Source organism: Paenibacillus sp. Dod16, assembly GCF_049893405.1.
GTDB lineage: Bacteria > Bacillota > Bacilli > Paenibacillales > Paenibacillaceae > Paenibacillus_AQ.
Genome location: NZ_JBNDYG010000034.1, coordinates 62,217 through 119,887, shown reverse-complemented (window position 1 = coordinate 119,887; position 57,671 = coordinate 62,217). Strand labels below are relative to the sequence as shown.

General features: G+C 46.9%; 50 protein-coding genes, 1 pseudogene and 1 riboswitch (2 of these 52 cut by a window edge). Of the genes and pseudogenes, 6 read left to right on the top strand and 45 right to left on the bottom strand.

Annotation, left to right across the window (positions count from 1 at the left end; translation table 11 throughout):
- Positions 1-867: the 3' portion of an ABC transporter ATP-binding protein gene (locus ACPV3A_RS23675; RefSeq protein WP_194542894.1), read on the top strand. Its footprint begins 45 nt before the window's first position; the window shows 867 of its 912 coding nt (coding positions 46-912); the start codon falls outside the window, past its left edge; the stop codon is at positions 865-867.
- Positions 864-1,604: an ABC transporter permease gene (locus ACPV3A_RS23670; RefSeq protein WP_426201574.1), complete on the top strand. Its 741-nt coding sequence runs from the start codon at positions 864-866 to the stop codon at positions 1,602-1,604. Before ACPV3A_RS23675 ends, ACPV3A_RS23670 begins: the two co-directional genes overlap by 4 nt.
- 51 nt (positions 1,605-1,655) lie before the next feature.
- Here ACPV3A_RS23670 and ACPV3A_RS23665 read toward each other — a convergent pair whose 3' ends face one another.
- The 5 genes from ACPV3A_RS23665 to ACPV3A_RS23645 form a co-directional block, all read right to left on the bottom strand.
- On the bottom strand, positions 1,656-1,949 hold the full coding sequence (locus ACPV3A_RS23665; protein ID WP_426201572.1) for a GNAT family N-acetyltransferase: 294 nt from the start codon (positions 1,947-1,949) through the stop codon (positions 1,656-1,658).
- Positions 1,950-2,247: 298 nt separating this feature from the next.
- Entirely contained in the window at positions 2,248-3,144 is an 897-nt protein-coding gene (locus ACPV3A_RS23660; protein ID WP_426201570.1) for an AraC family transcriptional regulator, read from the bottom strand.
- Between the two features lie 1,348 nt (positions 3,145-4,492).
- Positions 4,493-4,990, bottom strand: coding sequence for an AAA family ATPase (locus tag ACPV3A_RS23655; protein ID WP_339293947.1), 498 nt, complete (start codon positions 4,988-4,990; stop codon positions 4,493-4,495).
- Positions 4,991-4,992: 2 nt separating this feature from the next.
- Positions 4,993-6,420 carry a response regulator transcription factor gene (locus ACPV3A_RS23650; RefSeq protein WP_426201568.1) on the bottom strand — a complete coding sequence of 476 codons (1,428 nt, stop codon included), beginning with the start codon at positions 6,418-6,420 and terminating at the stop codon, positions 4,993-4,995.
- A gap of 5 nt (positions 6,421-6,425) precedes the next feature.
- Positions 6,426-8,177, bottom strand: coding sequence for a sensor histidine kinase (locus ACPV3A_RS23645; RefSeq protein WP_426201566.1), 1,752 nt, complete (start codon positions 8,175-8,177; stop codon positions 6,426-6,428).
- Positions 8,178-8,516: 339 nt separating this feature from the next.
- Between ACPV3A_RS23645 and ACPV3A_RS23640 the strand changes: the two genes are divergently transcribed.
- The 3 genes from ACPV3A_RS23640 (at position 8,517) to ACPV3A_RS23630 (ending at position 12,160) form a co-directional block, all read left to right on the top strand.
- On the top strand, positions 8,517-10,217 hold the full coding sequence (locus ACPV3A_RS23640; RefSeq protein WP_426201564.1) for an extracellular solute-binding protein: 1,701 nt from the start codon (positions 8,517-8,519) through the stop codon (positions 10,215-10,217).
- Between the two features lie 96 nt (positions 10,218-10,313).
- Positions 10,314-11,204, top strand: a complete 891-nt coding sequence (locus tag ACPV3A_RS23635; RefSeq protein ID WP_426201562.1) for an ABC transporter permease — start codon at positions 10,314-10,316, stop codon at positions 11,202-11,204.
- Positions 11,205-11,269: 65 nt separating this feature from the next.
- A complete protein-coding gene (locus ACPV3A_RS23630; protein WP_194542900.1) occupies positions 11,270-12,160 on the top strand; it encodes a carbohydrate ABC transporter permease in 891 nt (296 codons plus the stop codon).
- 307 nt (positions 12,161-12,467) lie between these two features.
- Here ACPV3A_RS23630 and ACPV3A_RS23625 read toward each other — a convergent pair whose 3' ends face one another.
- The 9 genes from ACPV3A_RS23625 to ACPV3A_RS23585 all read right to left on the bottom strand — a co-directional run bounded on the left by ACPV3A_RS23625 (position 12,468) and on the right by ACPV3A_RS23585 (position 26,386).
- Complete coding sequence (locus tag ACPV3A_RS23625; protein WP_220685109.1) at positions 12,468-12,848, bottom strand: RidA family protein; 381 nt, start codon at positions 12,846-12,848, stop codon at positions 12,468-12,470.
- Between the two features lie 38 nt (positions 12,849-12,886).
- Positions 12,887-13,279, bottom strand: a complete 393-nt coding sequence (locus ACPV3A_RS23620; RefSeq protein WP_426201559.1) for a hypothetical protein — start codon at positions 13,277-13,279, stop codon at positions 12,887-12,889.
- An 83-nt stretch (positions 13,280-13,362) separates the two neighbouring features.
- On the bottom strand, positions 13,363-13,593 hold the full coding sequence (locus ACPV3A_RS23615; protein ID WP_426201557.1) for a hypothetical protein: 231 nt from the start codon (positions 13,591-13,593) through the stop codon (positions 13,363-13,365).
- A 290-nt stretch (positions 13,594-13,883) separates the two neighbouring features.
- Entirely contained in the window at positions 13,884-15,599 is a 1,716-nt protein-coding gene (locus ACPV3A_RS23610; RefSeq protein ID WP_426201555.1) for an ABC transporter substrate-binding protein, read from the bottom strand.
- Between the two features lie 117 nt (positions 15,600-15,716).
- Positions 15,717-16,619 (bottom strand): carbohydrate ABC transporter permease, encoded by a 903-nt coding sequence (locus ACPV3A_RS23605; RefSeq protein WP_426201553.1) that lies wholly within the window; start codon positions 16,617-16,619, stop codon positions 15,717-15,719.
- Positions 16,620-16,690: 71 nt separating this feature from the next.
- Positions 16,691-17,671: an ABC transporter permease gene (locus tag ACPV3A_RS23600; protein WP_426201551.1), complete on the bottom strand. Its 981-nt coding sequence runs from the start codon at positions 17,669-17,671 to the stop codon at positions 16,691-16,693.
- A gap of 205 nt (positions 17,672-17,876) precedes the next feature.
- Complete coding sequence (locus tag ACPV3A_RS23595; RefSeq protein ID WP_426201550.1) at positions 17,877-20,117, bottom strand: helix-turn-helix domain-containing protein; 2,241 nt, start codon at positions 20,115-20,117, stop codon at positions 17,877-17,879.
- A gap of 403 nt (positions 20,118-20,520) precedes the next feature.
- A complete protein-coding gene (locus ACPV3A_RS23590; RefSeq protein ID WP_426201548.1) occupies positions 20,521-22,680 on the bottom strand; it encodes a non-ribosomal peptide synthetase in 2,160 nt (719 codons plus the stop codon).
- A 205-nt stretch (positions 22,681-22,885) separates the two neighbouring features.
- A riboswitch (cyclic di-GMP riboswitch) is annotated at positions 22,886-22,980 on the bottom strand.
- A 574-nt stretch (positions 22,981-23,554) separates the two neighbouring features.
- On the bottom strand, positions 23,555-26,386 hold the full coding sequence (locus ACPV3A_RS23585; protein ID WP_426201546.1) for a hypothetical protein: 2,832 nt from the start codon (positions 26,384-26,386) through the stop codon (positions 23,555-23,557).
- A gap of 173 nt (positions 26,387-26,559) precedes the next feature.
- Between ACPV3A_RS23585 and ACPV3A_RS23580 the strand changes: the two genes are divergently transcribed.
- Positions 26,560-26,784, top strand: coding sequence for a hypothetical protein (locus ACPV3A_RS23580; protein WP_426201544.1), 225 nt, complete (start codon positions 26,560-26,562; stop codon positions 26,782-26,784).
- Positions 26,785-26,816: 32 nt separating this feature from the next.
- On the opposite strand, the gene ACPV3A_RS23575 is transcribed toward ACPV3A_RS23580, so the two are convergent.
- From ACPV3A_RS23575 to ACPV3A_RS23425, 31 genes and pseudogenes are all read right to left on the bottom strand, one after another.
- Entirely contained in the window at positions 26,817-27,377 is a 561-nt protein-coding gene (locus ACPV3A_RS23575; RefSeq protein WP_194542906.1) for a methyltransferase domain-containing protein, read from the bottom strand.
- Between the two features lie 7 nt (positions 27,378-27,384).
- Positions 27,385-27,585 (bottom strand): hypothetical protein, encoded by a 201-nt coding sequence (locus tag ACPV3A_RS23570; protein WP_194542907.1) that lies wholly within the window; start codon positions 27,583-27,585, stop codon positions 27,385-27,387.
- A 21-nt stretch (positions 27,586-27,606) separates the two neighbouring features.
- Positions 27,607-27,882, bottom strand: a complete 276-nt coding sequence (locus ACPV3A_RS23565; protein ID WP_426201542.1) for a glycosyltransferase — start codon at positions 27,880-27,882, stop codon at positions 27,607-27,609.
- The gene (locus tag ACPV3A_RS23560) at positions 27,828-28,712 is read right to left on the bottom strand and encodes a glycosyltransferase (RefSeq protein ID WP_426201540.1); all 885 of its coding nucleotides are present in this window, start codon (positions 28,710-28,712) and stop codon (positions 27,828-27,830) included. Before ACPV3A_RS23560 ends, ACPV3A_RS23565 begins: the two co-directional genes overlap by 55 nt.
- A complete protein-coding gene (locus tag ACPV3A_RS23555; RefSeq protein ID WP_426201538.1) occupies positions 28,709-29,440 on the bottom strand; it encodes a glycosyltransferase in 732 nt (243 codons plus the stop codon). Before ACPV3A_RS23555 ends, ACPV3A_RS23560 begins: the two co-directional genes overlap by 4 nt.
- 35 nt (positions 29,441-29,475) lie before the next feature.
- A complete protein-coding gene (locus ACPV3A_RS23550) occupies positions 29,476-30,072 on the bottom strand; it encodes a hypothetical protein (RefSeq protein WP_426201536.1) in 597 nt (198 codons plus the stop codon).
- 314 nt (positions 30,073-30,386) lie between these two features.
- Entirely contained in the window at positions 30,387-31,076 is a 690-nt protein-coding gene (locus tag ACPV3A_RS23545) for an alpha/beta fold hydrolase (RefSeq protein ID WP_426201534.1), read from the bottom strand.
- A 271-nt stretch (positions 31,077-31,347) separates the two neighbouring features.
- Complete coding sequence (locus tag ACPV3A_RS23540) at positions 31,348-31,875, bottom strand: GNAT family N-acetyltransferase (RefSeq protein ID WP_426201532.1); 528 nt, start codon at positions 31,873-31,875, stop codon at positions 31,348-31,350.
- Positions 31,876-31,901: 26 nt separating this feature from the next.
- Positions 31,902-32,111 carry a hypothetical protein gene (locus tag ACPV3A_RS23535; RefSeq protein ID WP_426201530.1) on the bottom strand — a complete coding sequence of 70 codons (210 nt, stop codon included), beginning with the start codon at positions 32,109-32,111 and terminating at the stop codon, positions 31,902-31,904.
- Positions 32,101-33,087: an aminoglycoside phosphotransferase family protein gene (locus ACPV3A_RS23530; protein ID WP_426201626.1), complete on the bottom strand. Its 987-nt coding sequence runs from the start codon at positions 33,085-33,087 to the stop codon at positions 32,101-32,103. Before ACPV3A_RS23530 ends, ACPV3A_RS23535 begins: the two co-directional genes overlap by 11 nt.
- Before the next feature lie 380 nt (positions 33,088-33,467).
- On the bottom strand, positions 33,468-34,550 hold the full coding sequence (locus tag ACPV3A_RS23525; protein WP_426201528.1) for a Gfo/Idh/MocA family protein: 1,083 nt from the start codon (positions 34,548-34,550) through the stop codon (positions 33,468-33,470).
- Positions 34,551-34,568: 18 nt separating this feature from the next.
- Entirely contained in the window at positions 34,569-35,552 is a 984-nt protein-coding gene (locus tag ACPV3A_RS23520) for a Gfo/Idh/MocA family protein (RefSeq protein WP_426201526.1), read from the bottom strand.
- A gap of 130 nt (positions 35,553-35,682) precedes the next feature.
- Complete coding sequence (locus ACPV3A_RS23515) at positions 35,683-37,374, bottom strand: extracellular solute-binding protein (RefSeq protein ID WP_426201524.1); 1,692 nt, start codon at positions 37,372-37,374, stop codon at positions 35,683-35,685.
- A gap of 56 nt (positions 37,375-37,430) precedes the next feature.
- Positions 37,431-38,351 (bottom strand): carbohydrate ABC transporter permease, encoded by a 921-nt coding sequence (locus ACPV3A_RS23510; RefSeq protein WP_194542918.1) that lies wholly within the window; start codon positions 38,349-38,351, stop codon positions 37,431-37,433.
- Positions 38,352-38,383: 32 nt separating this feature from the next.
- Positions 38,384-39,334: an ABC transporter permease gene (locus ACPV3A_RS23505; RefSeq protein ID WP_113059358.1), complete on the bottom strand. Its 951-nt coding sequence runs from the start codon at positions 39,332-39,334 to the stop codon at positions 38,384-38,386.
- Positions 39,335-39,846: 512 nt separating this feature from the next.
- The gene (locus ACPV3A_RS23500; protein WP_194542919.1) at positions 39,847-40,989 is read right to left on the bottom strand and encodes a GntR family transcriptional regulator; all 1,143 of its coding nucleotides are present in this window, start codon (positions 40,987-40,989) and stop codon (positions 39,847-39,849) included.
- Positions 40,990-41,343: 354 nt separating this feature from the next.
- On the bottom strand, positions 41,344-42,459 hold the full coding sequence (locus ACPV3A_RS23495; protein WP_426201522.1) for a hypothetical protein: 1,116 nt from the start codon (positions 42,457-42,459) through the stop codon (positions 41,344-41,346).
- Between the two features lie 178 nt (positions 42,460-42,637).
- Positions 42,638-43,564 (bottom strand): DUF2268 domain-containing protein, encoded by a 927-nt coding sequence (locus ACPV3A_RS23490; RefSeq protein ID WP_426201520.1) that lies wholly within the window; start codon positions 43,562-43,564, stop codon positions 42,638-42,640.
- 234 nt (positions 43,565-43,798) lie between these two features.
- Positions 43,799-45,508, bottom strand: coding sequence for an ABC transporter permease (locus ACPV3A_RS23485; protein ID WP_426201518.1), 1,710 nt, complete (start codon positions 45,506-45,508; stop codon positions 43,799-43,801).
- Complete coding sequence (locus tag ACPV3A_RS23480; protein ID WP_426201516.1) at positions 45,505-46,533, bottom strand: ABC transporter ATP-binding protein; 1,029 nt, start codon at positions 46,531-46,533, stop codon at positions 45,505-45,507. The genes ACPV3A_RS23485 and ACPV3A_RS23480 overlap by 4 nt, the downstream gene beginning before the upstream one ends.
- A gap of 87 nt (positions 46,534-46,620) precedes the next feature.
- Positions 46,621-47,739, bottom strand: a complete 1,119-nt coding sequence (locus ACPV3A_RS23475) for an extracellular solute-binding protein (protein WP_194542923.1) — start codon at positions 47,737-47,739, stop codon at positions 46,621-46,623.
- Between the two features lie 41 nt (positions 47,740-47,780).
- Positions 47,781-48,599 (bottom strand): MBL fold metallo-hydrolase, encoded by an 819-nt coding sequence (locus ACPV3A_RS23470; protein WP_339293968.1) that lies wholly within the window; start codon positions 48,597-48,599, stop codon positions 47,781-47,783.
- A gap of 39 nt (positions 48,600-48,638) precedes the next feature.
- Positions 48,639-49,790 carry a GntR family transcriptional regulator gene (locus ACPV3A_RS23465; protein WP_220685089.1) on the bottom strand — a complete coding sequence of 384 codons (1,152 nt, stop codon included), beginning with the start codon at positions 49,788-49,790 and terminating at the stop codon, positions 48,639-48,641.
- Positions 49,791-50,164: 374 nt separating this feature from the next.
- Positions 50,165-50,956 carry a sugar phosphate isomerase/epimerase family protein gene (locus ACPV3A_RS23460; protein ID WP_426201514.1) on the bottom strand — a complete coding sequence of 264 codons (792 nt, stop codon included), beginning with the start codon at positions 50,954-50,956 and terminating at the stop codon, positions 50,165-50,167.
- A 17-nt stretch (positions 50,957-50,973) separates the two neighbouring features.
- Positions 50,974-51,972, bottom strand: a complete 999-nt coding sequence (locus ACPV3A_RS23455) for a phytanoyl-CoA dioxygenase family protein (protein WP_426201512.1) — start codon at positions 51,970-51,972, stop codon at positions 50,974-50,976.
- A 105-nt stretch (positions 51,973-52,077) separates the two neighbouring features.
- Positions 52,078-52,962, bottom strand: coding sequence for a helix-turn-helix domain-containing protein (locus ACPV3A_RS23450; RefSeq protein WP_426201510.1), 885 nt, complete (start codon positions 52,960-52,962; stop codon positions 52,078-52,080).
- A gap of 262 nt (positions 52,963-53,224) precedes the next feature.
- Positions 53,225-54,453 (bottom strand): annotated as a pseudogene (locus ACPV3A_RS23445) (serine hydrolase domain-containing protein).
- Between the two features lie 97 nt (positions 54,454-54,550).
- A complete protein-coding gene (locus ACPV3A_RS23440; RefSeq protein WP_426201508.1) occupies positions 54,551-55,219 on the bottom strand; it encodes a pentapeptide repeat-containing protein in 669 nt (222 codons plus the stop codon).
- A 117-nt stretch (positions 55,220-55,336) separates the two neighbouring features.
- Positions 55,337-56,002, bottom strand: a complete 666-nt coding sequence (locus tag ACPV3A_RS23435) for a TetR/AcrR family transcriptional regulator (RefSeq protein WP_216533395.1) — start codon at positions 56,000-56,002, stop codon at positions 55,337-55,339.
- A gap of 371 nt (positions 56,003-56,373) precedes the next feature.
- The gene (locus ACPV3A_RS23430) at positions 56,374-57,309 is read right to left on the bottom strand and encodes a phosphotransferase family protein (RefSeq protein ID WP_220685083.1); all 936 of its coding nucleotides are present in this window, start codon (positions 57,307-57,309) and stop codon (positions 56,374-56,376) included.
- 88 nt (positions 57,310-57,397) lie between these two features.
- Positions 57,398-57,671 carry the end of an FG-GAP-like repeat-containing protein gene (locus ACPV3A_RS23425; RefSeq protein ID WP_426201505.1) on the bottom strand. It continues 1,043 nt past the right edge of the window, so the window shows 274 of its 1,317 coding nt (coding positions 1,044-1,317); its start codon lies off the right edge, out of view; the stop codon is at positions 57,398-57,400.

Below are 57,671 nucleotides of genomic sequence, written 5' to 3'. Positions count from 1 at the left end.
GGGACCCAGGCAGTAAAGAATCTTTCCTTTGATGTTTACAGAGGTGAGATCTTCGGGATTATCGGGCCGAACGGCGCGGGGAAAACGACCACCCTCGAAATTCTGGAAGGAATCTCTGATCCAAGCCATGGAGCGGTTGAAGTTCTTGGACTTGTTCCCAATAAGCAGCTTCGTGAGTTAAACAAGAGAATTGGAGTCCAGTTTCAGGCCACTTCGATACAGAAAAAAATGAAAGTAAAAGAAGCGCTGGATCTCTTTTCTTCATTTTACGATAACGCCACGCAAAAAGATTATTTAGTAGAATTGCTTGGCTTACGCGAAAAGCTGAACGTAAAGTTCGATGACTTATCCGGCGGATGGAAACAGCGGGTAACTCTTGCTTTAGCCACTCTGCATGAGCCTGAAATCTTATTTCTTGATGAGCCGAGCATGGGGCTTGATCCCTCAGCAAGACGGGACATGTGGTCATTGATCCGACTGTTAAGGGACCGTGGAAGTACCATTGTGATAACCACGCATTATATGGAAGAAGCTGAACAGCTGTGCGACAGGGTAGCGATGATTTACAGCGGCCAATTGCAAGCTTTGAACTCCCCTCGTGAATTATTAAACGAAGGTGCTGCTGGCTGTCTTGCCTTTATCAGCGAAGAACTCGGTCCCGAATATTTAAGCTCGCTTCCCGGTGTGGAGCGCGTTGACAAGAATCAAGCCGAATTCAAGGTGTTTTGTGATGACCAGCAGACAACGGCTTATCACATTTTCAGTTACTGTCAGGGAAAAGGCATCCCATTGTCCAGCTTCAGATTTGAGAAAGGCTCTCTTGATGATTTATTTGTTCAGTACCTAGAAAAGGAGAAGATCGGATGAACGCAATCGTAAAACTCGCCAGTTTAGAAACAAAAATGTTCTTTAGAGACCGTTTAAGCATGTTTTGGACATTCCTCTTTCCAGTAGTCATGATTGGGCTGTTTGGTTCCATGTTTGTTGGAGATAACATGAGCCAACAGGCTTTTGCGGAATATTCTGTTCCTTCATGGATTGGCGTCAATATCGTAACCACTTCCTTTTTCACACTGGGAACTGTTTTAACCAATTACCGGGAAACGGGCGTATTAAGAAGATATCAATCAACACCGCTCCAGCCATGGAAAATCCTCGCCGCCCATACCTTTCAAGGGACCGTCATCTTTGCTATATCCGCCATGCTTCTTATGGTCTTTGGCATGCTGCTCTATGATTTAACCCTGCCGGCCTATATCGGAAGCACCCTGCTTTCATTGCTTATTAGCATCCTGGCCTTTTTCCCGTTTGCTTTATTTCTGACTTCCTTAGCAAAAAACACTCAGGCTGCTTCCGCAATCAGTTCATTATTTCTAAACCTGATGCTGTTCCTGTCAGGGGCGACTTTTCCGCTGGAGATGATGCCGACGATTCTTCAATATGCAGCGAAAATACTCCCGCTCTATTACGTCATTCAGTTGCTGCGGGGGACGTGGACAGAAGCGCCCATTACGGAATATGGCTTTGAAGCTGCTGTTTTGATTGGCATTGCGATTGTATTTGTAGTGCTTGCTACACGGTTTTTCCGGTGGAGCGGGAAGTAGGAATAGTATAATGAGAACATCTTCAAAAGTGAAGGCCCTTTGAGTTTCCCCTTACCCGATTTCAATCTTGCAATKATTTTTCGCCCAACCATGAAATCCACAAGTTCCAATTACACAGTCTTCCGACCGCAAGGTGATTCCCCAGCGGATTCCTTGATTATTTTCAAATCTCTGATTCCATCTGCGAATTAGTTCTTCTGCTTGCTCAATATTCGTAAAACTCTCCAAATCATAAAATTTTGTGACTTCATCCATTGAGAAATATTGAAATATTTCTTGTGAATCATCTTGTTTAATCTGTCTAATTATAAATCTTTCCGTTTCTAAAGTAGGGAATTGAGACATGTTTTTGTCCTTTCATGTTTTGATATTCTATTTAACTAGTGAATCTGCGATCTCATTTATCAAACTATTCTAAAGATATCATTTAGAGTATTCTTAATCTAGAAATTCCCATAGTATTCCCCTGTCATGTTTGCCTCTACTGCCCTTTAGCCAAGTTAAGGCAGCTGATCAAATTGGTCGGCTGCCTTCTCGTCTTTATTCAACTAACGTGTCCCGTACTTCCATGTTCCTTCATACCGAACCAAAGATGATATTTATCTCTCTATGGATGATCCAGCGCTCTGTATGTCTTCATCATTCAGGAGGTTTTTCGTACCGCGAACCACAATTCTACAAAATTAAGGCCATTTCTGCCTCCATAGACTTCGAATTCCATTCCATCCACCTGCTCGTATCCTGCTGTTGGAAGCCATTCTGAATAAAAGCGGTGGTATAACGACTCGATGGAATCATTAAATTGATCCCAAGTAAACAGCTCCGATGGGAATATTGCCCAAGTGAGTGAAGGGATCGTTATTTCCAAGTATCCATCTGTTTTACTGGAATCGCTCTTAAATGAACACAGCATATACGGATACGTATCATTTTCGGTTTTTCGATAACTGCACACTGCATGCACTTTATACATATCCTTACTCAGATATACAGGCAATTCACCCGCATTGGCAGTAAGTCTCTCTACTTCGCCATTGGCATGGCATTGTTGCCATAATCCCCCTGGTGTACTCGGTCCATCGCCATCACCGCTTGTTTGAAACACTCTTTCAATGCCAAATACTTGGAAAGATTCCTTGGTTTCGATCCGATAATTCATCGCCTCAACCCCTTTGATTGAAATAAGAAAGGTAAGCCGTGGATATGCTTTCAACGCGACACCTTCTTGACGAGCCGTGGTTGGATTGACACCATGCATCGATTGAAAAGCTCTTGCGAAAGAAACCGGTGAATCGTAGCCATACTTAATGGCGATATCAATCACTTTCGTATCGCTATTCAACAAATCAATTGCTGCAAGAGTAAGCCGTCTGCGTCGTATATATTCCGCCAGTGTAACATCCGTAACGAAGGAGAACATTCTTTGAAACTGATAAGACGAACAGCAAGCTTGGCTTGCTGTCTTCGTCAGGTCGATTTCCCCGGATAAATTTGTTTCAATATAATCCAGTGCCCGATTCATCCTCGTAAGCCAATCCATTTTTCTTTCCCTCCTCTCAATCGCAGTATAGAATAACAGCGACTTAGTATCGCAACTTTATATGCTCAAGTAAGTTGGCATTATCACCTCTCCGTCATTCACAAGGGACAGATACAGTTGCTTTCTTCTTCACTTCGACCAGATCGTTGACTCTTGCTTACAATGCAAAAAACCTCCAAGTTTGTCTCCATATCTTACGACATGGTTGCATTCTCTTGAAGGTATTTTTATTTTGTCTCACGTTATGGGGTCAGTCCCATTACTGTTTACTCTCGTATTGCTTTTTTACTTGCCACATATCCTATAAAAGAACCAGCCAAACTGAAAGCATAGACTATTATTACAGAGATGTATCCAAATGCTTCATATGAAACCGAGGGGAAGAAATACCTTAACCCATACACCGGTCCTATAATAAATATTCCAACTGGTATTGAAAAAAGTATTGCATCTATAAGATACATTACAAAAACACATGCAACAGAGACGAGACAGTAAAAAGAGCTGAACTTAAGAAAGCGCATGCTCCGTTTGTCCCTATAATTAGTGTAACCTCCCCATGACATCCACAAAATTAAAAAGAGAATAGTGCTCACTAAGTTCATAGTTGAAGGTGTGTTGCCTTTTAGGTATGCACCGAAATTTATAATCGTAAACGGTATACTAAGAAGTAACGCAAAGAATGATTTCAAAATCATGGCTTATTGAGGATTATAGTCATGCTCAAAGTCATGGCTTTTATATACTTAGACATCCCACTACTCCTTCGATTTTTTAATTTCTGTAGTGTAACCCTATGTACTTGCACTTCTCGAAATGATGGATGATCCCCTTTCTTGCATGGGGGTTATTTCCCTCAACTTAGTAAACACCCAAAAAAGCAAAAAAGTTACATGAAAAAACTGAATCAGATGAAATTCCTCAATAGAACCTCATATTGTTTCAAATCCATCACTTACAGGCTTCACTTCTTTTACTCCTCCTGCATCGGGTTAGCTCCACTCATCATACTCGGCTAAAAAAGCAGATAATTTTCAATTTCTGCCAATCTAGGGTGATTGCTGTTAGAATAAAATCTATAATGTAATAAAATATCCAATCTTATCTTTTAATTCAGGATTTTTTAGGAAAACAGTCTTTAAGTTCAGTCAATATTTTATTATTCTTAATGGGATTTATGCTGATTTTCCAAGGAATAAAACGAAAAAATCAAATATAAAAAATTCAAAGTAAGGTTCGTCCGGAAATAGAATTATCCTCAATGTGACAGTATCGGTCTAGAATTCTTTCCAACATTCAAGAGGCAGCTGATCTCAATGTGATCGGCTGCCTATCGTTTCCCGTTATTTCAAGCGTATTGGTGAACCCACTCTTTTATCCGAGAGGCAACCTCGGTTACATCAGTAACCGTTGTATCAATAGTAGGCATAGGTGGGTTATAGACCTCATCGGCAATTTCAAGCAATCGTTTTGCAAAGTTTTTGTGGTTTTGAATCTCTTCCTCCGCCCAATTTCTTTCACGTAGACGTTTTTCGCGCGTTTCCTCATCACAATGCAGGTTTAGGTAATATACATGCTTAAAAAAAGGAAAGTCCGCACATTTTTCAATATCCCACGGCATCATTGTTCCGCATATTATAGTCATGCGTCCATTTTCAGCGATATTGCGTGCAACCCGCAGCCAAATATTTCGCATTTTCTCCCAATCGTGCCCGATAAATTCAATAAGACTATCAGGGTCAAAAATATCAAAATCAGGCATCAATCTCCGCAATTCCTTGATAACATATGTTTTCCCAGACCCACTTGCACCTGTTACGATAAATAAAGGAAATTTACTTTCCATTGTTATAACCTCGACTTATACTGCTGTCTATATTCGCTCGGGAGCATACCTGTCTGTTCTCGAAAAGTTCTGCTGAAATATTTCTCATCTTCGTATCCGGTTTGCTTGGCAATCCAGACAATTGGCCTGGCCGTCTGCTCCAGATATTCCCGCGCTTTATCGATTCGTACCTTGCGCAGATATTCATTGAAGGAAAAGCCTACGATTTCTTTGAAACATTGATAAAAGTAGCTTCGACTTAGATTGACCCGCTTCGCGACATCGATGGCGTATAACGGAAACTCCAGTTCATCGTGCACGATCTTTACCGCGGTCATAATGCTGCCGCTCACTTCCGGGCTCAGCTGCAGGCTGCCTGAGCGCGTAATCCCATTTTCCCTGAAATGTTTCAGCCAGTCCGTAACCTCCCGCCAGCACGTAAATGTGTCAGGGAGCTTAATATCATCAGGTTGTATCGCTCTATAGAGCCGGTTCCAGTCAACCATAAAGCCGTAGATCCATTGCATTAGCTTGGGGACGGGTATACGCAGTTCTTTTAATCGACTACAAAGCTTATCAAAGGCTTCATCGTCATGGACCCAAGTGAAGGCGTGTAGTAAATTCTTCACAGTGTCCGTCTCCTCTTCTCCCGGTTCAGGATGTTCTGCCAGCAGCTCCATGACAGACTTCTCAATCGGATAGGGCTCATTGCCGTCGAAGTCGTAAAAAAAATCTCTGCTCCTGTAAGCCCGCATCCGTTGGTGCAGATCGGATGGAGATAAACCGGCTGTATGCCGTAACCGCACCATATGCCATCCGGAGCTGCGCGTTCCGTTTGGAAGCGGCGGCAACGGGTCTTCTTCGTAATGGTCTTGAGGCTGAACCTCCTTGGCAAGATCCGTCAACCACATCAGAATAGATCCTTCCGATTCGGCTATCCAGCCCAAGGAAACACAATCCGCAACCATACTGCTTGTTAATGGCTCATCCGGGAATGTCAATAGCGCATAGGCCGTATCGGAAGAACAAACCTCTGCTATCGTATGCGACTCATTCTTGTGCTTCTGCTTCTCTTCCACAATGCGCGAGTGGATGCGACGAAACACTTCTTCGAACTGGTCTTTTTCTAGCTCTACCTTGGCAATGTAATCAATGGCACCCAGTCGCAGCGCTTCCTGAATGTATTCAAAATCCTGATGAAGCGTCAACACGGCGATCGCGATATGCGGATATAACTTGCGTACAACCCGAATTAATTCGATGCCCGACATCACGGGCATGGCCAGATCGGTCATTAACAGGTCTACCCGATTCGCCTTCAGAAAATCGAGCGCCTTCTCCCCGTTGGCAGCTTCGCCTACAACTCTCATTCCGAACGATTCCCAGGGTAAAAAGGACATCAGTCCCTTACGTACAAGCTTGTCGTCGTCAACGATGAGAACATGGATCATTTCGTTTAATTTCCCTCCCCAATTTGTATCGAAATGATGATGCGGGTACCATTGCCAAGCTCGCTTGTTACCGTCAGACTCGCTTTCCCTTCATAGTGAAATGCTAACATTCGTTTGACATAATTCAGTCCGATTCCCATCCCCACTCGATGGTGTTCAGTCTGTTCTTGCTCAAGCAACGCCTCAATTGTTTCTTCAGGGATCCCCCCACCGTTATCGCGAATTTCAATCTCTAGTCTGTCATTCTTTCTAACCTCCACCTCGATCCTGCCGTTGTCATCCAGCCCGTGATATAGCGAATTTTCAACCAACGGCTGCAGAATGAACCTAGGGACTGTCACTTCGAGCAATGCATCGTCTACGTGAATATTGACATCGAACTGAAAATTGTATCGAATCTGCTGGAGAATAAGATATTGTTTCAGTGAATCAATCTCATCCCTGATTGTCGCGACACTGTTGCCTTTGCGGAGATTGTAGTAGAGCAGTTTGTTCAACGAAGTGACAAGCCTGTCGATCTCCTCCTGACCGTTCATAACGGCAAGCCAGTGAGCGGTATCCAGCGTATTCATCAGAAAATGCGGATTGATCTGATACTGCAGCTTCTCGATCTCCAGATCCGCTCTGCGCTTCTCCTTGGCCTTGATTTCAGAATACAGCTGCGTAATCTGAACCTTCATATGTTGAAACTGGTTTAACAACATCTCAAATTCCGGGATCCGCGATTGCGTGGCAGCCGCATTAAAATTGCTGCCCGCAATCGATTTGATCTCCTTATGGAAGCGCGACAGCGGCCGGTACACCATTTTCCATAAAAGCCAGCCAATCGTCAGACTAACTACGGCGAACAACAGTGCCAGCCCCAGCATCTGCATCATCCAGCGATTTTTCTCGCGGTTGTAGTCGGATTGCGCAATTAGCGAGACCACGCTCCAGCCCTGATTGCTGACTTGTCGATACCAATAATAATCGGAAGTCATGCCTGTTACCAGGGACGGCGATAATGAGTCCGAAAAAAATGAATTTTCAGGAAAGATATCTTGAAGTTCGCTGTATGAAATTCTTCCGTCGTTGTCCAGAATTAAATGATTGGTATGCTTGCTGACTTCATCCAAATCAAGAATGCTCTGCGTCAGCTTGAAACCGGACTCAATGTAGACATAGGCATCCTCCCTCTCCGGCAAATCCACCTTTCGCAACGCGGAAAGCACATATTGATTGTTGAATCGATCTTGACTGATATGCGGTCCAAAATAGGTGATGCCATAATACTCTGCGAGGATTGGAAGGTTATCGACATTGAATCGTTGTTTCATGCCTGTATTCTCAAAAAGAGTGGTCTGATCGTCGCGTAAATAATACAGCGTTAATCCGACATTGGGATTCGTGAATGTGATGAGATTCAGTTGATTTTTGATTTCGTCCGTCAGATAACTCCGGTCATACGGCTGCTTCGCCATCAAAAACATCTCAAGCTGCCTACCGACATTCCCTTTAAAGGACAGTTGTTGGGATACGTGATTCAGATTGTTCAGCGTGTTCTCAAGCGACAATCTGACCTGCTTTAAATTGCTTTGAATGCCGGATTGCAGCTTCGTATTCAGAATGGATGTAATGGTGTTGTATGAAAGATAACAGGTGCAGATGAAAGGGATCAATGTTGCTGCGGCGAACAGTAAAAGAATTCTATTTTTCAAGGTCAATCGCTTCAGGCGGGACTTCCAATTCTTTTCCGGTTTCAACGCTAGCATCCCCATCGATTATTGACTCCTCCTCTCTTCGAATCAGGTCTAAGACGTGCATAAATAGAAACAGGTGGGAAAAATCTTTCTAGAATATAACACAAATAAAAATGATTATTGAGCAAAGATTCAGATGCCTGAGCTGTTATCTTTCAGTTGAAAAAAACAGGGTAGACAAATGTCTTCTCCTTAGTGGGTGAAATGTCCAACCATCCGGAACAGCCGTCAATTTTTGTACATATGACCCCCTCATTTAGAAACCACCTTCTATCCTTGAAGGCGGTTTCATTGTGTTACAGTTAAATGGTCCATAGGGATAATTATTCCATTCAATCTGATAGAAGGGGTGTAATTATGAAAAACAAGTCAAAAACGTTAGCGCTATTACTTGCCTGCTTTCTCGTTCTGGGTGCTTGCAGCAATACAACTAATAACACGCCGGCTCCACCGGAGAAAAGCGCGGAATCAAGCGAACCCGCTGATCCATTCGGCCGCTACGAAGAGCCTGTCCAGATCAGCATCAGCATTGAAATCGATCCCACCGATAATGAATTGCCGCCTGGCGACACGCCGCTGGACAATCAATACACTCGTCAGATTAAGGAAGCGCTTAACGTGTACGTCGACCATCAATTTGCTGCCTCCGGCCAGAATCTTCGTCAGAGAATCAGTCTCGCGATTGCAAGTAACGATTTGCCGGATGCTATGGTCGTCAATGCCGTTGAGCTGCGCCAATTGGTTGAAGCCGACCAGATTGCCGATTTAACGGAGGTGTATGAGCAATATGCATCCCCGGATATAAAAACTATCATTGAAAATACCAACGGCGCTGCCTTGGATGCAGTGACCTTCGATGGCAAAATCATGGCCCTTCCGGGTGTGCAAGCCAATGCCGATGGCATTCACCTCTTGTGGATCCGACAAGACTGGCTGGATAAGCTGAACCTTGAACCGCCAACGACGATGGCAGAACTTGAAGACGTCGCCCGCGCTTTCGTCGAAGATGATCCGGATGGTAACGGTCAGCGCGATACGATTGGGATTACTGGACCGGAAAGTGGCGGTAAGCTGTATGCGAACTTCCTGGAGTCGAAGAACAATTTGTACGGCTTTGACCCCATTTTCTCCGCGCATGACGCGTTCCCTGGATACTGGCTCGAGGGCGAGGATGGCAGCCCTGTGTACGGCTCAATTCTGCCGGAGACTCGCGAGGCGTTAGCTAGTTTGAGAGATTTGTATTCCAAGGGACTAATTGACCCAGAGATGGGTGTTCGTAACAAAGCGGATGAGCCCATTATCGCCGGAAAATCCGGAATGTTCTTTGCGCCTTGGTGGATGGCTTACGGCCCGCTAACCAATGCCGTAAAAAATGATCCCGAAGCCAACTGGCAAGCTTATGCCCTGCCTTTGAATCAGAATGGCGAATTTAAACCACATGCTGCTACACCATCAACTGAGTTTGTGGTGGTTCGGAAAAATTACGAGCATCCGGAAGTCCCTATGAAGTTACTGAACAATTTGTTTAAAAACGAACAAGAGAACACCTTTGACCCGAGCAAAGGCGGTCCAGGTTACTATCCGCTCCGCGTCGTATACGCTCCATCCGATGAAATTGAATTTACGGTCAAAGCCCTGCGTGATGTGCTGGCAGGCAATAAAACCGCAGAGGATTTTGCGAATGACAAAGCCTACAAACTGCTGCCTTCGGACATCGCAAGCATCAAGACGATCAAAAATGAGCCTTATGATTCGATGGATATAGCAACATGGAACCCCGAAGCCAACTGGGGAGCATGGACTCGGGCGTACTCCATCATGGTGGGCGGCAGGCCGCTGGTTGATACCGAGTTTGAGGAGGTGTCCAGTCTTCTGTATGAGCAAACGCCACTAATGGAGAGCCGTTGGGTGAATCTGCGCAAGTTAGAGGATGAGACCTTCCTGCGCATCATCATGGGCGCAGCTCCACTGGAGACATTCGACTCCTTCGTCGAGAACTGGAAACGTCAAGGCGGCGATCAAATTACCCAGGAGGTTAAGGAAGCGATTGCGCAGTGATGTTAAGGCATACAACGAACCACATAGCCAGAGCTCCAGGCACCTGTCAGGAGCTCTGGAAGGCTCGATATAGGATTCGGGGAAAGGAGTGCTGTCATGCGAATGAGAGGTTTCGCCAAACATTATTATCTGATGCTGATCCCGGGATTTCTATGGCTGTTCGTCTTCAGCATCGTTCCGATGTTCGGCATCATCATTTCGTTCCAATATTTTAATCCAGGCAAAGGAATCCTTGGCTCGGATTGGGCGGGACTTGAGCACTTCAAGTATATGTTTTTGCTGAAGGATACACAGGAAGTCTTCATGAATACGCTTGTCATCGCGTCCATGAAGATTGTCGCCAATCTGATTGCGCCTCTGCTGTTTGCACTGATGCTCAATGAGCTGCGTCTGATGATTCTCAGACGCTGGATTCAGACCATTGTCTATCTGCCTCACTTTTTATCCTGGGTTATTCTGGGGGGCATTGTACTAGATCTATTCTCCTATAATGGACCCGTTAATCAACTGACTGCTTTGTTCGGATTCCAGCCCAAACTGTTCTTTGCCGATTCCCAGCTGTTTCCGTTCCTCGTAGTCGGCAGTGACGTCTGGAAGGAATTCGGTTTTGGTACCATTATCTATCTTGCCGCGCTTACCGGTATCAACCCGGCACTGTACGAAGCTGCCAACATCGATGGCGCAGGACGCTGGAGAAGTCTCTGGCATATCACGCTGCCCGGGATCCGCACGACAGCCGTATTGCTTACGGTACTCAGCTTGGGTAATGTGCTTAACGCGGGCTTCGACCAGATCTTCAATCTGTACAACCCGCTCGTCTATTCTACAGGTGATATTATTGACACCTGGGTCTATCGTACAGGTTTGCTCAACCTCCAATATGAACTTGCGACCGCCGTCGGCCTGTTGAAGTCCGTTGTGGGCTTCCTGCTGATATCCGTCTCGTATTATCTGGCTTACCGTTTTGTTAACTATCGCATATTCTAAGGATTCATCCTGATGCAAAGCTATGTAAACTCATACCATTCCAACTAGAGTAGGAGGTGCTGACCGTGGTCAGAGACCGGACGTTCGGCAACCGTGTGACTGATATTATACTGATTGTAGTCCTGATAGGCATTACTTTGTCATGCGTCCTGCCGATCTGGTACACGCTCTCCCTTTCGCTTAGCTCCAACTCTGCCGCTGCGGCCGGTAAGGTCTGGCTATGGCCAGTCGATTTCAATCTCAACGCATATAACCAGATTCTCAATGACAATCAGTTCTTCCGGTCCTTCTGGACATCGACCGAGCGAGTGCTGCTGGGGGTTATTCTCAATTTTATCATGGTTGTGCTCATGTCTTACCCGCTCTCGCGGACAGCGAGAGAATTCAAGGGGCGCAATGTGTTCATGTGGATTCTCATTTTCACGATGTTGTTCAACGGCGGTCTGATCCCCCTATATCTGACGGTCAAAGAGCTCAACATGCTGAACAGCATCTGGGCACTTGTCCTGGTAGGCGGCGCGCAGACACTCGTCTTCAATGTTATCCTCACGATGAACTTCTTCCGCAACCTGCCCAAGGAGTTGGATGAAGCCGCCCTTGTCGACGGCGCGGGACCATGGTACATCCTGTTCAAGATCTACATCCCTCTGGCCGTGCCGGTGCTGGCGACCGTCTCGCTGTTCAGTATCGTGTATCACTGGAATGAATTCTTGTACGGTCTGATCTTCATGTCCCGTGAGCAATTCTACCCACTCCAGACGTATATCCAGCAGCTTGTCGTCTCGGTCGATCCATCGACGATGTCCGAGGACCAGTACCGTCGCTTGTCGGAGTTGTCCAACCGGACACTCGATGCCGCCAAAATCTTCATCGCGATGCTGCCCGTCCTTATCGTTTATCCCTTCCTCCAGCGCTTCTTCATTCACGGGATTACGCTGGGTTCGGTTAAAGAGTAGCTCACACAGCAAGGACAACAGCAGGTTTCAGAGATCCATACCATTTTCTTAACCTTTATAATAAAACATATTGTAAATAGGGGCCGTCCCAAATGATCTTAGATCTTGAGAAACGGCCCCTTTTTACTGTTGCTACGTCTATAAAAAACTCTAATATAATGGGACCATGAGCTTGTCTGCCTTCCTCTTTAACACGCATGCCGTATTGATGGGTTAAGGCATATGGTGTTATCTAAAGGAGTCTGTTCTCTGTTCCCTGGTAATCATCCTTCCCCGTAACTTGGGTATCAAATGTATAGTAACAAACTTACTTCGCTGCAACGGCTTCGATCTCAACTAGCAAATCAGGCGATGCAAGGGCTTTGACAATAACTAACGTCGTCGCCGGGGGAGGAGTCGGCAAGGCCCCTGCTCCAGCCTCCATGAAGGCACCCAGTTGATTTTCATCCGTTAAATAGATCGTGGATTTCACGATGTCGTTGGCATCCATATTCGCACCTGCAAGAACCTTGTATAAATTATGGATCGCCATTTCCGTTTGTTGCCGAATACCTATACCGGGAATTCCATCCGGACCTACACCTACTTGACCTGAGATGAACAGCATTTGTTGGAATGATGTAACCTCTACTCCGTGGTGATAAATGTCCGAGGAAACCATACCTGGAGGGTTGAATTTTCTTAGCATCTTTCCCATCTCCTTTATTAGCATATCGGGATTCGTGTTCAAAGTCGGATGCAGGCATTAGATTTTCCTAACGGCGAACCACAGTTCAACAGTGTGAAGGCCGCCTCTTTCGCCGCAAACTTGCATTTCCATTTCATCCACATGCTCATTGCCTGACGTCGGGAGCCATTCCGCATAAAATCGTCGATACAACGTCTCAATGGTTTCACCAAATGCTCAACTTCGCCATTGGCGTGGGATTGCTGCCAGAATTGTGCCGGCGTGCTCGGTGTATCACCACTTTCATCACTTTGAAAAACTCGTTCAATACCGAAAACTTCGAATGATTCCTTCGTTTCGATCCGATAATTCACCGCATCCACCCCCTTAATCGTAATCAGGAATGAGAGACGTGGATAGGCTTTAAGAGCAATTCCGTCTTGGCGAGCCATTGCCGGCGTGATCCCATGAAGCGATTGAAATGCCCGCGCGAATGAAACCGGAGACTCGTAACCGTATTTTATGGCGATATCGATCACTCTAATTGCTTTGTTATTTTGTTATTTTGCAATTCGAGCGCGGCAAGAGTGAGCTTTCTGCGCCGAATATACTCTGCCAGCGTTACATTAGTAATGAATGAGAACATCCTCTGGAACTGATGAGATGAGCAGCATGCTCTACGAGCAACTTCACTCAGTTCGATCTCTCCAGCCAAGTTTAATTCGATATAGTCCATCGCCCGATTCATCCGTTCAAGCCATTCCATCAGATTCCTCCTCTCGACAAAAGTATAATATCCCGTCAATTTCGTACCGCAACTATTTGTGCACAAATTAGTTGCGTCTTCTTGGACAATGTTAATGTACATTCATTGTAGTACAAAGCCGAGCATGGACAGCGCCATCAAGGGAGCCGTTACAAATATTTTCGTTTAATACTCGCATTATCCTGCCCGTTAGCTTAATGAAATGTCTGGCGCCGAAATGCTATCTCACAAGAAAAAAAGGGCCCCGCTCGGCATAGCCGACTGCGGAGAACCCCATAACGATTCAGCATTTACTTTTTCGCTTCCAAAGCTTTTTGGTAGATTTCAAGGTATTGGGTTAGTTGGAGTCCGTCTAATCCCTTGACGTAGGCGTCCCATTCCTTATTGATGTCTTTAGATCCGGTAATAAATTGAGCCATGTTGGACTTTACGTAATCGATCAACGCAGTCTTGATTTGCGCCGCGATCTCAGCGTCTTCCAGCGCAATAAAAACGCCATTTGGGTATTGCTCCTTGGAATGGAACGGCTCATACTCCTTGGATACCTGATTCAGCCGCGTCCCATATCCATCCGGTGCCAGCGGATCTTGCGGTGCGGTCCAGGAAGCTCGATACGCATAAGTTCTTAAAGAAGGCCCGATCTGTTCCCATCCGTCATTATGCGTTGGCTTTTTGTCCGTTTTCGGAATCGACGTATATTTCGCTTGATTTCCGTTAATATCCAGTTCTCCGTCTTGTGCCTTTCGCCAACCTTTGTCTTCCGGTCCGTTCTCCTGCAGCAGAATTGCTTCTTCGGTGTAAAGGTAGTCCGCGAGGCGGATCGCTGCAATCTGCTGGTCGTTGGTCGCTTTGTTCGTAATGGCAAACTGGGAATTACCAATGCCGGCAAAATTCAGGGTTTGCTGAACGCCGCCGGGCCCTTTTAGAGGTGGAACCACGACGTAATCCTTATGCCGAGGCGCTTTATCATCCATGCTGTAGGCATAACTGATCAGCGCGGTAGACAAAGCTCCCATAACGTTGTCTGGTTCCCGGTTGGCCATTTGCTGAACCGCGTCAGCGTTTTGTGTAAAGGCTGCCGGATCAATCAATCCCTCTTTGTATAACTTGTTTAAGTAAATCAACCCTTGCTTCCATTCATCCTTATTTGCCGTAAAATCAACCTTGCCGTCAATGACCCTTAGGAAGGTGCCCGCATTCTTCTCGCTATAATCATCTAAAATAAAGGAGTTCATCAGAAAGGCCGAAACGTTTCCCGCCCACATCTCATCTGATCCCGAAAGCGGGAGTTCGTCGACCTTGCCGTTTCCATTCGGGTCCTTATCCTTAAAAGCCTTCAGGACATTGTAAAACTCTTCTGTGGTGGTAGGAACGGATAGTCCCAGCTGATCGAGCCATTTCTTGTTGATCCACATTTTCAATGCGTTATCGCAGTGATAACATTCATTTACTTGAGGAAGGGCGTAAATATTGCCATCGGGGGCCGTTATCGAATCCTTCATATATGGGATATCCTGCATTGCCTTCTTTATATTCGGCGCGTATTGTTCGATCAGGTCGTTCAACGGGATAAACACGCCTTGCGATCCATACTTCATCTGTTCTTCCTTGGAGAGGTCCCCATGCAGGATGACTTCCGGGTAGTCTCCACTGGCGAGCATTAGCTGTTTGCGATCCTTCAAGGCATTGTTCGGAACCAGATCCCAATCGATTTTGATGTTCGTTTTCTCTTCCAGGAACACGGTAAAGGCATTGGTTTTCATATCCTCGATGGTCGGAAACTGCGGCGCAAACATTCTTATCGTCATCGGCTGCTTCACAATCGGATAGGTGCCGACCTCTGTAAACAATTCACTTTGTTCCGAAGGCGATTCCGCCCCTGTCTCACCAGCAGCAGTGTCCGGGTTCTCCGGATTGGAGGATCCTCCACAGGCACTCAGCAGCATCGTCAAGGTCAACATACTGATTAACAACGCGATTAAAGACTTCGTCCACCCTTTGCGCATCAAAACAACTCCCCCATTCTTTTTCATGTTATTCCTGATCACAATCAGTAAACTTCCAATCACCCGTATCTTCCTTGAATAAAAGACCGCACCACCTCCCTTAAGCTGGGTTCCCACTTATCCTTTCAAGGAACCGATCATGACTCCTTTGACAAAGTGCTTCTGAACAAACGGATAAATGATCAGTACCGGTGCACTCGCGACCACGATCAGTGAATATTTTAATAGATCCTTCAGTCCTTGCTGCGCCTGCACCTGATCCACATTGGCCATCATCGACGGATCCACCGTGTTCAGAATCAAGACGTTGCGCAGAATGATTTGCAGCGGGAACAAGTCCGGAGATCTCAGGAAGATCAAGGCGTCAAAATATGCATTCCAATGTCCAACTGCGTACATGAGCGTCATGACGGCAATAATCGGTTTGGACAAAGGCAGGACGATGCTGAGAATGAACCGGATATCGCTGCATCCGTCCAGCTCCGCCGCTTCGGACAGTTCATCTGGGATGGTCGTCTGGAAGAAGGTGCGGGCAACGATAACCTGGATCACGCCCATGGCTCCCGGCAGAATCATCGCCCAACCGGTGTCGAGCAGCTGAAGATCCTTCACCAGGAGATAGTACGGGATCAACCCCCCGTCGAACATCATGGTAATAACCAGCACAATCATAAAGAAATGTCGGCCGTACAGCGTCCGCTTGGCAAGCGGATATCCAAACATGATTGTCAGTGACACGTTGATCGCCGTCCCTACGACCGTATAGAACAAGGAGTTCATATAGCCGACGCCGATCTGCGGGTTCTGGAATACCGCCTTGTATCCATCCAATGTAAAATCGACTGGGAAGAGCCATACCTTTCCGGACACGACGGCCTGCGGCGAGCTTACGGATGAGCTGAGAATATAAATCAATGGCACGGCCACGATGATAAGAATCAAGGTCAGGAAAGCATAGATCAAAGCGACAAATATGCGGTCCCCCCGGGATTCCCGAATAGCGGTTGTTGTTTTGGGCATTTTGTTCCCTCCTTGGCACCTTTTTCATTTAGGTATGGTTTCAGTCGGCCTCGGCGACGAATTCATTCGACTCACCACAGACTGCTGCTCGACAGCTTTCGGGCGATGTAATTCACGGCGATCAACAGGAGCAAATTCACCACCGAGTTGAAGAAGCCGATCGCCGCCGAGAAGCTGAAGCTCGACCCAAGCAGACCTACTTTATACACATAAGTAGATATGACTTCGGAAGAGGCGAGATTGAGAGGGTTTTGCATTAGATAGATTTTTTCGAAACCCAGCTTCATAATGTTGCCAAGATTCAGGATCAGCATGATCACTGACACGGGTATCAGGCTGGGGATATCAATCTTGAGGATCTTCTGGATGCGGGAAGCCCCATCCACCCTGGCCGACTCATACAGCTCAGGATTTACTCCGGCGAGCGCAGCGATATAGATGATCGCCCCGTATCCGGTGTACTGCCACACATCGGACCAGACATAAATGGATTTGAACAGATCAGGCATACCCATAAAATTCGTATTGGTTACTCCCATCATTTCGAACAGCTTGCTGACCATGCCCACTTGGGGCGTCAAATTGACGATAATGATCGATACCATGATAACCGTCGATATAAAGTAAGGAGCGTAAGTTATCATTTGTACGCTCTTCTTGAACAGCCCATTTCGGATTTCGTTCAGGGCGAGCGCCAGAATAATCGGTGCCGGAAACCCGACGGCCAGACCATAGAAACTGATCCCAAGCGTGTTTTTGATGTAGAGCCAGAAGTTTGGGGATTCAAAAAATTGTTCAAAGTATTTGAATCCAGCCCAAGGGCTTCCCCAAATCCCTTTAATGACGCTGTAGTCCTTGAATGCAATCACGATCCCGGCCATCGGCACATATTTGAATACAATCAAGTAAAGAAAGGGGAGCAGGAGACCCAGATACAGCTGCCAGTGACGCCTGATCCGGATCCACGTCGTTTGCGGGCGGGAGCGGGTGCCGACCTGAGCAGGACCGGGTAGCCCGGGACCGCCATGTAACTTATTGTTGAGACTTCGCATCAGCATGAACTCCTTCCGTTATATGTTGCGGATATCGTTAGCGCCCTTTTGGATGCGGCGGAATGTATTGCCATTGTAAACGCCCGATCTTACGATCAACAAGAAACAAGAATAAACGGGTTAACCATTTTCGCCTGCATGATTTATAACGAAAAAGGCAGCGATGAGCTCGCCACCTTAACCGTTTTCTACAAAGAAACCGTTTTCAACTGTTCGTTTTGCGGAGCTGATTGCTGCGGTATTCGCCCGGTGCCGTTCCCATAATCCGTTTAAATACTCGCGTTAACGAGATGGCGTGGGTATAGCCAACCCGCTCCGCAATCTCTTGTACAGAGGCATCCGTCTCCAACAACAGCTTCACTGCTTCACGCATCCGTACCTGGATAAGGAAATCGACGAACCTCTGTCCGGTATGTCCCTTGAACAACTTGCTTATATATTTGGGATTCAGCTGAAAACGATCCCCGAGCATCTCCAGCGACAAATCCGGGTTGGCATAGTCCTGTTCGATCAGCTTGCAGATCTCCCGGATAAGCGCTGCGTACTGCCTGCCTTCTTGTAGCTGACCCACGGATTCGAACAAACTGGTCATGACTTGCTTGATTTCAATCCGCAGCTGCTCCAGTGAACTGCCATGGTCCAGCATTTCCATAAGTAGGGGAAGCCGTACCTGGGACCACTCGCGGTAGACATCCTTATTCATGTCCGAAAGCTCCCGGCCGACGTTATACAGTAAATAATTCATCAGGTTAAATATCTCTTCATTGGTAAGAAGGCTGCCCTTTAACTGTCCGAACCATGCCTCATATGCCTCCTCCCACCCTATGTTCAGCATTCGGTAGGATTGAATAATCGAGCTGATTTCTCCTAGGTGAGCGTACACTTCGGCATGGCTGGTGCCGGCGATATCCTCGCTGCGGATCAGTCGGTTTTCCCCGAGCACGATTTTGTATTTAAGCGCTTGGGCTGCGCTTTTATACGACTTGGACAGGTCTTGGATCCGATAAACCTCCTCGCCACTTCCAATCGTAACGGTAAATTTCAAATTTTGCTCGGTCCAACCCCGCATTTTCGCGCCAAAACGGGATAAAGCTTCTCCCTCTCTCTCCTCTGTCTCGTCCCCCTCAAAGTAAATGACGGCAAGGCAGGAGGGCGACGTCCATTCCGACCACAAACGAATACTCTCCTTCATCGCAATCTCGTTCACCACGTTCCGGAGGACGAATTTCAGCAGATTCTGATCACTCGCCGTATACTTCCGGCAGAACTCTCCGTAGTTGTCCATTTCAATGATGAGTAACCTAAACCGGTCCAGCGGCTCGGGTAAATTCAGTATGGCGGCTTCCTCCTGCCACTCTTCCAGACTCATATCGGTTTGTCCCTCAATCAGCTGATGGAACAGATACCTTGTCCGCAGATGAAGATCTTCCTGGTATTTTTCCTGGTATTGTCTGGACTGCTCCAGGATATGATCGAACGCCGACTCAATAAATGCGAACTCATCGGGACTGCCTTTCCATAAGCCCGCGCCCCTTACAGGCAGGGAATAGTCGCTGAATCGCTCGGCGATCCGCTCGATCGGTCTGGCATTGCGCCGAGTCACATAGATCATCCAGATGAATCCGGCGGCGATCATGAGGAGTCCGATCACAAACCACAGATTATAGAGTTCTGAAATCGTGTTGACATATCCGCCATTGATGAGACCGCTTCCATATTTCCAACCGGTGTAGTCCGAGGTATATTCCGAGAAGAGCTCGGATTCTTTAACTTTCGCCTCACTCCCGAACAACAGCTGACCGGAAGCATCTTTAGCTTGGATAAAGCTGACCTTGGATTCGTACATATTCTCCGTCAATTTTTTCAGCGAATCTGCCGAAACGTTAACCACGATCATGCCGAGATTATTTTTCATGTATGGCGATCCCCGCACCAGACTGGCCACCTGTTTACCGCCAATCATTTTGAATTGCTCGAAGCTGCGCCCACCAGTCCACTTCGGAGTCTTGGACACCTGATATTCTTCGATAAATTTGCGGTCAGGATATGAACCGATATAAGCGTTGGTTGCATCACTCAACACATATCCGTCCGAATATCGCACCAAGTAAATGGAATCGATCAAAGGATAGTAATTGATCAATTCCTTAAGCTTCTGCACGGCCCTGATGTTGATGTAGGCATCACTTCCTGAGTTTGCCTTAAAAAAATTGTTCAAAGACTCGCTGTTGATACTCTCGAGGACGATCATATTATCGATCACTTTGAGCGACGTATCCACGATCCGCATCGCCTGTAGGGACAGCGTCTTATTGGCATTCAGCGCCTCGCGACGGCTTTGCTCACTGAACATTTGAAAGAAAACAAAGAAAATAAACGTGATGACAATCATAAATACCGGCATGTAGGACAATAGTAGTCGTTTAAACCATGATTTGCGCATCATAACCCCGCCCCTATGTAATGTGGACATGCTTTTGTATTAATGAATTATACAACGGGGGGCAATCCCCTGTCGGTTGAAGTAACTTTAGAATAATTTTGATGATAATCCGACAGTGGCGGATGGAATAGCAAGGTTAAACTGTTCACAAAAGAAAAAGCAGTCAACCTTTGTTTAAGGTGACTGCTTGCCGTCATCATACTTTAGCCTTGACTTCTCTTTATCTGTTTTGTTCACTTTTTTCCTTCCTTGCTCCCTACCCAAATTAGTGTGCTCCCATCCATCATTGGTGATGACTGGACGATAAACATCGATAGATCGGGTCAAATGCGGTCTCGATTTGCTCCACATCCTTGTACAGCCAGATCTTTTTAAGCATTTGCTGCGTTTCGTTTAGCGGTTCGTCTCAGTTGACGAGCATCGGACGAAGAAGATCAGGGTCCGGCAGAGCTTTTTTATCGACTTTCCCGTTAGGGGTAAGCGGCAAACTTTCCATCTGCACCACAAGTGAAGGCAGGAAATATTCAGGCAAATTCCGGGCTAAATACGCCTTGACTTCCGTTTCGGACAACACCTGTTTCGCAACAAAATACGCACATATTATCGGATTTCCACTTCCGTCTGCTTTGACGGCTACCGCGGCTTTCGAGATTGCGTTGTGTTCCAATAGCCGGGTCTCGATTTCTCCCGGTTCCACTCGATACCCTCGGATCTTTACTTGATCGTCGATTCGCCCGATCATTTCGATATTGCCATCCGGCAGCCACAGGGCCAAATCCCCCGTTCGATATAACCTTTCCCCGAGGAGCGGATGTTCCACAAACTTGGCTTCTGTCAATTCCAGCTGATTCACATACCCCCGCGCGATACCGTCTCCTCCGACGCAAAGCTCTCCTACTACTCCGATCGGCTGAAGCTTCAACTGTTTATCAAGAATATAAGCGGATGAATTGCATATTGGTCTGCCAATTGGAATGGTCGATTCGAAATCACGTTCGATCGGGAAGTAAGTGGAGAACGTCGTGTTTTCCGTTGGACCGTACATATGGATCATCCGCAGATCGGGGCACCTCTTCCTTACGGCATTTACGTGCTTCGGCGATAACGCTTCTCCGCCGATTAGCAAGGTGTCTAACATACGAAAGGCGTCTGGGTCCTGTTCGGCCAGATTATGGAATTGAGCCGTAGTCAGAAACCAAGCCGTAATGCGGTGGCCGATGATGGTTTCCTTCAATTTGTAAAGGTCAAATAGGTCCGTGTCCTTCATCAAATACAAAGTAGATCCGTTCAAAAGGGATCCCCAAATTTCAAAGGTCGACGCATCGAATGTTATTGTACCGGTTTGCAAAATTCGATACTCCTTGGAAAAGTTGAAATAATTGGTATTCTTGACCAGTCTTACGATGTTACGATGCTCAACCATGACTCCTTTCGGTGTCCCCGTTGATCCGGAAGTATAGATGATATAGGCTAGACTTTGCGAGGTTGCTGCAGATATCGTATGGGGACAGCTGTCAAGGCTTAGCTGCGCGTTGTCCCAATAAATTACTTTTCCCTCAAATGCTATGTCAGGCTTCCAACTGGAAGGAGCCAGTAAAAATCCCGCTCGACTGTCCTTGAGCATATATTCGATTCTTTCGCACGGAAAATCGGCTTCGATGGGCATATAAGCGCCGCCAGCTTTCAATATGGCTGTAAGCCCGACAATCATATTGACAGACCGATCCGCGACAATGCCAACGACGCTCTCCGGCTTAACGCCGTGATCCTGCAGTGCTTTTGCAAGCTGATTCGCGCGTTCGTTCAATTCCCGATAGGACATCTGATGGTCCTCGGTCATGACCGCCGGGCGATCGGGGGTTAAACGGACCTGTTCCTCAAACAAGTAATGGACCGTTTGGCTGGAAGGATAGTCCGTCTTAGATCCGCTGAAAGCCTGAATCTGTCTCTCCTCTTCTTCCGACATCATACGTATGTCGGCAATCACCTTCTCGGGGAAATCAACTACTTCATGCACGATTCGGCTCAAGTGGCCGCTCATCTGCTCGATCGTTTCTTTTCTGTAGGAGCGGGTCGAATATTCAAGGTGTATCATGATAAATTCCTTCTTAAAAGCCGTCAAAGCAAGCTCAAACGTCCCCAGCTGATCGGATTCATAAGGAGTGGCATTGGCGTTTTGCCAAGTAAACGCCGCTTTGATGAACGGGTTGCCGCTCAAATTCTTTCGCATATTCCGATCTTCGAGTGCTTGCATCGTGGTATGCTTGACTTCTATCAGAAACTTACCTAATGGCTTATGTACAGTAGGAGAGTAACGTATAGGAAACATCTGTCTTTCCAACAGATACCCAATTACGGGATCATCCTCGCCGGTATATTTGGCAAGCAGGATCGCATAACAAGCCATAAGTGCCATATCCACAGTTATTCCGAAATTGAACGCAAGTTCATGGAGTTTTCGGGTCGTTGCAAAATCAAGGGAAAAACGAACCTGGTTTCCTTCATCGTCGGCCCATCCCCCCCTCGGCAATTCGTCAATTGATACATCACAAGTCGTTTGTTCCATGACCATCAACCTCCCGGATAATCGATTCATTAATGTCTGATTGTTAACGAACAGAAAAATCCTCTTCGCATTCTGCGATCAAGTAATGTCCCCCTTCAACCCCAAACTAGTTTTTTATAGCGAAGCCACCGTTGTTTTTTGGAACGTCAAAAAAACCCCTTTCTTCAATTCAAAATAATGAATAAAACGGAGGTTTCCCGTTGTATTCGGCAACTGGCTGGCATTGCGGTCGCAGTAGATCCCGCATTAGCCCCTATAGCTTTGCGTCGCCACCTTTCGGTGGGTTTGCTATTGTCGTACAAAAATAGTATTTAAATTGTAAACCATGATTATATTATGTATTCGATTTACAATTACTGTATCTTGTTTCCAAATGAAAATCGATAGGTCTTTTGTTCAATATTGTCTTTCAAGAATGGTTTTGATGATATTGATAACTATCATAAAGCTCTAGGTCGCGATAGTTAATCTTTACTAATTTTTTCTATTCCCCGACTTCACTACACTTCACTTAACTATGTATTAAAGCTATTCTTTTCAAAAGAAAGGCAGCGATTTTCTGTAATTACTTGGATATTAGATGATGGCTGATCAAGAAAATTGTTCTATTTTTTAACTTCACTCCTATATCCATTGACCTAATTGCGACAGCAGGAATCATCAAGTCCAATAACTTTTGCCTCCTGTCAAACAGGACTAAATTACCATCTATAACTGGTAAGGACATTTCGCTTCCGATCAGAAAACTTTCATAAGTTCAACCCACTTGGTAATTCCATCCTTCAAGTTCCCGGTCTAATGGATCACTGGATAATAAAATAAAGAGCCGTTGTCCAGGACAACGGCCTCATATTGCTATATGTCATGAACAGTTTTAAAAAGGTCCGGTTATTTTCACCTTGATTTTATTGGATTCAACTGTTACCCCGTTCAATGTAATTCGAATCGACAACTCGGCTTGCCCCGGATGCTTGGCGATAATCTTTCCTTTGGGGTCGATCACCGCCTTATCCGGACGGCTGCTCAAATACTCAATGTGAGCGCCGGATAACTCCTTAGTCGTTCTTCCTCTCTCAAGGAAGACTTCGTAGGAATAACCGACCTCATCTCCCGGGTGAAGCTGGAGCGATTCAGCCTCGAGCTGTACTTTGTCCAGCGGCATGACCAGATTCGGGTCGCTATACTTCATCAGCTCGCTGCCATATTTGAAATAGAAGTTGCCAAAGTCGTCCTGCGCCAGCTTTTCCGCATTGCTCTCCAACAAGATGGACAGCGATTTGCTTGCTGTGTCAATCTTAAACATCTTACTCGTGTACGTATGGTCAGCAACATATCCCGTATAAATGGTACCGTACACATTGCCGTCGGTTCCAACGGTCAATCGAGGATTGCTGTGTGCATAATCTGCTGTAGGAAACATATCCTCACTGTAAATAATCTCTTGGCGTTCCGTATCATAGATGAACAGAGCCCCCAGCGCCATTCCCCATATGTTACCGTCCGGGCCCCATATCAAAGAGGTTACTGCTTTTTTGCCCGGAACAGGTACCTGTTCCAGCTCTACTCGGCCTGATGCTGTATCGTAAATGGCAAGTTTCCCCTCTCCGCCGGTCATCGCGCCGGTGGCCATAAACAGCTTTCCATTTTGGTAAAGCAACGAATTGATCGAATGACCGGATATAATGTCGCGCTTCACATCAAACTTTCCGGTAACAGGATTGTAGACGGTAAGTGCCCCGCCTGTTTTGCCTGCAATTGGATAGGAACCGATGTATAACAGGTTTTCTTCCTCGACCCCGAGCATGGCTACGGGCCGGTCTTGCTCCGAACCCAACTGACCAAGCCGCAGCGGGTTATTCGGTTCTGATGGGTCCGTCCGGTTCCAAGGTTTGGCTGGATCGTATTCAAAGAGGGTCGCTCTAGGATAAACGCCGAGATACATCTTTCCGTTCAATGAACCGAACCCTTCGACTTGACCGATTTGAGGATAATGCTTGGTCTCGTTACGGGTCGGCGAGTAAATTCCCATTCCCCCGCCTGAAATGAAGCCCGAAGACAGAATCTGCCCTTCTGTGCTCTTCCCGATATTAAACAATTCCACAAACTGTGCCGGAAACGGAAGCTCCGGCGTCTCAATCAAACCGGTTTCCAGATTGTAATAAAATGCCCTGCCGCTATTTCCGGCCAATCCGACCAAGGTCCAGCCCGGATACTTTGCCTGATCCAGCTGAACATAACCAAAAGCGACGCCTGCTCCTTTGACATCCACGCCCAGCGAGCCGTAAACCCCCGTATTCACATCATACGAATAAAGCGACCACTGCTGCCCGCCTCCCGGGAGAGTCTCATAATAGGTGTAGAACACCGTTTTGCCATCTGGCGATAATGGCGAGAATCCCCGGGCATTATAGGCCGTATTTTTATTTACGATCCAGCTGGAGGTATCGGGATCATAGACACACATAACGGGTCCTGGATCCACGCGCACGAAAAGTTTGCCCCCTGCATACCGGAGATCATAAACCGAAGTCATGCCGTTAAATTCAGGCGGATGAAGCGCGGTGGATGTTCCGCTTGCGAGATCGTATTGATAAAGCTTGGCGACATCGGCTCCCCCCACATAGATCATTTGACGATCGGAATCGTAAGCAAGGCTGCGGATATGAGACTCTTTCGAAGAAGTCTTGAAGGATTTAAGGATTCTGGTCTGGTCGGATGCGGGATCATATTCAAACAGCGATTGGGAATATCCTGTTCCGCCATACACTTTGCCATCTTCCCCGGCTACAAGCGTCCAGATCACGGTATCGGTAGGAACCGGTTTGCCGATCGTCCGCATCGTATCCTCTGCCGGATCATATTGAAACAACGTCCCGTTCGGCGTACTGCCGATGTATACCTTTCCGTCGGAGGCTGTCACAATCGCCCAAGCTGCCGATACGTTGCTTCCGTCAAGCGCAACCAGTGGATGAGTGGATTTCACTTCTTTCGAAGCAACATCCATTACGATGAATTGTGCCGGATCACCCTGTGCGACCGTAAACAAAGCATCCTGACCATTCTTGTCTTTACCGAAGGCTGCAGTCATCAGGGTTAGACTCGACGATTGCGGTCCCAAATTCGTTAAGTACGGTGAGGACGCATGCGTTTGCAATGTGACGCTGTCAACGAAATACCTGCCGGTTTGATCGCCATTAAACTTGAAGGCGACTTTGACCTCTGCAGCATTTTTAGGTGCCGCAGCAGCCACTCTTAAACTCTGCCATTGGCCCGATGGTTCATCGACCAGGCCGCTCACCATGGAGACAAGCTTTCCGTCTGCATCATAAAACCTGAGGTCTGCTTTGCCGCCTTGACCTTCATCCGAGAGCACACTTGCTGTCATGATGACATTGCCGAATGGCTGGACGGCGTATGCATCGCTGACCGCTCCGGAGCCTGCATCGGGCGACAGGCGTTCCACCTGAAGACTTCGTTTCCCATCTGCGTACACGGACTCACTTACGGTAATGACAGCTGTGTCTTCATCGGGCTGCCAGCCCGGCAAACGTCCATTTACTTCAGAATCCTCGAAGCCGCCGTTGATCATAACGTTGGTCAATTCTTCATCTGCGGCATACGTGATCGGCATGGCCCACGGGATAATTGCGAACATCATGATAACCGTTAGGACTGCGGCAATCCGACTCTTCCACTTGCTTCTCACTAAACTCTCCCCTTTACGAATAAATTTTTTCCCGGTTAGTAAACGCTTTCAATACGATCTCATCTTATCATATCCCTTTATTTGTATACAAGTAAAATACATGTAAATAACATGTGGACTCACTAGTGCCTTATGAGATTTAGACATGTTATCATGGTGGTTCCTGCTTCTGATTGCAATATGGATATGCTCTGGCGGCAGCGGTCGAGCTGAGCCTGACCGACAGCAGCGTCAAAATACGGTTGGCAGCCGTTCATGGTCTAACGCCAGTCGGCTCCGTCCCCTGGTGCCGTCATGAATTGAATACAAAAACAGCCGGGAATAACCCCGGCTGCTGCATTTGCTGGACACCCCAACCATTATTGTCTCTACGCCTGTTGATGGAAATGAATGCCTAATGCAAACATTTGTTATTCCATCGAAACCCTTATCACTCCGAAGAAAATAAATACGTTGAAAAATCCCGGTTAATATAGTCTTTAAAATGCCTTTTGGCTTTAACGGGGAAAGCATCAAGCTCCTCGGTAGTCCAGATGCTGCGGTGGGTCTCGAATTCATTGCCGTACACCGTGCCTTGCGGCCATTCCGATCCGATGGGAATGTTAAGCAGAACGTGCTTGCCTCTAGCAATGCTGGCATTCAACAGGGTAAGCGCCTTATCCTTATCGAAATGCTCCAGAACATCGCCCATAATCATGACGTCATATTCTCCGGGCGAAGTTGACGGAATAAATTCAAAAGCATCAGCGATGTGAATTTTATCGTAGAAATACGCATGGTAACGGTCAATGTTTTTGGGGAATATTTCAATTCCCTCCACCCTTACCTTCCAATCCTTACGAAATACCCGCCCTGACCACACATCGAGGAATTCGCGGCATAACATGCCCCAGCGGCCAAATCCAACGCCGACATCAAGTACCGAGGACGGCGATATCTGCCGGAGCAGTTCCACGCAATACGAAATATTTTGCCAATTGGATGTCCCCATATTGTTCTTACCACCCCACTTCTCGTTGAGGCGATGGTTCATCATTCATCATGAGATTGATGATGCGAAAATCTGGAATGGCGTACTCTTGAGGAAGTTTGGCGGCAATCTGATCCCATACCTGTCGGTTGACAACTATATGCGGCTGGGAAAGCTGGGTTAAAAACAACCCGTTGTATCTATCCCCGGGAACGTGATGCATGTTCATAACAAACACCGCCTTTTTAAATTAGGATTGTTTTTTTAGAGACAACTGCTCCAAATAAACCCCTGTCAAATGTTTGATCATCGTATGAAGTGACCGGTTTTTTAAGGCCCACTCCAGCGCATTGTCCCCAAGCCTGCGCCGGAAGGAAGGATCCGACAGCAGCTGACCCAAATGCAGATAAAGTACATGCGCGTCTCCCGGAGGAGACAGCAATCCGTCAACATTATGCCGTACCGCTTCTTTTAATCCGCCTGCACGAGGAAACGAACCGCCGACTGAATACCCATCTGGCGACATAACTCCTCGTATTCATATCGTTTATCACCGTCTCCGACCAACCAGCATTCCCAATCCTGGCGGTCCACGTGCAGCCTGCACAAGGCATTCAACAAGACGTGAATCCCCTTCTCGTAGCTAAGACGCGATGTGCTGATGATCACGGTTTTATCCTTGGGCTTCATGATCGGATTTCCGGAAACCTTACGCATGCTGCTTTGAAAAAAAGGGATGTCGAGGGCGTAAGGAATAAGGACAATTCGATCGGAAGGAGCCCTAAATTGATGGACCATCACTTCTTTAAGCCATTCGGAAGCAAGAAGGACTTTATCGCTTACCGAACTTCCCAAGTATTCCATAGATTTATAGTATTTCCAGACCAAGGAGCTCGTGGGGTCTTCCGAAGAAGTTTTGTTGTTCTCAAGCATATCCCGTACTGTAAGAGCTGCAGAAGCGTGAATGGAGGTCACTAACGGTATTTGTCCTGGTTTTATGCGTTTTATGGCAGCGGCGGCAAGAACGTCTTGCGCGTGTATGATATCGTATTGATCAAGACCGATAAAGGCGAGTGATAACTCCATGCAATACCTGTCGGTCTCCGCTTCCCTGACCCAGGGATGCTCCGCAATCAAAGGCGCGGTGGCAGGGGTTATCTTGTAATCGAACATTTCCTTGAAATGAACCTTCGGAACCTCCTGATTACTGTTGAAAATATAAAACCGATCCAGTCCGTTCCCAAAAAGATCCACCTGATGTCCCTCTCGTTCAAGCCCCTGCTTCACCTGCAACATATATTTCCATAATCCACCGAGGTACGGGATTTGAAAAAAGGTAGCCAGCAAGATTTTCAAGGCTGCCACCCTCCTGTCAGTAATACCTGTCTCCGCTGCTCCAGTCTGTCGCCGTATATGGCCTGAAGGGTCCCGATTTCCCGCTTAAGGGCGTCTTTGTGCTTTAAGGTTCCCATGTTCGGATGATATCGGTAATGCAGAAGAATATCATGCAAATAATGAAATTCGTACCCGGCGAGCACGACCCGGCACCACATGTCGTAGTCCTGCGTGTATTTAATCTCTTCATTGAACATGCCGACATGTTCAAGGAGCTGCCGCTTCATCATGATCGTACAGCCATTAATTGGACATTCCCTCTTCAATCGATCAAGCAGCTCCAGATTCGAAGTAAACGAAAAATTCGGGGCTTCCATGAGCACTAAGTTCCGATCGTTGACGAAGTTGAAGTTTGTACTGCTGATCCATGCCCCACGTTCCAGCATAAACGACATTTGTCTTGCTGTTTTGTTGGGAAGATAAAAGTCGTCCGAACTGAGCCAAGCAATATAATCCCCTTTAGCTTCTCGAATACCGGCGTTAAGGGCGGAAGCCGTTCCCCCGTTGATCTTTCGGATATACCGGATGCGGTCAACATAAGGATTCAGGAGATCCATATGTTCGGTAGACCCGTCATCGACCACAATGACCTCTATCTCGGGATAGGTTTGCGCCAAAGCACTCTCTACGGCCTGTTGAACATAAAGACAGTTGTAGAAAGGGATAATAACCGTTACCTTCGGTATCATGTTATCTTAACCTCCTACCCGCGTATTGACCCCGGTTAGGAAAGTACCGGTTTTCCTATCGGACTTTTTATAAATTCATTTTGGGTTAAATAGATCAGCTGATGTACGCTCCATTGAAAGAAGGAAAAAACGGAGGGACCTTCCACTTTTCGCAGCGTTCGTCGTTCGCCGTAATAAATATGACCGCTCGGGGAGCTGTACAGGCGTCCGTTAAGCACCGGGTACTGAAGAAAAAAAGAGGCGTCGATGGTGTGTCCAATCTGCAAAGATTGAACCAAGGAATCCGGGACATGCACGATTTCGTCCATTTGACACCGCAAACGTTGGAAGACTTCTCCAGACTGGATCGGGAATAAACAATTGTCCATCCACAAAAAGATCCCGTATCCACCCCCCTTTACGAATAGCGTCGCCGGGGCGCACTTCGCCCACTGTCCCGTAACCGTCACGCCTTCTCCAAGGGGATACAGGTTAAGCAGCATATCCTCAAGCGGTATGATTTTCCTGGCCATCAGTTTGTAAAAATAAAAAGAATCGATATCCATAATGGGCCGTTTTTGGCCGTGTTCAATCAAAAATACAGCCGAGCCCGAATCGCGGACAAGCGTTCCATCCGGGATCTTGGTAATCATGTTCTGGACATGGTTATTGTAGATAACAATCCCTCCCTTCACCAATCTTTAATAATATACTCTTTGTCTTAGCGGCCTGAGCCGACGCGTGACTATATCTTCAAAAAAAGACTCTTTGCAAGAGTGACTTGCAAGAGTCTTTTCCTTTCAGAAAATCGCATCCATGAAAAGTTATTCGTCTAGACTCGGGACACAAACTTGTACCGAAAAAACAAAAAAGCCGCTAAAATAGCGACTTTCAATATCACAACGCTAATTTCCCCCCACAGTCTCCTATCCGCAATAGCCATATCGGATGTGAAGCGTTCGGAAACTTACAAATCAAGGAACTTTTTTACGGCAGACAAGAAAGCTGGTAAATTATCATCATGCACAAAGTGCCCAGCATCCTGTATCATTACCAACTCGCCATTCGGAATAAGCTCAGAAACTTCCTGCAATTTGTTTTGAGGAATATGACTGGACCCACCGCCTATAATAAGAGTCGGCATGATGATGTCGTTAAGACGCAGCCACCATTCGGGATTAGGTTCATTAAGTTGCCGTAAAATCGAAGGCACTACCAGCCAATCAAACGGCATAGGATCAGAAGGTTCGGCAGGAACTTCGATCGGCTTATCCGGAAAGGGAGGTGGAGTGTCTTCAACGATCAACTTTTCTATCCTCGAAGGATATGTTTCCGAGAAAAGGTAGGATACTGTTCCCCCCATGGAATGCCCAAGAAGCGTAAATCGTTCCAAATTCATAGCATTTGCAAAATGAAACAAGTCATCGCACATCAGTTCAAAAGTGTATTTACCTCTTCTTGCGCTCCCACCGTGACCCCGTTGATCTAAAGCTAAAACGCGGTATTTTTCTCCTAATACAACTGCGACTTGATCCCATGATTCTGCGCTTTTTCCCAGCGCGTGAAGTGCAACAATCGGCGGTGCAGAAGGTTCCCCACTCTCTCGATATTGAAAAGTGCGTCCATTCAATTCAATTTGATTCACACGTGTTTCCATCTCTGATCATCCTCAAACCAATTTGGCCCAATAATAGAAGGCGCCTACTGGAATTTTTAGTATTATTTTATTATTGAATGAACCTTTAGTCAATATAAAAGTGAGGACTGCATCATATCAGCTGCATTCCTTGTCATTTTGCTCGTTACCTAAATAAAGCTGTTGTCAGGAACTTGACTGCTTATAACAAAAAAAGGGTATCCCTCCGTCATCTACTGATGACTTTCGAGACAGCCCCGTCTATTTTCATTATTGAGCGATCGTTTCCCGTTTAGTTAATCAAACTTTTTTGCATATAAATCACAACTTCTGTTCCAATTCCTTTATTTCCATTTTCGTCAATCTGTTCCCAGCTGATTAAAAAATCCCCGTGCCCCCAATCCACATAGTCTAATTTTTCATAAAGTCGTTTGGCTTCCGGATTATTTATTCCCACCTCTAACCCTATACACGTACAACCCTTTTCTTTTGCTAAACGTTCGGCTTCTCGGATTATGGCTGTTGCAACACCTTGCCTCCGATATTCATATACTGTTAACCCAGCCTCTAAGAAAGCGCTATGGGTAATATCCACTAATTTGGTTACAGGTTCATCATTAGGACCACTCCAGCGTAATAAGAAATGCCCAACAGGGGTGTTATGATGCCAAGCGATTAAGTATAGTCCCTCACCTCTCTTTTGTGCAGCATATCGGTTGTACTGAAACATGGGATTACCAGGTGAAAACTGAGTAACAAGTAAACTCAACTGGGATTCTTCTGCTTCTTTTATTTCCAAGYATAATTTGTCTTTATTCATTTCATCTTCTTTTCCTCTCGATATTCTTATACGCCTCTGCGTCCCCAGCCAAAGACTTTGACGTGCACGATGGCTTTGGTTACCCAATGCGAGAGCACATACAACACGATGAACAGGATTAACAAAGGCCTAAATAAGAGCACTGCCACAACCCAAGTGAGCAGAATCTGCCAATTCTTCATTTTCCGCAAAAATTTGACTGGCACGACATTTTTGTCGGAGGGATCACTGTTCATTCCTTATCTCAAAGATTTTTTGCAGGGTATGGATGTACAGTGTTCTTTCATCGTCCGTTTCTTGGAGTTTGTTACCTGATCCTGCGTCCATATACCACTCTACAAGCCTGTACCCGAACATAAGTAGGATCAACTCATAAACGCAGTTATCCGTTATGTGTGAAATATCCGCATATTCCGAAAAGCCCTTGTAATACGCCGGGATACATCTACGGTAGTATTCAACCATGTCTTCAACATCGGCTTCGTCTGCGATAAGGCTTGCCATATCTTCACCTAAATAGCCCCACCCCGCGGTATCCCAGTCCATGAGTATGGTTTTGCCGTCTGAATAGAATATGTTTGCTACCCAAAAATCCCTGTGGCACAGCACGATGGGGAGCTTTTCAATACGGCTCCATATTTCGTCTGCGTTTTCATCAATATCGATGAGCATTTGGCATAGGTATTTCGGGATTTTGCAATCGTCGGAGCGTATATAATCGTACACTCTATTCCATGACCGATAATGAAGATAGAAATTTTTCATATAATCCGCTTTGCTCAGGTTGKTCAAGCTCTGTAAAACAGCTGGCTGTTCGGCATATAACTTGCCTTGGAACCGTCCTAATTCCTCGGCTGCGCGTTCATACATATCGCCGGTCAAATCTAAACCCGATATGCCGTCGATATATTCCATCCATATCTGTGTTTCGTTTTCTTCTTCGTTCATTTCGACGTGATAGCATTCAGGCCAACGGAATGTTTCAGAGAACAGCGCGCCGAAATTGGATTTATACAAATCATATTCCCTACGCCATGAATCGGGATCGTTGTAGCGCTCCCATTTCTTCTGCGTTTTTAATACGATTTTATAGGGTAATGTCTCACCGTCAGTGGTTTTGACATTACCCGTCACAAGCTGTACATTACCCACTGTACCGCCATGTAACGGTTTGGTTTGGAAATCGGTGCAGATTATTTTTGTACCGAGCATTTTGTTTAAAACCTGTGTTAGAGTTTCAGCTTTTATTTCGTTCAATACGAAGTCCTCCAATCGTTTTTTTAACATGGGAACGCCTATGCATAATCATCATATTGGAAAAGAAGCCAACGATGAAAGGTGGACTATGGATTTATTCATTTATTACCTCTTCCTGCCAGCTAGCTTAATGAAATCGCGATTGGAGAATGGTTAGATATCGTCTATCCGGTATTCGGAACATGCTCTCGTCCTTTTGGGGATAAAACAAAAAAGCCGCTTAATTAGCGACTTTCAATGGGAATATGTTTTTGTCCCCCGACAGATGGACTCTTTTTTTCACTATCTATCATGAAGGGAAAGCACCACGGAAAAGTGCTCTTTATTTCACATCCTCAATCCTTATCAAAATAAACGGTTTTTCCTGTATCTGCGGATATATACACCGCTTCTAATATTTGTGAAACAATCATCGCTTCCCTCGGTTTAACCAAGGGTTCGGTATCGTTCACGATGCTGTGAATCCATTGTTTGGCTTCATATTCGAAATCGGTCATCTCTTCTCCCCTGAAAAGGTCTCTCGCATTCGCATTCACCTCGATTTTATTCAGGAACAAACTCCCGTCCCGCTCGCCATTGATCCGCAGTTCATTTTTAGCAAAATCCGCTCCGCCCTTCGTTCCGCACAGCAGGTTGCCGCCACCTTCCGCAATGTTAAGGGCCCAACTGGTTTCAATGATGACCGTCGCTCCGTTTTTAAATTTCACATACCCGAACGCCGAATCTTCTACCTCGAATTCGTTTGGATCCCAAGCTCCCCATTCGTTTGCGGCATTTTCGGTAAACTTCAACTTATGGAAGACACTGCCGACGACACTCTCCGGTTCATAGTTATCCATCAACCATAGGATCAGATCCAGGGAGTGGGTTCCTATATCAATCATAGGACCGCCCCCCTGCTTCTCTTTATCCAGAAACACGCCCCATGTCGGCACGCCTCGTCTTCGGGTAGCGACCGCTTTTGCAAAATAGATATCTCCAAGCTCCCCATCGGAGATCATCTTTTTTAGCAGTTGACTCTTGGCGTTGGAGCGATTCTGGTACCCGACGGTTAGCTTCTTGCCTGTTCGCAAGTGGGCTTCGTACATCGCTTTGGCCTCCGCACCTGTGACGGCCATTGGTTTTTCGCACATGACATGTTTGCCGCTTTCAAGCGCATCAATGGAAATCGCTGCGTGCGAGCTGTTCGGTGTTAGCACATGGACGACCTCAATCTCTTCCATGGCAAGCAGATCCTTATAATTTGTAAATACCTTTGCGTCTGGCGTGCCGTACTTTTGGGCGGCTTCTTCGGCTCGTTCCGGCTTCAAATCGCAGAAGGCCACCATCTGTACGTTATCTAACTTGGACAAACACGGCATATGCTTCCCGCCCGCAATCATCCCGCAACCGATAATCCCTACTTTTACGGTCCTCATCGTATTCCCTCCCCCGCGTTATTTGAACTCTACCGTTCGATTTTCCTTATGCGCGATGTATGCCGCTTCCAATAGCTCCGTCAATTTCGTCCCGTCCTCCAGTCCGAAGGGCATCGGCTTGTCGTGAATCAATGCATCTGCCCACTGGATAATCGGAAGGGGCTGCCCTTTAGGGAGTTGAGCGGGTGAGATCCATCCGGAAAAAGGTAACTCGAGCTTCTTCGAGATGACTCGAACGGTATCGTCTGAGATCATCAAAGTGCCCTCCGTACCGTAAATCTCAAGGGCAGAAGGGGTTCTGTACGTCACAAGGCTGGTTTCGACCAGAGCGACCGCATTGTTGACGAACTCAATGGAGCATTGTGCGTTATCCTCCACTGCCCGATTGGTGAAGTAATGAAACATGGATGTGATTCTTTTGGGTTTACCGAGCAGCCAACTGGCGATGTACATCGGATGACAGCCCAAATCCATCATGGCTCCGCCCCCGGTTTGCTTCTCATCATACCAGTAATCGGGGAGCCAATTATTCAAAGCACCGTCGTGACCGTTACGAATACGCAGCAGCGTAATGTCCCCTAATACATGGTCATCGATCAGCTGCTTCGCAAACAATTGATGCGGCCTTGTACGGGCGGGAAAAGAAATGCAGAACTTGACGCCTGCTTTGCGTACCGCCGCAGAGATCCGATCGCATTCTTCAACAGTAAGAGCCATGGCTTTCTCGGTAAAGATGTGTTTGCCGGCCTCAGCGGCAGCCACCATGACGTCTGCGTGCATGCTTGTAGGGGCATCCACCACGACGCCATCAATGTCTTCCCGCTGCAGCAGCGTATCCAAATCTGCTTCAAAATCCACTCCCAAGCGGGCAGCCCATTCGCTTCCGCGTTCAGGCTGTTCGTCCCATACGGCCGTGAGCTTCACGTTACCGTGAGATTGCAGCTTTCTTGCGTAATCCTCTGCATGCACATGCCACTTACTTAGCATCGCAACGTTCAACATGCGTCTTCCCTCCAACGTTTATATTTTTCACTAGATATGAGTTCTCTTCAAAGGGAGGTGGGTAAAAATAAGGTTAGAAATGAATGGGGATGGAGTGACATCACCCACACCATCCCACAAACTTCCTTCACTAGAACCCTACATCATCCCGTTCTGCAGCTTTTTGAGCCACGAACTCCGCCATTTCCTCCACGCCGGCCGCTCTAAATTTTTCTTGAACACTATGAAGCATATTTAGAGCCTCTTCGTCGGACGCTGCAAAAAATGCTTTCTTAAATTCTTCATCGAAGTTCAAACTGCTGGTTTTATCGATATATTCCTGATATTTAGGCCACTCTCTGGCAAGGTAGCTTGCGCTTACTTTGTCTATGATTTTGATCGGCATTCTTGCCGAGAAACTCTCCTCCAGCTTTTGCCACTCCGTTTTTTGATCTTCAGGCGTAGGCCAGGTGACTTCAGACGAGAAGGCGCCGATGAACCTTCCCGGAAGATAATTGAGTCCTGCGTCTCTTTTCAGATCCGGGTTGTCATCAAATTGTTTTTTTACATCAGCAATCCACTGGGGTATCCCGTTTTCCATGTTGTAGTGTGTTCCTTCGATCCCGAAATTCGCAAGCAATCGGCCTTCTTCGCTGTTGACATAATCAATGTACCGCAATGCCGCATCCGGATCTTTGATGTCCGCGCTTAAGAATAGGACAGGGAAACCGGAACGACCGGGCTTTTCCACTTGCGTTCGAATGTTTCCGCTCTTATTCTTCATCGGCCCGAGCAGTTCATATTGCATTTCCGGATTCGTCTTATACAGCGTTTTTTGTAAATCAGCTAACATCGGCTGGGCTCCGAATATGGCAAGCTTGCCCGTCGTCAGCTTTTCATTCGCTGTTGTACTCGTATTGTTGAAGGCTTCAAGATCAAACAAACCTTCCGTTAATAACTTCCTCATGTATAACAACCTGGCTTCATGATCCTTCGTTTGCGTCCAGTGAATCAGTTTTCCATCCACTTCACGGAAGTCCGAAATCGTGTAATCCGTCCACCCGGCAAGGAATTGGCCGTAATCCCATCCATTCCACATGGTTCCGGCCGGGATGACCGGCTTTCCGCCAATATCCTTGAAACCGCCGTCTCGGATCTTGACCAATAGATCATATAATTCTTCTTGCGTATCAATATCCTCCGCTTTTACATTTAAAGCTTTCAGGATATCTCCCCTGGCAAAAAGGCCGTAATTCCAATTATGAATGCTCTCCGGGGTTCCGTCCGGGGTTTCTGTAGGAATGAGATAAGTCTTGCCTTCAAATTCGGGACTATTGAGATCGAACTCGGCAAAATCCTTCGCAATCCCGGTCGTCACAAGTCTTTTAACATTCGGGTATTTATCGAGATAAGGGGTTAAATCCAGAAGCTGTCCTTCCGTGGCCGCCTTCTTGATGACTTGTCCTTCTCCTCCTGTCGTAGACCAGAAAGGTGCATTAACGATATCCGGAACCGTACCGGAAGCAAATATGGTGTTTAGTTTTTCTACTTCGCTTGTTGTGATGGATTCGAGTTTTAACGTGACCCCGGTTTTCTCCCTGATCTGCCCGGCTACGGGATTATTCTCCTGGTCCTGCGGGAAACCGGCTCCGCCGCCGTTCCACGCACTGAGAAAAGTCAAGGTTACCGGTTTTATTTCTTCAGTACCTGACTCCTTCGGACCCGTGTCAACCGTGCCTGCCTCCTTTTCTCCGCCTGTTCCCGTGCATGCCGTCATGGTCACGAAAAGCAGCAAAGCGATTAGTATCATGCCAAGAACACTCCTGCGCTTGTTCTTCCTCATCCTACAATCCCCTTCCATTGGAAGTTTTATATAAGAGGCTTAGCCTTTTATACCAACTACTCCTTCAGAGAACCTACCAATACGCCTTTTACAAAATACTTCTGAAGAAATGGATACACACAGATGATCGGGGTCGTAATAATAATAACGAACGTCATCCTCAAGGCTTCCGGCGTTACGCCTCGCAGCTCCATCTGCGTCTCGGTCATGTTTTGAATCGCAGAACCGCTATTACCCGACGATGACGTCATCGACTGGAAGGACGCTTCGCTGATCATCTTGTTCAGGAACGTGGCTGCAGGCTGCAGGTTCTCATTCTGTATGAAAAACTGACCGGTAAACCAGTCATTCCACACGCCCACCCCGACAAACAAGGCAATGGTAGCAAGCACCGGCATCGAAAGAGGCAGGATGATTCTTGCAAATACCGACAACTCGCTGGCTCCGTCGATTCGGGCCGATTCCGACAGACCTTCAGGGATCCCGTCGAAAAAGGTTTTCATGATAATCGCATTGAAGAAATTGTATAGGGACGGCAGCACCAACACCCAAAACGTATCCAGAATGTGGATTTGCCGGAACAGGATAAATGTAGGAATAAGTCCTCCGCTGAACAACGTGGTAAAGAAAAAGAAGAATACGATATATTTTCTTCCGGGCAGTCCTTTCCGCGAAAGCGCGTAGGCTAATAAGGCTGTCAAAAATACGGAGGCAACCGTAACGACAAGGGTTCGGGTTACGGAAATATAAAACGAATTTAAGATCAATGAGTTGCTAAAAGCTTTTGCATAGTTTTCTAGTGTAAACACTCTAGGAAAAAAATAGATTCCACCCTTCATCGCATCGTAGCCGTCATTAAAAGAAAGGGCTAGAAAATAGATAAATGGATAAAGTGCCGTAGCGCAGAATAAAAGCAGCACCGAATAGTTGAGCGTCATATACAATTTATCTGCTGGCGTCAGCCTTCTCGCATCCATACACACACCTCCTCATCTTGAGTGCCAGCTGATTACCATAACGATACGTTACTCACACGCCTGGATATATTATTGACAGCAACAATGAGCAGCAGCGAAATCGCTGACTTGAATAATCCAATGGCCGTGGAATAGGCTAATTGCCCCTGTTGGAGGCCTGTTTTTAAGACATAGGTGTCCAAGATCTCCGAGACGCTTAATGTTGCTGGGGACTGCATCAGCCAGATTTGATCAAAGCCCGCGTTCAGTATTCCGCTGAGGGAGAAGATAAGCAATATGCCGATCGTTGGAGTAAGGCATGGAAGCGTGATCTTAAATAGTTTGCTCCACCTTCCAGCCCCGTCGATTTCGGCTGCCTCATACAAATGCGGATCGATATTCGTTAACGCGGCTAAATAAATGATCGAACCCCAGCCTACCCCTTTCCAGATGTCGGAAATGATGACCAATGGATAGAATAATTCCGGTTTTCCCATGAAAAAGATCGGATCCAAACCCATTTGGTACCGAATGTCATTGATAAGCCCTACGTTCGGAGACAGGATTTTTTGAAGCAAGGTCACGACAACGACCCACGACACGAAGTGCGGCAGATAGGAAATCGTCTGAAACACTCTTTTGATTCTCTTGTGCATGACGGCATTGAGCATTAAGGCCAGGATCAATGGAGCTGGAAATCCGAAAATTAGTTTCAGGGCGCTGATGGATAACGTATTTCGGAGCACATCGTAAAAGCTGGAATCGTTTAAAAACTGTTCGAAATATTTAAAGCCTGCCCACGGACTCCCCAAGATCCCCAGATTGAATTTAAAATCTTTGAATGCAATTAATATGCCGTACATCGGATAGTAAGCAAACACCAGAAACCAGATGATCGCAGGAAGCAAAAATAAATATATATGTCTAAATTGCCATATCTTCGTTAATTTCTTATTCTTTTTTAACTGCTCAAATCCAGGGATAACAACACCTTTTGGTACCATTCTCCGAACACCTCCTCCATCATCGTCGGATCGGATTTTTACGAATCCATACCCGATAGCCTAGGTACAGAGCCATTGCCAACGGTTTTCGATTTTCGACGATATATATCGACTGCCTCCCCCTCCTTACTGCAAGCGGTTTCATTAAGATAGTTTAAATATATTCAATATACTGTAGGAATCATTCCATAATTTCTTCATTTGGATAAAAGTAATCTTCGGGTCAAAAAAAGTATTGGTGATTTCTTTAAAATAATGAATCGGGGGTACATGAAAAAGAAAGCTGCTGTTAGCCTAGGGGAGGCTCATGTTCTTTAGGTTATAAATGAACGGGGTAAGCCCCCTTCTCCCGCCCATATTTTTGAGGCGTTTATTCCTTGGCGAGGATACATTATATTCAATATATATTTATACAATGGTTTGAAGAGCCTCTACTGAATTTCGTTATGGATGTAGGACCTAATTACGGGAGGATTTCATGAGAGAAAGTTGCGGTAAGCGGGTGTGGAATATCATGAAGTGAAGAGAACGTTTTTTCCCGTCGTCTCGCCAATCACCAATTCCGGCTCCACGAGGGTTTTAAAGTATTTTCCGTCTTGTCCGTCATCACTGTTAATGACTTCAAGCAGCGTGTACGCCGCGCGGTAGCCCATGTCCCGTTCAAACTGTTTAACATGCGTAAACGTGCTGTAGCCTTCGATGATGGAAGTCGGATCATCAAAACTGATGATGGAAATGTCCTCAGGCACCTTCAATCCAGCTTGACGCGCAATCTGGTAGATTTTCACGCCAAGACTTCCATTTAGCGTGATATAGGCGGTTGCCATTCGATTTTGGATATAGCGGTACAGGGGATGGGTTTCAGCTTGCTCCAAACTTCCGATTTCAAAATCGGTCACGATGTGGGCAGGATTAATGAGGGATCCCTTTTCCTTGAAGGCATTCATATATCCGTCGATCCGCTCTTGAACGGTAACGGTTTGTATGGGGGAATCGGAGCATATGGCGATTTCGCGATGCCCCAGCTCCCACAGGTAATTTACAGCCATGTTAACGCCAAGCCTGCCGTCTGATGCGATATAATGCGTTTCGACCCCTGGAAGGTAACGGTCGATGAGAACGAACGGAAACCCCGCAAATTTCATGCTTAGAATTTCCTCGTTGAATAATTCCTCGTCAACCGGGAAAATCAGTAACCCTTCCACTCCGATTTTACAACATGTCTTGATTGCCTCTTTTTCCTTATCAAGGCTGCCCTCCGATAAATAGATGACGCAGCGGTAATCGTTCTCGTTGAGTGCCTGCTGAATACCTTGTATAAGCCGAATCGTAAAATAATCATAAATGCTGGGCAGAATCAGGCCTATTAACCGTGTCCCCATTTCTCCGCCAGCTTTATGAATAGACTTTACGGCGTTTATAGGAGAAGTCGCCGACATTTCAGATTCAGGTTCACTTACAAAAGTCCCCTTTCCGGGCACTCTGGTTATGATTTTTTCGTTAACCAAGCCGGCCAGGGCATTAACGACCGTAATCTTGCTGACTCCGAAACGCTCCATGAGTTCTTTTTCCGTAGGAATACGGTCTCCAACCTTCAATACTTGCGACGATATCAAGTCGCGTATATACTCTTGAACCCTCTGATACAACGGCATTCTTTCCGTAGAGCTCAACCGAATCACCACATTTCATTCAATATGTTTAATATATACATTACGAATGGCGCAAGCGCTTTATTCCATATCCTTTCTTTGTTTGTGTAGAGCCGGGAGAATGCATCGGATGTGTTCTCCCAGCTCCTCCATTACTTAAAATAAAAAAATGCTTGCTTGCAGTTGTTATGGTCTATATGTTCTTGTCAAAATATATACAGCGTAAAGAGAAGCCGCATATTGACGATCGTCCATGCGGGGCGCACAAAATAAACGGACAGTCGAGATCTGCTCAACTGTCCGTCCATTAAATCAAGCTGTCATGAGAATGACTTACACCATACAAACGACAAGTAATCAAATTCTGCTTACATAAAATGATTCGAAATCAGCAACTGAGTCGAACTGGTTCAAAGATACACCTTCTGTTCTTAGATGATTCTCTAATTGTTCGATCAGCTGCAGGACAGCTATTCGCAATGGTTCGAAATCCTCGGGATCCAGAAGCGCAGTGAGATCCGGATAGCTGAAGCGATGATAATATTCCCGATACTCCCCCAAATCGAAAATGCCTGGCCAGCGTCCTGTTTCGGCTGCGTACAAAATACGTGCCAAACCATCTTGTACACCTGTAGCAACGAAAAACGCGGTTTCATAGTGGCCTTTTTCGCAAGCGGTTAGGAGCTTGTTAAGCATTCCTTTTTCCTCTTCATAGTATCCCTTCATCCAATTATGGTATGAACGTAATCCTTTGAGCTTGTTTCTTCGTTCTGAAATTAAATGAAGGGTGTCTACAGTCAGTTTCTCGCAAGTAGTCTTGATTTCATCTTTAGAATGGCTGAACATCATTGTATCAAGGTAGAGATCCAGTTGGTCTGGCTTAATTGGGAGATTGTTGACTTGCTCGCGATAATGGCCCCAACTGCGTGTATAGTACGTTTGGTTTAACAACGCAAGAGATTTAAAAATGGTAGCGGCAATTTCTTGCGCCAGTATCCGACAAAAGGATAAATCCATGGAGTCTCCGGCAAAACGAAGCTTTATCAAGCTAGTAAAACAATCACGCACGACAACCTCAGCTCTATTGATCAATGTTAACGTGTTGGACGGCCCCCCCATGGAAGAGATGGTCTCACGGAGTTTCACGAATTTCGCCAGGTCTTCATCGGAACGCACATACAATAGTTCACAATCCGCAATAATGGTCGTACTCCAATCTTCGGAAGCTGACATTCTTTCAGCACGATCCCATCCAATTGGCCAAAAATCAAAACTAATACCGTCGATTATAAACTGTAATTCCACTTGTTTTCCTCTAGGTGTGGCCGGAATGAAGAAAAAGTCTAAGTCCGATCGCTCTGTCGCCCTCCCCTGCAAATAGGATCCGTAATATCCGACAATCGCAACATCTTGCGGGTAATGGGTCTTAATATGTTTGACAATGACATCGGCTACAGCAAAAACATCAACCATCAAATCCCCCCTCCTACATACATCCTCTTGATCACGTATTGGAAATACGAATCATGGCATATGCTGATCGTATCGCTCATTCTAGTGGCTGATCTCTCAACCATTCATCCTGATACGGACAGTTGCATGGGATAACGAATTGTATTGAAGCTAAATGCTAAAATTTTGAACAATATCTTTAACAGCTAATCATGGTTTCTTCATTCCAAAATTCTTTTACTTCGTCTAGGATTTGAGCAGCAGGCGTTATTGTGGCCTCGAAAATCGTTCTTCCTGTTTTTCGTAAATAATATTGGATTAAATGATATCCGCAAGCGTATCCGGCGCTATAAGGCATGTTGACCGGTGTAAAGTTTTGAAGTTTTGCGATCTCGTCACCGTAAAGATAAGGAGCAAATTGATCAAACCCCGTTAATTGCAATTTCTCTCTAAGCACAGGTTTTATGCGTGTGTTAAGCGTTTCTGCGTTAGTTTTCGTTACCCAGGGACCGAGCAATTCTTCTCCAAACATGAACGTAGCATAGTTCTCAGCTAATCCTTCACTTACAATGAGCTCGCCCAAATTAACGGTGTGATCCCACTGAATAAATTGATAACGTACATTATGGTTGCATTCGTGCGCCAGCGAAGCCTTCATTCGAGGAATCGTGTACTCATTTGGCAAGAGTGTACCCCAGATAAACCCGGGAATGCCCCCAAAGCCGCTATAACCTTCGTTTATTACTAAAGCACGGCTTTCCGGATTCCCTAGTTGAACTGTAAACAAATAGTCGGTTACAGGGAGGTTAATTTCATGCTCTGCAAATAGATGCAAGCTTTTCTTCACAGCATGCTCACACTCTAACCAAAATGATTCGGACGAAATCAGCTCGATCTCTGCCGAAATCTGAGGGGTAATCTGATCTGGGGATCGATGCATCATACTATTAAACGTAAGAACGTCAAAACCATTCGCCTCTTCAGCTTTAAAAGGAATCTGTTGAATCTGCCATTGTTTCATAAAGGGAGCCATCATTTCGTTTCTGAACATTTCAAGCTTTTCCTCGGGCGAAGCTTGAGCAACTTTGTGATAAATATGATCTGAGCGCAGTGATTTAATATTCATTTCTCACACTCCTAGTTATGTATTCATAGAGATAATACACAAACATCATATTTGAAAAGAAGACAACGATGATACACCAACTATAGATATATTCATTTATTACCCTCTTACCTCTAATGGAAAAGGGAGCAGCTGCCGCGGCATCATCTGCTCCCAAGTCATTCAACTCTATCCTTGTTTATTTTTGGTAATGCAAGCCGGGCAAGTCCCTATGTGGCACGTTAACCCGGCAACTCAAGATCTGCTGTTTCTTCCATATACGAAATATAAAGTAACGGATGACATGATCATCAATATCACCGAATAAACCAAGGTCAACGCTTTGGTATCTGCTAGCGCCTGAGCATCCGTGCTGTTCTTGATGACGATTCCTAACGGCTGATACAAAGGATGATAGAGGAACACGGTTACGTCATAATCGGCCAAAATTCCGTTGAAATTCAAGGCAAGAACAGCTAGCGTCGATGGCAGAATGATCGGCAGCAATACTTTTCTGAACGTATAAAACGGTTTGGCACCTAAATTCCTTGCAGCGTCTTCCAAATTGCTGTCCAAGCTGAAGAAGGAGGCCTTGACCATTCGCAGGGTAAAAGGAATATGGATGATGACATACGCAATCAGAAGCATCCAGACCGTGCCAACCAACACCGTATTCCCGATCATCAGCTTCGGCGTGTTAAAGGTTACGATCAGTCCGATCGCAATCAGCGTTGACGGCAGAATCCACGGAATCAGCAATGCGTATTCCAGGGCAAGCGCCCACTTGTTCTTATATTTATGCAATATTCTTGACGCAACCAGCGCCAATGCGACAACAATGACCGAGGCAGCTGCGGCATATAGAATACTTACGAGATAAGGCTTGAATGCCGACATGGATGAAAATACTTGAATGTAATTATCCAACGTGAAGCTGTTCAAATTCAACGTGGCGGTAGAGATACTGGCCGCATCGGTGAACGAAAAGATGATGATCAGCACAACCGGAACGATGTAGAGAACAAACAGGCCGTAAGCCAAAATATGAGCGGCTAAACTCCCGGATTTGCTGCGGATTTTTTGTTTGACCAGCTCCGATTTGACTTTGGAGACCGACATGAAGTTACCTTTACGTTCGAACCGGATCATCACGGTCAACAACACCAGTGTGGCCACTCCGAGAATAAGGGCCAGCAGCGCAGCCAAATCTCTTGACGTCATGCTTCTCGAGAACGTCAGAATCATCGGCGTAATCGTCTGGAATTCCTTGCCTCCGAGGATAAGCGGCGCGGACGTGGCAGCCAGGCCGGTGAGAAAAGTCAGAATCGTCAGCGCATAGATCGTAGGTTTCAGGACCGGGAGCACGACCCGCCGGAGGATATACCAAGTAGACGCCCCCATATTTCTCGCGGCCTCCACCGTTTGAAAGTCGATTTTGCGAATCGCATTGCTCAGGAACAGGAAGTGGTTGGACGTGCAGGCGAACGTCATGACGAATAGAACCGCCCAGTAGCCGTGAAACCATGTCGTATTAAAAGAAGGGAACAATTGAACCAGGAGCTTGGTCATAAACCCCTCTTCGCCATAGACGAATTTATAGCCGGACACCAGCACGACTCCGCTGTAAATCAGGGTCGTAAAATAACCCAATCGCAAAATCTTCGCGCCTTTGATATCGAAATATTCCGAAATCAAAACCAGCGTAATCCCCACCACATTTACCGTAATAACTAGGGAAAAAGCGAGAATAAAGCTGTTATATAAACTTCGCATCGCGCGTTCGGACGACAGCAGCTTCTCTGCCGCTTCCAGCGTAAATTTGCCGTCCTTCATGAAAATTTCGCCGTAAATATTCAAGTTCGGATAAATCAGAAAGGCAATGACAAACCAGACAATCAACCCGTATAAAAGGATCGAGACAGGGTTTATGGAAGCCAGCCGGGTGCTCAGGTTCCGGGCATTCATGCTTCGCCCTCCCTCATCGGATATTGCAAAATATCGCGGGTCGGGAGGTAGATGTCTACATCGTCGCCGACCTCATGATGGACGAGCCTGCTTTCTATTTCGATGGTCTTTAACCGTCCGCCGCCGGCAATCTCCAATACGTACTTGCTGTATAAACCGTAAAATTCCCGGTCCGCGATCTTGCCTTTCAATTGGACCGTATCGATACCCTGCAGGGGCTGCAGACTTACCTTCTCGTTGCGGATATAGGCGATATTCCCCGGCTGAACAACATCATTCAACCGGCTGTTCTCTACCATCCGCGGATCGATCCGGTTAATATCTCCGATGAAATTGCACACAAACTCCGTTTGGGATTGATTGTAAACTTCCATGGGCGTGCCCACTTGCTCCAGGACTCCATGATTGAATACTCCGATCCGGTCGGACAGCGTTAACGCTTCTTCCTGGTCGTGCGTGACATATATCGTTGTGATCCCGAATTTTTTCTGCAATTGTTTCAGCTCATTGCGCAGCTGTACCCGCAGCTTGGCGTCCAAGTTGGATAAAGGTTCGTCCAGTACCAAGATGCTCGGCTTCAAAACCAGCGCCCTGGCAATCGCAACGCGCTGCTGCTGGCCGCCGGATAGTTCCGATACCTTCTTGAACAGCTGATCATCTTTCAAATCAACCTTCCGGGCAATGTCCCGAACCTTCTGATCCAATTCCGCCTTGGGTAATTTCTTGACTCGCAAGCCAAAAGCGATATTCTCGTATACATTCATCGTTGGAAAGAGCGCATAGCTTTGAAATACCATCCCGATCTCTCTTTTTTCGATCGGCAAACGGGTAATGTCGGCGTCTTTCAGCAGGATCTGTCCGCTCGTAGGCATAATAAACCCGACCAGACTGCGAAGGGTCGTCGTCTTCCCGCAACCCGAAGGACCAAGGAACGTGAAGAATTCCCCCTCCCGAATACGCAAATTAAGGTTTTTGACCGCATGAAATTCACCGAATTTAATATCAACGTTCTGGAATGTAATCATATTATTCTCTTCCTTTTTGTTGTACTTGAATGAACGGCTGCATATTGGCATCCCCAACATGCAGCCGGCTTGACTCCATTCCGTTACTTAATGCATAATCTCCAACTCGATTTTCTCCGCCCACAGATCCATGTTTTCAGCAATAAAAGCCCAATCGAAATCTTGTGGTTTTAACGAAGTAAACAGTTCCTTGACGGACTCATTGGCTTGCTCAACCGCTTTCGTATTTGCCGGCATGGCATTGAACTCAGCCGCAAATCCCCCTTGAACTTCGCTGGATCCGAGCCATTCCACGAACCGCTCCGCCGTTGCCTGCTTCTTCGTTCCGTTCACGATTGCCGCATGTTCCACGACCATAGGTACGCCGATTTCCGGACTGACAATGCCTGCTTTCACGTTATATTGCTCTTCCTTCTGCTGCAGGGTTCCGGAGACGAGCGCTCCTAGCGGCGTTTTACCGCTGGCCAAATTGGCATAGAAATCTTCGCCCTCGACTGCGCTGACGCCGTTGTCATACAATTGCTGAATTTCATTCCAGCCTTCCTCGGATATGCCGAGATCACCATTCGGATCTTGGAAGCGGGTCAGAATCCCCGCTACAATAAGGCGAGGCGTATTTTGTCCAAGCAGCGTAGGAGCTTCGTACTTCCCTTTGTACGCATCGTTCTTATAAAGATCCGTCCAGTCTTTTGGCGCGGTATCGGCCGTGAATTCGTTCGGGTTATAACCAAGGAGAATCGCTTGCTTCACAAGACCATGATAGTAGCCTTCCGGATCGTTTAAACCCTGCTCAACGTCACCGGCCCAGCTTGGAACAAACTTAGCCAGAGCGTCTTCCTTTTTCAAATTCTCATAAAGCATATTATTCAAGCCGTATACGACGTCCGCGATCGGGTTGTTCTTCTCGGCAATCAAGCGGTTCGTCAAGTCGGCGCCGCCCGCTCCGACAATTTCGATGTCAAATCCAGCACCTTTCGCTTTCTCGATCAGCCATTCGCCGCGGCCGTCAGAGTTCGCGTTCGTGTACACGATCAGCTTTTCATTCTGGTCTGATTCCGTAGACGACGATTCCGTTGAAGCCGGTGTTCCGGCCGGCGCTCCGGACTCCGAAGTGCCACCGTTTGCATTGCCGGCATTGCTGCCGCCTCCGCAAGCCGAAACAATCACACACATAATGAGAAGTAGTGCCATTGAAAGTTTTCTCATGATTCCCTTAACTCTCCTTTGATCGTGTCATTTTGTTTGGTTTAAATGTTGATGATCAACCCGTCATATGCCGGTACAATTCCGGCGGGGCTGAAGATACGGACAAAATCCTCATGTAGCAGCTTGGAATTATGGCTGAAATGTGTGACGACGATTTGGCCTTCAGGCTTCAGGATATTTTCTTTTTGGAACTCGCGCTGGACTTCCAGCACCGTTTCCACGCACATATGATTGCGGTCGCGGGCATTCCCTGTATAGCCATGCGTGCAGTCGAGGATGGCGCAATCCAGGTTTTTGCCCTTTAACCATGCCCAAGTCGCATCCGGGAACCAGCCCGAATCATGCCCGTACAGCAGTTTTTTCCCTTCCTTTTCGATCACGTATAATAGACAGGTTTCCATCCGGTCATGATCGGCCAACAATGGCGTTACCCTTGCATCGCCCATAGCAAAGGTCTCATACGGGCGCAACAAATGGAATTGATACCTTTGACCTTCAAAGCGGCCGATGGCGGCACGCGTGTGATGCATCACGGTACCATTCCCATAGATGTGCATCGGATGCTGGAGGCCGTGCGCAATCCCTTCCCTGCGGCATTCCAGATCCGCAGCATTGAAATGGTCCGAATGCGAATGCGTGACGAGCAGGTGCTCGATTGCCCCCAGATCGATATTGTCCCGCAGCGCCTGCATATAGGAATCCGGGGAATAGTCAAATTTGATTACATCGTCCATGATGGCCGAAGTTCGTGTACGGATATTTTTTCCACCAAGCTCCCGTGCCTTGGTACAATGCTCGCAGCGGCAAAATGCATTGGGAAAGCCCTCTGCGGCTGCGGTTCCTAGAAAGTGAATTTTCAAAGTCATTTCTCCTTGCCATGCAAACTGTAGTGATCCATTTTAGGTCCTGGACAGAACGGATTGTCGTTCTACAATCGATGTTTGAATTTTAATGGTGATTGGATTCTCGTTGGAGTTGCCAACGCGTTTCATCAGCAAATCAACGGCCGATCGAGCAAGCTTCTCGGTATCTTGTCGAACCGTCGTAAGCGGGGTTGGAATATATGCCGCTAACTGGATATCGGAGAAGCCGACGATGGACAGCTTTTCAGGAACCGGAATATCCATCTGCAATGCGGTATGAATGGTCGAGATGGCGACATGGTCATCCCCGCACATGATGGCCGTCATCCGGGGGTTGTCCTGAATAAACCGCTCCTGCTCCGGATCGAGCTCATTAATGCGTCTGGTATCGCAAGCGACGCTTCGAAAATGAATGTTCTGGTACTTGACCGGAATTTTATGGTCGAGCAGCGCTTGGATATAGCCTTGGTACCGCTCCTTCCTGCTTGTGATATGATCGATCGCGTTCGAAGTGTATCCGACTTCCCGGTGCCCCTTCTCGATCAAATACTTGGTCATTTGATAAGAGCCCATATAGTGGTCGTGATACACGCAATCGATCTCCACTTCATGAAAAATACGGTCGATGATCACCAGCGGCAGTTTGCGAAGCTTTAATCGCAATACTTGATCGCTGCAGGTCTTCCGCCCCTGGGGAAACAGAATGATACCGGTAATTCCTCCTTCGGCCAACCTCTCCAGACAGAGATCCTCATCGTCGCAATCCTTCGTCATTTTCAGAATGAGGTCGCACCCGTGCTTTCGCACTTCAGCCTCGGCGGCGGCGATAATCCTGGAAGTGTAATCGGACAAATGGGGCAAGATGAGCGCGATCTGTCCGAACGGCCTCTCCACGTTCGGCGCCGCCACGGTGCCCTGGGTAGAAATCCCTGAATCGACCATCAATCCTTCTTGAGGCTGGGCAAGGAAGGTCCCTCTTCGGGGCAGGCGGTACACCAATCCCTGTTCGGCCAGCTTTTGAAGCGCCAGCTTGCTTGTCATTCGGCTCACGCCGAACAGCTTGGCAAGCTCTCCTTCGGATGGAACCGGATCATGGGGCCGCAGCCTGCGGCTCTTAATGATCTCGATCACCTGATCAGCCACCCGGTGATATAATTGATTCTGTTTAATCAAACGTACATCTTTCATCAAATTATCCCTCAAATCATTGAGTCGACTCGTATCCGCAAGGGATCTAATTTGACGTTAAGTTATGTCACTGACATATTCAATGATATATATGTAAAATTCTCGTAAATTCTATGTTAAATCGCAATTCTGCGTTCCTATATCAAGAAATACATATCAGTGATATATTATTCGCTTCACATATTAAAGCTTTACATCCGTGATCGCTCCATAATCGTTAGCAAATGCATGGGATAATGCCGCACCCCAAGCAAAAATGTCAAATGACACACAAAATAGCCGCCAGTCTAAACCTGGCGGCTATTTTTAACCTGATCCCCGTTCACGCACTGCCCATTAAGTCTCAAAGTTCTCTGACTGCATAATCCCTTGGTCTAGCTGTATTTCTGCCTAAAGCGGTCCGCGATCCAGTGATTGATCTCAAACAAATCGGCCACAGGTTCTCCTGTAAATGGAATGCGAGGCATGTAGCTGACCGGACCGAACTCAGGGGTTACCGTGAAGTACGGCTTGCCTGCTTGGCTGCAATGCGCCCAAATCTGTTCCCACCAGCCTTCGAATCTTGCCAGTTCCTCCCCATATTCAGGTGCTGCCGGATGAGGAACCTGAGGACCGTTAACATATCCCACTCTTCCATGAGTATGCAGGGTACGCCTAATCATATATACCATATCCTCTTCTTGATCATGCAGCAATGATTCGCAGACACAGGTAAAGTGGCTGAAATCCGCCGTGATTTTCAATTCCGGGAATTTTTTCAACAGCTTCACGGTTGCACGTGGAGTGAACATGGCGCGTCCTCTATGGGTTTCATGCGCCACGTCAACGCCCAGCTTCTTTTCCATGCTCAAAGCGAACTCAAAAAGTGAATCTTGTTCTTCCTCAGAGAAGTAATCTTTACCGGTATGGGAGTTTACGAAGATCGGCGAAAACTCCAATGCACTTTCCAATTGCTCGTGATAAACCTCCTTATGATTTCCATAAGTGAATATCTGAGGGATGTATAACAGCTTGAACTCTTGCAGCAGCTCCTTAAATTCATTCTTGTCAGCATCATTCGGAAGCCCTGTTTCAATACCTTGATAGCCGTTCATATAAGCTCGCACGAATTTCTCTCTTAATGTCCCCTCCATGCCCCAAAAAGCATGAAATAATTGCAGTTTCATCATAATCCTCCCTAGATTTAATCGTCCTTCGTCATCCCCATCGGCATCATCATGCCATTGTCCATTCCCATCATGGTCACGCTATTCGATTCTGCTTCCTCATCAGATAAAAACACCTCGGTACCGAATACAGGCTCGGCAAATGGCAGATGCGTGCTTCCGCGCGCCAGAATTTGACGGTAATTACCCGAGTTTCCTTCGAATCCGTCATGATCCCAAGGAACCCATGACCGGGCGTTGCAGTAATGACACACATAAGATCGGCGGTAACGGTCCGTAGTTCGATTGGGAAAAGAGCGGTGGAACAGATGTGAATGGAAAAACAGCACGTCTCCCGGGCTCAAAATAACAGGGATTGGCGGCGGATAGCCGGCGACTACCTTTGACAGCGTATTCACATTATCGTCTATATGGCTGACGTTCTGGACTCTGTTCAAATCCTCAAACGCATCCACTGCATGAACGTTCCCTCCACCGATTCCATCAGGCGGATACACAGGTTCGTGATTCGACCCCGGAACGACCCATAAGCAGCCATTCTCTTCATCCACTTCCTCCAGTGCAATCCACGCTCCAATCAGTGTGTCGGGGTGCGTCTTGATATAACAGGAATCCTGATGCCAGCCTTGTCCTCCCTTCCCGGGCGGGTTCAGGAAGAGCATGGACTGAAGAGCATAGACGTCGGGGCCGATCAGTGCTTCTGTCACATCGAGAATACGTGGATGGAGCATACCTCGCTCAGCCGCCACATTCACCCGGGAAAGCATATGAATCCGTGTCGCCTTCGCGAATTCTTCCTTGAGCGGATCCGTGCTGCCAGCATTCGCCGTCTTGTCCGGCTGAAGACGGTTGAGCCTAGAATCCTCCGCCAGCTCAAACAATTCGGCGATATCATCCTTTGACAACAAGCCTCTAACAATAAGATAGCCTTCCTTGTGATAGTTCGTATACTCCTTCACACTAACCAAATAACGATTGTCCCTAGCGCGTGATTTCGGGACATAAAATGTACCCATTATTCGAATCCCTCCGTCATTAAAGAATGTCTGCACATTCATTGTACCCGCGCCGGAATCGTGCTCTCAATGGCCTGAAACCGGAAAACGATGTGTTTATTTGATCTAGGGATTGACTAAGATATATCGATTAACCGGGTATGGCGTGCGCGAATCCAAAAGGTCGGCCGTATGACGAAATAATGGATCATTGCAGCGTTTAAGATAATCAGAGGCCGTAATCCCCCGAATCCGTTTATACATTTTGGAGAAATGGTGCTCATCCCCAAAGCCAACCGAAAAGGCAATTTGTTTGACCGAACCTGCTCCCCTCATCATCAAAAACTCTGCGCGGCGCAGCCGTCTTTCCAGCAGCATTCGTTTCGGAGTCATACCCAGGGACACAACGAACACGCGGGTGAAATGCTCATGCGACCATCCGGATCGTGCCGCGATTTCTTCGATGGTTATGGGCTCCGCCAGATGCTCCTCCATGAATTCCAGTGCCCGTTGAATCGGGACTGGCAAGGAGAGTACGCTCCCTTCATCTGTATATCCAGAATGAGACGACAATTCTTCAAGCGAAGCGGCAACAAGCACAGCCAGCCGTCTCCGCCAATAAGAAGATTGGTGATTCGCAATCCAAAGCATCTTCTGCATCATACCAGCAACAAGCGTATGCTGGTTGGAGAGAAACCGATTGCCCTGGCTAAAAAGAGGTTCGAACCTTTCATTCTCTTCCCGAAGGGCTGCGTAGTCAAAGTGGACGAACATATGCCGCACATTCTTCTCCGCGCAGAAACGATATGAATGCTGTTCTCCTGGACGAGTGAAGATGAAACAAGGCTCATCTAATAGAAAGGCTTGACCGCCTATCTCATAGACTGTTCCAGAACCGTCGGGGAAGTAAACCAGTTCGTAATCGTTAATGGTTCTCGGGCCGAGTATGAAACCGGCCTGGATAATAATGTCGCCGACGTTATGAACTACCGGCCATTCTTGCTCAGTCATTCCTCTCTACCGCCTTCCTCCCTGCTTTTGTCTGTTGTTGTTACGATTGTACCAAAGGTCTATGGTTAACCATATATCTTCTTATCATTTTCGACTAAGTGTATATGGGTTTTAACAAGAACATGTATCGTTAAAGCACAAAAAGCCGCAGCTTCGCGGCTTTTAAGCGAGTTTATTTTTGTGAAATGGTGGAAACATCGACGGTTCGGCCACCAGGGCGGCTGAGCGTTAGATGTCGTGGGTTGATGGCAGAGTATACTAGTCAGTCTTCGATTGCCTGATAGACCATAGTCCAGAAGTCGTGGATAAGATGCGCCGAATCCGGGGTGGACATTCCGACTTGAGTGAGCAGGATTCCGGTAAGCTGTTTGTCCGGGTCGGCGTACGCCGAGGTGCCGCTTCCGCCGTCCCAGCCAAATTGGCCGATGGAAGCATAGTCGCCGCGGTAGGTGCGTACCGCCATTCCGAAACCCCAACCGCCGTGCTGCCCTTGGCCATGCGACAAATGGACATTGTTTTTGGCCAAGTCGTCTCGGAATGCTTGCTGCTCGGGCGTAAGGCGGTTCGTGGTCATCAGCTGGACAGCAGGCCGGGACAGGATTCGTTCGGTCCCGTGCATCCCTTGGTTTAGCAGCATCTGTAAATACGCATGATAGTCGTCTACGGTTGACAGCAACCCACCGCCGCCTGCTTGGAACGCTGGCGGCTTACTGTAGCGTCCGCCTGCCGCCTCATCCCATACCATGAACTCGCCGGTCTGCGGATCGGGAACGTAGGCCGGAGGCAGCCGGTCAATTTTGCTTTCGGGCACGTAGAAGCCGGTATCTTTCATCCCCAGCGGTTCAAAGATGCGTTCGCGCAGGAACGTCTCGAATGTCTGACCGGTAACCCTCGCAACGAGTACGCCGAGCACTTCGTTGCTCATGTGGTACTGCCATCGTTCTCCGGGCTGGTAGCATAGCGGGAGCGTACCCAGGCGGCGCATCCACTCATCCGGCTCCGGCATCTCCTGCCCTGGCGTGTCAAATAAACCATTCTCGAAGATCGCGTTTTGGATTGGGGAGCCCATTAACGTCATATCCACTCCGAGTCCGAACGTAGAGGTCAACAGATCCCGCACGGTGATCGGCCGCCGTGCCGGCACGGTTTCGTCCAGCGGGCCGTCGGGTCGCTTCAGCACCTGCCGGTTGGCGAGCTCAGGCAGCCACTTATCTACCGGGTCATCCAGATGCAGCTTGCACTCGTCGAGCAGGACCATCACCGGCGCGGCCCCAACCATCTTGGTAGTGGATGCCATCCGGAAGATCGTGTCCCGACTCATAGGAGCGCCACCGTCATGGCGCATCGTGCCAATCGCTTCGACGTGCGTCTCACCGTTCCGGCTGACTAGGGCGACGAGCCCTGGAATCTTTCCGGAATCGACATGCCTTGCCAGCACGTCGTGCATTTTGCGCAACCCTTTTCAGTGAATCCTTTGTTGCTATGTCCCATTGCAATCTTATTCATTTGATATCCCTCACTTTAATTTTTTTGTAAATCCCATTGTTTTAAACTACACTTTCGCCCGGCTTTGCGTTTTCCATTTGTCTTAAATAACCGTAACCTTGGACAAATCGGCCTCCAGGCCTTTAAGCGCCGCATAGGTCAGCTTATCCATCGTTGCGCCGTCAAAGCAGATGGTTTTGATGGCACGGTAATACTTCTTGGACAACAAAGGTCCTTGGAAAGACGAATTCTTGATTACCGCGCCCTTGAACGAAACGCCGTTCAACCCTGCTTTGTCAAACTTGACGCCGATGAAGGTTTGGCCGTCAAACACCAGCCCTGTCAGATCGCTATTTGTGAAATCTACCCCGTCGAACATACAATTTTCAAAGACGGTGTTTCTAAGATCGGTCATCGTCAGATTGACGTCGGTCAGTTTGACGCCCAAGAATTTTGCGCCGGCCAACCTCGACTTACTGAAGTTGGTGCGCACAAGGACCGTTTTTTTGAAGCTTGCATGGGCCAGGTCAAGGGTGGACAGGTTGCAGTCCGTCAGATTCGTGCCGTCAAAATGGGTACCGTGTACGTCGCTGCTCTTAAACGAACTTCCGGTCAAATCAGCGCCCGAAAAGTCGGAACCGGAGAGCGAGCTGCTTTTAAACTGTCCATTATGGGCCGTAACGCCTGCAAAGTCGCTTTTCGTCAGATTGCTTGCGTTAAAGTTTGTCACTACTTGCCGTTCCTGCGAGTTAGAGGTTTTGGTTTGATTCATAAATATTCACGTCTCCCTTATAATAAGTTTTCTAACACCATTACTTTGAATCCGGATCACCTATTCATACCAACCGTTGGTATGAATAGGTGTAAAAATAAGCTGCCTTCCGGCAGTTTAGTTTTCTTTGCTGATTTCTCTTGCTGACACACGAAACAACTTCTCGTATCGTTGATACATTTGCTCATCGAACAGGTCAAGCCCCAGGCCTTTCAATATTTCATCGAAAAACCTTACCTTGCGTAACATCATCTCGGGCGAAGCTTGGATGACCTCCGGGTTTAGCCACAGGTTCGTGAGAATCACCAAGGCTTCGCTGAGCTCCCTTGGATAATCGGTCCGGATCGAGCCGTCTCGCATCCCCTGTTCGATGATGGGCTGGATATAGACGGGAACCGCTTTTTCAAAGATGTTCTCGATTTGTGCTGCCAGCAGCTTCGGATTGCGCAAGAGGTTCGGCGCCACCGATGCCAGTTCGTTGTGAGCAGCATTGTCGAGAGAGAGTTGGGAAATCTTCCGGAGCTTCTCCAGGCCGTTCAGCCCATTGTCATCCCGGATGCCGGACAGCATCTCGTCAACGCCTTTGAACGCGTGATCGATGACGGCCTGCCAGATCTCTTCCTTCGACTTGAAGTGATGATAAATCGCTCCTTTTGTCAGCCCGCCCAGCTCATTGATGATATCCTGAATGGAGGTCTGCTCGTATCCTTTTTGCATGAACAGATTAAGCGCCACGGTTAGAATTTGGTTGATGGTTTCTTCCGGATATTTATTTCTTGCCATTCGCCCGCAGCTCCTTTCATACATTCGGTTGGTATGTAACAAATATATCCAATCATCCGTATGATGTCAACCCCCTTTTTGAAGTTTATTGATTTTCGTTTTTCATTGCCAGAGTTATTGGCTTCTGTATTCAATAGAAGGCGCGGATACGCGGCTATACCACCATCCCCAGGCAAAAAAAAAACCACACCAAACTAGGGGCGAGGTTTCTGATTGATATCCACTTCCTTTATTTCAAGGTGAATCATCTGGTCTAGCAGTCCTGTACCATCCGGCAAACTGCTCCGATATGTTAAACTAACGCTTCCCGTTAATCCAATCATTTTCTTCACCTTGTTTAACTGAGATACATAAGCATCGTTCAATCTCTGCTAGTCCATCATCATATCAACAACTTTTTTTGCAAACGCAGCATAGGATTCGATCAGATCCGGATTTCGATCAATGGCCCATCGAAGGTTATCGAACGCGCTTAATAGCTGCAAATGTCTCATATCAGCTAGGTTTTCTGCACTTATGCCGTACCCGTCTTGAAATGCTTTGAATTCTTCCGTATTCGGATTTCCGTCTAGCATTTGGCACCGCATCAGCCAAATCATATCCCCATGCGGTACTGTTCTTACTTCTGCATTGCCCCAATCCAATAATATGACTTGTCCCGACTGATTGATAATCGTATTCTTCAATGAAAAGTCTCCATGGATTAAACCGAAACGGAACCTTTCTTTCTTCAAATTCTCAAACAGTTTTCGCACTCTCTGCGAATTCGTATGATTGATTACTCCGAGCTCAATCAATCGATCATTCTCCGTCAAACTATTGATATTATACTGTACATATCCTAGCCAACTGCCGTCCGATCCTGCATGAGAAGGGGAATGAAACTCACCATGGACCGGATCTATTAGATTTTCCCCATATCCCTTCACTGGGATCGAATGAATAAGTTTGGCATATTTGCCAAGCTGCCTCCAAACATCGGTCTTGAGAGCCGTACTATCTACCCCGTTGTCTCCCTCAACGAAAGCTTGAATCATATATGCGGTTTCATCAATTACACCAATGGTCAACACCTCAGGTCCGGGAATACCAATCGCGGCAGCTTGTTCAATACACCATTTTTCTTTCACATAGCTTGGAAATGCAGCTGAGTCGTTCATGCGAACTACGACTTTACGACTCTTGGTTTCAACTACGAAAACCTGATTTACGATGCCTTTTCCTATGATCTGGTAAGATGTTTTTATTTCTTCATGAAGAAAATCGCTTGCAATTCGTTCTGCTTGCGTATCTACAGACTCTCCCACAGTTTATCACCCTCTAAAGTGTCGTATTTCGAATAGATTACCACACTTTTTTTGGAAAGTACGTTTATAACTAAACTATCCTTGTGCGTTAACTTAATGAGATAGCTGGGGGAACCTCCCCGCCCGGATACAATGTCGAGCAGGACAAGCGTTTCGGCTGCGACAGCGGAATACCCGAAGGGATCTCGCTCAGATCCGCAGGCATGCTCGAATATATGGACGCGGTTTCACTGCTGTATATAATGACTTGCTCCGTATGGCTGCCCCATAGGTCAGCATGGACGGCATAGCCCTCGGAAGGAAACTCCACGACCGCGTTCATATGACCGTCATACAATGTTGGGAAGATGCCCCCACCGCGC

Excerpts from the sequence above, each read along its gene's own strand:
- ACPV3A_RS23460 (WP_426201514.1), bottom strand. The coding sequence starts at position 50,956 with ATGAAACTGCAATTATTTCATGCTTTTTGGGGCATGGAGGGGACATTA.
- ACPV3A_RS23495 (WP_426201522.1), bottom strand. The coding sequence starts at position 42,459 with ATGGTTGATGTTTTTGCTGTAGCCGATGTCATTGTCAAACATATTAAG.
- ACPV3A_RS23520 (WP_426201526.1), bottom strand. The coding sequence starts at position 35,552 with ATGTTGAACGTTGCGATGCTAAGTAAGTGGCATGTGCATGCAGAGGAT.
- ACPV3A_RS23450 (WP_426201510.1), bottom strand. The coding sequence starts at position 52,962 with ATGACTGAGCAAGAATGGCCGGTAGTTCATAACGTCGGCGACATTATT.
- ACPV3A_RS23475 (WP_194542923.1), bottom strand. The coding sequence starts at position 47,739 with ATGAGAAAACTTTCAATGGCACTACTTCTCATTATGTGTGTGATTGTT.
- ACPV3A_RS23610 (WP_426201555.1), bottom strand. The coding sequence starts at position 15,599 with ATGCGCAAAGGGTGGACGAAGTCTTTAATCGCGTTGTTAATCAGTATG.
- ACPV3A_RS23465 (WP_220685089.1), bottom strand. The coding sequence starts at position 49,790 with ATGAAAGATGTACGTTTGATTAAACAGAATCAATTATATCACCGGGTG.
- ACPV3A_RS23660 (WP_426201570.1), bottom strand. The coding sequence starts at position 3,144 with ATGGATTGGCTTACGAGGATGAATCGGGCACTGGATTATATTGAAACA.
- ACPV3A_RS23620 (WP_426201559.1), bottom strand. The coding sequence starts at position 13,279 with ATGGCTCGCCAAGACGGAATTGCTCTTAAAGCCTATCCACGTCTCTCA.
- ACPV3A_RS23535 (WP_426201530.1), bottom strand. The coding sequence starts at position 32,111 with ATGAACAGTGATCCCTCCGACAAAAATGTCGTGCCAGTCAAATTTTTG.
- ACPV3A_RS23490 (WP_426201520.1), bottom strand. The coding sequence starts at position 43,564 with ATGAATATTAAATCACTGCGCTCAGATCATATTTATCACAAAGTTGCT.
- ACPV3A_RS23615 (WP_426201557.1), bottom strand. The coding sequence starts at position 13,593 with ATGGAATGGCTTGAACGGATGAATCGGGCGATGGACTATATCGAATTA.
- ACPV3A_RS23525 (WP_426201528.1), bottom strand. The coding sequence starts at position 34,550 with ATGAGGACCGTAAAAGTAGGGATTATCGGTTGCGGGATGATTGCGGGC.
- ACPV3A_RS23545 (WP_426201534.1), bottom strand. The coding sequence starts at position 31,076 with ATGGAAACACGTGTGAATCAAATTGAATTGAATGGACGCACTTTTCAA.
- ACPV3A_RS23605 (WP_426201553.1), bottom strand. The coding sequence starts at position 16,619 with ATGCCCAAAACAACAACCGCTATTCGGGAATCCCGGGGGGACCGCATA.
- ACPV3A_RS23600 (WP_426201551.1), bottom strand. The coding sequence starts at position 17,671 with ATGCGAAGTCTCAACAATAAGTTACATGGCGGTCCCGGGCTACCCGGT.
- ACPV3A_RS23570 (WP_194542907.1), bottom strand. The coding sequence starts at position 27,585 with ATGAACATGCATCACGTTCCCGGGGATAGATACAACGGGTTGTTTTTA.
- ACPV3A_RS23500 (WP_194542919.1), bottom strand. The coding sequence starts at position 40,989 with ATGCCGTTGTATCAGAGGGTTCAAGAGTATATACGCGACTTGATATCG.
- ACPV3A_RS23645 (WP_426201566.1), bottom strand. The coding sequence starts at position 8,177 with ATGGGGATGCTAGCGTTGAAACCGGAAAAGAATTGGAAGTCCCGCCTG.
- ACPV3A_RS23595 (WP_426201550.1), bottom strand. The coding sequence starts at position 20,117 with ATGATGCGCAAATCATGGTTTAAACGACTACTATTGTCCTACATGCCG.
- ACPV3A_RS23440 (WP_426201508.1), bottom strand. The coding sequence starts at position 55,219 with ATGAATCAAACCAAAACCTCTAACTCGCAGGAACGGCAAGTAGTGACA.
- ACPV3A_RS23640 (WP_426201564.1), top strand. The coding sequence starts at position 8,517 with ATGAAAAACAAGTCAAAAACGTTAGCGCTATTACTTGCCTGCTTTCTC.
- ACPV3A_RS23670 (WP_426201574.1), top strand. The coding sequence starts at position 864 with ATGAACGCAATCGTAAAACTCGCCAGTTTAGAAACAAAAATGTTCTTT.
- ACPV3A_RS23565 (WP_426201542.1), bottom strand. The coding sequence starts at position 27,882 with ATGTCGCCAGATGGGTATTCAGTCGGCGGTTCGTTTCCTCGTGCAGGC.
- ACPV3A_RS23590 (WP_426201548.1), bottom strand. The coding sequence starts at position 22,680 with ATGGAACAAACGACTTGTGATGTATCAATTGACGAATTGCCGAGGGGG.
- ACPV3A_RS23435 (WP_216533395.1), bottom strand. The coding sequence starts at position 56,002 with ATGGCAAGAAATAAATATCCGGAAGAAACCATCAACCAAATTCTAACC.
- ACPV3A_RS23455 (WP_426201512.1), bottom strand. The coding sequence starts at position 51,972 with ATGGGTACATTTTATGTCCCGAAATCACGCGCTAGGGACAATCGTTAT.
- ACPV3A_RS23650 (WP_426201568.1), bottom strand. The coding sequence starts at position 6,420 with ATGATCCATGTTCTCATCGTTGACGACGACAAGCTTGTACGTAAGGGA.
- ACPV3A_RS23575 (WP_194542906.1), bottom strand. The coding sequence starts at position 27,377 with ATGGGGACATCCAATTGGCAAAATATTTCGTATTGCGTGGAACTGCTC.
- ACPV3A_RS23550 (WP_426201536.1), bottom strand. The coding sequence starts at position 30,072 with ATGATTACCAAGATCCCGGATGGAACGCTTGTCCGCGATTCGGGCTCG.
- ACPV3A_RS23555 (WP_426201538.1), bottom strand. The coding sequence starts at position 29,440 with ATGATACCGAAGGTAACGGTTATTATCCCTTTCTACAACTGTCTTTAT.
- ACPV3A_RS23515 (WP_426201524.1), bottom strand. The coding sequence starts at position 37,374 with ATGAGGAAGAACAAGCGCAGGAGTGTTCTTGGCATGATACTAATCGCT.
- ACPV3A_RS23510 (WP_194542918.1), bottom strand. The coding sequence starts at position 38,351 with ATGGATGCGAGAAGGCTGACGCCAGCAGATAAATTGTATATGACGCTC.
- ACPV3A_RS23635 (WP_426201562.1), top strand. The coding sequence starts at position 10,314 with ATGCGAATGAGAGGTTTCGCCAAACATTATTATCTGATGCTGATCCCG.
- ACPV3A_RS23625 (WP_220685109.1), bottom strand. The coding sequence starts at position 12,848 with ATGCTAAGAAAATTCAACCCTCCAGGTATGGTTTCCTCGGACATTTAT.
- ACPV3A_RS23485 (WP_426201518.1), bottom strand. The coding sequence starts at position 45,508 with ATGAATGCCCGGAACCTGAGCACCCGGCTGGCTTCCATAAACCCTGTC.
- ACPV3A_RS23655 (WP_339293947.1), bottom strand. The coding sequence starts at position 4,990 with ATGGAAAGTAAATTTCCTTTATTTATCGTAACAGGTGCAAGTGGGTCT.
- ACPV3A_RS23505 (WP_113059358.1), bottom strand. The coding sequence starts at position 39,334 with ATGGTACCAAAAGGTGTTGTTATCCCTGGATTTGAGCAGTTAAAAAAG.
- ACPV3A_RS23480 (WP_426201516.1), bottom strand. The coding sequence starts at position 46,533 with ATGATTACATTCCAGAACGTTGATATTAAATTCGGTGAATTTCATGCG.